Source organism: Simiduia sp. (assembly GCF_058345725.1).
This window is the reverse complement of sequence record NZ_JBTUOC010000054.1, coordinates 57,672-114,476: the sequence shown is the minus strand read 5'-3', so window position 1 is coordinate 114,476 and position 56,805 is coordinate 57,672. Positions and strand designations below refer to the sequence as shown.

61 protein-coding genes (2 of these 61 running past the window's edge) are annotated in these 56,805 nt (G+C 53.9%); 24 read left to right on the top strand and 37 right to left on the bottom strand.

Annotated elements, in window-relative coordinates; all coding sequences use genetic code 11:
• Positions 1–526, top strand: partial view of an HDOD domain-containing protein gene (locus ACW8F6_RS12795; protein WP_491576260.1) — the 3' portion only. The gene continues 278 nt to the left of window position 1, outside the view; 526 of the gene's 804 nt are visible here — the last part of the coding sequence; its start codon lies off the left edge, out of view; the stop codon is at positions 524–526.
• Positions 527–795: 269 nt separating this feature from the next.
• On the opposite strand, the gene ACW8F6_RS12790 is transcribed toward ACW8F6_RS12795, so the two are convergent.
• The 9 genes from ACW8F6_RS12790 to ACW8F6_RS12750 form a co-directional block, all read right to left on the bottom strand.
• Positions 796–1,260, bottom strand: coding sequence for a GNAT family N-acetyltransferase (locus ACW8F6_RS12790; protein WP_491576259.1), 465 nt, complete (start codon positions 1,258–1,260; stop codon positions 796–798).
• Positions 1,261–1,392: 132 nt separating this feature from the next.
• Positions 1,393–1,842: a hypothetical protein gene (locus ACW8F6_RS12785; protein ID WP_491576258.1), complete on the bottom strand. Its 450-nt coding sequence runs from the start codon at positions 1,840–1,842 to the stop codon at positions 1,393–1,395.
• Between the two features lie 166 nt (positions 1,843–2,008).
• Positions 2,009–2,488, bottom strand: coding sequence for a hypothetical protein (locus ACW8F6_RS12780; RefSeq protein ID WP_491576257.1), 480 nt, complete (start codon positions 2,486–2,488; stop codon positions 2,009–2,011).
• A 943-nt stretch (positions 2,489–3,431) separates the two neighbouring features.
• Positions 3,432–4,007 carry an SMI1/KNR4 family protein gene (locus tag ACW8F6_RS12775; protein ID WP_491576256.1) on the bottom strand — a complete coding sequence of 192 codons (576 nt, stop codon included), beginning with the start codon at positions 4,005–4,007 and terminating at the stop codon, positions 3,432–3,434.
• A 75-nt stretch (positions 4,008–4,082) separates the two neighbouring features.
• Positions 4,083–4,595: a P-loop NTPase family protein gene (locus ACW8F6_RS12770; RefSeq protein ID WP_491576255.1), complete on the bottom strand. Its 513-nt coding sequence runs from the start codon at positions 4,593–4,595 to the stop codon at positions 4,083–4,085.
• Between the two features lie 1,143 nt (positions 4,596–5,738).
• Positions 5,739–6,653, bottom strand: coding sequence for a hypothetical protein (locus tag ACW8F6_RS12765; RefSeq protein ID WP_491576254.1), 915 nt, complete (start codon positions 6,651–6,653; stop codon positions 5,739–5,741).
• Positions 6,654–7,009: 356 nt separating this feature from the next.
• Positions 7,010–8,296, bottom strand: coding sequence for an ankyrin repeat domain-containing protein (locus tag ACW8F6_RS12760; RefSeq protein ID WP_491576253.1), 1,287 nt, complete (start codon positions 8,294–8,296; stop codon positions 7,010–7,012).
• A 668-nt stretch (positions 8,297–8,964) separates the two neighbouring features.
• Complete coding sequence (locus ACW8F6_RS12755; RefSeq protein WP_491576252.1) at positions 8,965–9,174, bottom strand: hypothetical protein; 210 nt, start codon at positions 9,172–9,174, stop codon at positions 8,965–8,967.
• Positions 9,175–9,463: 289 nt separating this feature from the next.
• Entirely contained in the window at positions 9,464–10,168 is a 705-nt protein-coding gene (locus ACW8F6_RS12750) for a hypothetical protein (RefSeq protein ID WP_491576251.1), read from the bottom strand.
• Between the two features lie 361 nt (positions 10,169–10,529).
• On the opposite strand from ACW8F6_RS12750, the gene ACW8F6_RS12745 reads away from it, so the two are divergent.
• Entirely contained in the window at positions 10,530–10,712 is a 183-nt protein-coding gene (locus ACW8F6_RS12745) for a hypothetical protein (protein WP_491576250.1), read from the top strand.
• Here the strand turns inward: ACW8F6_RS12745 and ACW8F6_RS12740 are convergent, their stop codons facing one another.
• Genes ACW8F6_RS12740 through ACW8F6_RS12730 form a run of 3 tightly spaced genes read right to left on the bottom strand, consistent with a single transcriptional unit; the run spans position 10,713 to position 13,402 of the window.
• The gene (locus ACW8F6_RS12740; RefSeq protein WP_491576249.1) at positions 10,713–11,912 is read right to left on the bottom strand and encodes a CaiB/BaiF CoA transferase family protein; all 1,200 of its coding nucleotides are present in this window, start codon (positions 11,910–11,912) and stop codon (positions 10,713–10,715) included.
• A 9-nt stretch (positions 11,913–11,921) separates the two neighbouring features.
• On the bottom strand, positions 11,922–12,410 hold the full coding sequence (locus ACW8F6_RS12735) for a TIGR00645 family protein (protein ID WP_491576248.1): 489 nt from the start codon (positions 12,408–12,410) through the stop codon (positions 11,922–11,924).
• Positions 12,411–12,418: 8 nt separating this feature from the next.
• A complete protein-coding gene (locus ACW8F6_RS12730; protein WP_491576247.1) occupies positions 12,419–13,402 on the bottom strand; it encodes an NAD(P)H-quinone oxidoreductase in 984 nt (327 codons plus the stop codon).
• Between the two features lie 310 nt (positions 13,403–13,712).
• Between ACW8F6_RS12730 and ACW8F6_RS12725 the strand changes: the two genes are divergently transcribed.
• Positions 13,713–14,207 carry an RNA polymerase sigma factor gene (locus ACW8F6_RS12725; RefSeq protein ID WP_491576246.1) on the top strand — a complete coding sequence of 165 codons (495 nt, stop codon included), beginning with the start codon at positions 13,713–13,715 and terminating at the stop codon, positions 14,205–14,207.
• On the top strand, positions 14,204–14,995 hold the full coding sequence (locus tag ACW8F6_RS12720; RefSeq protein ID WP_491576245.1) for a hypothetical protein: 792 nt from the start codon (positions 14,204–14,206) through the stop codon (positions 14,993–14,995). The genes ACW8F6_RS12725 and ACW8F6_RS12720 overlap by 4 nt, the downstream gene beginning before the upstream one ends.
• A 1-nt stretch (position 14,996) precedes the next feature.
• On the opposite strand, the gene pdxH is transcribed toward ACW8F6_RS12720, so the two are convergent.
• Positions 14,997–15,629, bottom strand: coding sequence for a pyridoxamine 5'-phosphate oxidase (pdxH, locus tag ACW8F6_RS12715; RefSeq protein WP_491576265.1), 633 nt, complete (start codon positions 15,627–15,629; stop codon positions 14,997–14,999).
• A gap of 74 nt (positions 15,630–15,703) precedes the next feature.
• On the opposite strand from pdxH, the gene mobA reads away from it, so the two are divergent.
• Positions 15,704–16,318 carry a molybdenum cofactor guanylyltransferase MobA gene (gene mobA, locus ACW8F6_RS12710; protein ID WP_491576244.1) on the top strand — a complete coding sequence of 205 codons (615 nt, stop codon included), beginning with the start codon at positions 15,704–15,706 and terminating at the stop codon, positions 16,316–16,318.
• 23 nt (positions 16,319–16,341) lie between these two features.
• On the opposite strand, the gene ACW8F6_RS12705 is transcribed toward mobA, so the two are convergent.
• Positions 16,342–17,277, bottom strand: coding sequence for a sodium-dependent bicarbonate transport family permease (locus tag ACW8F6_RS12705; protein WP_491576243.1), 936 nt, complete (start codon positions 17,275–17,277; stop codon positions 16,342–16,344).
• 126 nt (positions 17,278–17,403) lie between these two features.
• Between ACW8F6_RS12705 and ACW8F6_RS12700 the strand changes: the two genes are divergently transcribed.
• Positions 17,404–18,207, top strand: coding sequence for a polysaccharide deacetylase family protein (locus ACW8F6_RS12700; protein ID WP_491576242.1), 804 nt, complete (start codon positions 17,404–17,406; stop codon positions 18,205–18,207).
• A 118-nt stretch (positions 18,208–18,325) separates the two neighbouring features.
• Here the strand turns inward: ACW8F6_RS12700 and ACW8F6_RS12695 are convergent, their stop codons facing one another.
• The 7 genes from ACW8F6_RS12695 to dnaX are packed head-to-tail and all read right to left on the bottom strand — an operon-like array spanning position 18,326 to position 23,638.
• On the bottom strand, positions 18,326–18,682 hold the full coding sequence (locus ACW8F6_RS12695; protein ID WP_491576241.1) for a hypothetical protein: 357 nt from the start codon (positions 18,680–18,682) through the stop codon (positions 18,326–18,328).
• A gap of 37 nt (positions 18,683–18,719) precedes the next feature.
• On the bottom strand, positions 18,720–19,169 hold the full coding sequence (locus ACW8F6_RS12690; protein WP_491576240.1) for a YcgN family cysteine cluster protein: 450 nt from the start codon (positions 19,167–19,169) through the stop codon (positions 18,720–18,722).
• A gap of 2 nt (positions 19,170–19,171) precedes the next feature.
• A complete protein-coding gene (locus ACW8F6_RS12685; RefSeq protein ID WP_491576239.1) occupies positions 19,172–19,468 on the bottom strand; it encodes a YcgL domain-containing protein in 297 nt (98 codons plus the stop codon).
• A complete protein-coding gene (gene rnd, locus ACW8F6_RS12680) occupies positions 19,468–20,616 on the bottom strand; it encodes a ribonuclease D (RefSeq protein WP_491576238.1) in 1,149 nt (382 codons plus the stop codon). The genes ACW8F6_RS12685 and rnd overlap by 1 nt, the downstream gene beginning before the upstream one ends.
• Positions 20,616–21,209, bottom strand: coding sequence for a recombination mediator RecR (gene recR / locus ACW8F6_RS12675; protein WP_491576237.1), 594 nt, complete (start codon positions 21,207–21,209; stop codon positions 20,616–20,618). Before recR ends, rnd begins: the two co-directional genes overlap by 1 nt.
• Before the next feature lie 39 nt (positions 21,210–21,248).
• On the bottom strand, positions 21,249–21,572 hold the full coding sequence (locus ACW8F6_RS12670; RefSeq protein WP_491576236.1) for a YbaB/EbfC family nucleoid-associated protein: 324 nt from the start codon (positions 21,570–21,572) through the stop codon (positions 21,249–21,251).
• A gap of 35 nt (positions 21,573–21,607) precedes the next feature.
• Positions 21,608–23,638, bottom strand: coding sequence for a DNA polymerase III subunit gamma/tau (gene dnaX / locus ACW8F6_RS12665; protein ID WP_491576235.1), 2,031 nt, complete (start codon positions 23,636–23,638; stop codon positions 21,608–21,610).
• A gap of 203 nt (positions 23,639–23,841) precedes the next feature.
• On the opposite strand from dnaX, the gene mobB reads away from it, so the two are divergent.
• From mobB to ACW8F6_RS12615, 10 genes are all read left to right on the top strand, one after another.
• Positions 23,842–24,393: a molybdopterin-guanine dinucleotide biosynthesis protein B gene (mobB, locus tag ACW8F6_RS12660; RefSeq protein WP_491576234.1), complete on the top strand. Its 552-nt coding sequence runs from the start codon at positions 23,842–23,844 to the stop codon at positions 24,391–24,393.
• Positions 24,386–24,898 carry a molybdenum cofactor biosynthesis protein B gene (gene moaB, locus ACW8F6_RS12655; RefSeq protein WP_491576233.1) on the top strand — a complete coding sequence of 171 codons (513 nt, stop codon included), beginning with the start codon at positions 24,386–24,388 and terminating at the stop codon, positions 24,896–24,898. The genes mobB and moaB overlap by 8 nt, the downstream gene beginning before the upstream one ends.
• Positions 24,895–26,091 (top strand): molybdopterin molybdotransferase MoeA, encoded by a 1,197-nt coding sequence (locus tag ACW8F6_RS12650; RefSeq protein ID WP_491576232.1) that lies wholly within the window; start codon positions 24,895–24,897, stop codon positions 26,089–26,091. Before moaB ends, ACW8F6_RS12650 begins: the two co-directional genes overlap by 4 nt.
• Positions 26,088–26,399, top strand: a complete 312-nt coding sequence (locus ACW8F6_RS12645; protein WP_491576231.1) for a DUF1244 domain-containing protein — start codon at positions 26,088–26,090, stop codon at positions 26,397–26,399. The genes ACW8F6_RS12650 and ACW8F6_RS12645 overlap by 4 nt, the downstream gene beginning before the upstream one ends.
• A gap of 7 nt (positions 26,400–26,406) precedes the next feature.
• A complete protein-coding gene (locus tag ACW8F6_RS12640) occupies positions 26,407–27,285 on the top strand; it encodes an MOSC domain-containing protein (RefSeq protein WP_491576230.1) in 879 nt (292 codons plus the stop codon).
• A complete protein-coding gene (locus ACW8F6_RS12635; RefSeq protein WP_491576229.1) occupies positions 27,282–27,914 on the top strand; it encodes a TetR/AcrR family transcriptional regulator in 633 nt (210 codons plus the stop codon). The genes ACW8F6_RS12640 and ACW8F6_RS12635 overlap by 4 nt, the downstream gene beginning before the upstream one ends.
• A gap of 210 nt (positions 27,915–28,124) precedes the next feature.
• A complete protein-coding gene (locus ACW8F6_RS12630) occupies positions 28,125–28,475 on the top strand; it encodes a c-type cytochrome (protein WP_491576228.1) in 351 nt (116 codons plus the stop codon).
• 2 nt (positions 28,476–28,477) lie between these two features.
• Positions 28,478–29,842 (top strand): D-arabinono-1,4-lactone oxidase, encoded by a 1,365-nt coding sequence (locus ACW8F6_RS12625; RefSeq protein WP_491576227.1) that lies wholly within the window; start codon positions 28,478–28,480, stop codon positions 29,840–29,842.
• A 47-nt stretch (positions 29,843–29,889) separates the two neighbouring features.
• Entirely contained in the window at positions 29,890–31,200 is a 1,311-nt protein-coding gene (locus ACW8F6_RS12620; RefSeq protein ID WP_491576226.1) for a DSD1 family PLP-dependent enzyme, read from the top strand.
• A 56-nt stretch (positions 31,201–31,256) separates the two neighbouring features.
• The gene (locus ACW8F6_RS12615) at positions 31,257–31,964 is read left to right on the top strand and encodes a hypothetical protein (RefSeq protein WP_491576225.1); all 708 of its coding nucleotides are present in this window, start codon (positions 31,257–31,259) and stop codon (positions 31,962–31,964) included.
• A 45-nt stretch (positions 31,965–32,009) separates the two neighbouring features.
• Here the strand turns inward: ACW8F6_RS12615 and ACW8F6_RS12610 are convergent, their stop codons facing one another.
• The 6 genes from ACW8F6_RS12610 to ACW8F6_RS12585 form a co-directional block, all read right to left on the bottom strand.
• Positions 32,010–33,455, bottom strand: a complete 1,446-nt coding sequence (locus ACW8F6_RS12610) for a pectin acetylesterase-family hydrolase (RefSeq protein WP_491576224.1) — start codon at positions 33,453–33,455, stop codon at positions 32,010–32,012.
• Positions 33,456–33,726: 271 nt separating this feature from the next.
• Positions 33,727–34,161 (bottom strand): group II truncated hemoglobin, encoded by a 435-nt coding sequence (locus ACW8F6_RS12605; protein WP_491576223.1) that lies wholly within the window; start codon positions 34,159–34,161, stop codon positions 33,727–33,729.
• An 86-nt stretch (positions 34,162–34,247) separates the two neighbouring features.
• Positions 34,248–34,769 (bottom strand): DUF4124 domain-containing protein, encoded by a 522-nt coding sequence (locus tag ACW8F6_RS12600; protein WP_491576222.1) that lies wholly within the window; start codon positions 34,767–34,769, stop codon positions 34,248–34,250.
• Positions 34,770–34,825: 56 nt separating this feature from the next.
• Entirely contained in the window at positions 34,826–36,028 is a 1,203-nt protein-coding gene (locus tag ACW8F6_RS12595) for an alkane 1-monooxygenase (protein WP_491576221.1), read from the bottom strand.
• A gap of 65 nt (positions 36,029–36,093) precedes the next feature.
• Positions 36,094–36,819, bottom strand: a complete 726-nt coding sequence (locus ACW8F6_RS12590; RefSeq protein ID WP_491576220.1) for a putative porin — start codon at positions 36,817–36,819, stop codon at positions 36,094–36,096.
• A gap of 279 nt (positions 36,820–37,098) precedes the next feature.
• Positions 37,099–38,010, bottom strand: coding sequence for a LysR substrate-binding domain-containing protein (locus tag ACW8F6_RS12585; RefSeq protein WP_491576219.1), 912 nt, complete (start codon positions 38,008–38,010; stop codon positions 37,099–37,101).
• A gap of 136 nt (positions 38,011–38,146) precedes the next feature.
• Between ACW8F6_RS12585 and ACW8F6_RS12580 the strand changes: the two genes are divergently transcribed.
• Entirely contained in the window at positions 38,147–38,716 is a 570-nt protein-coding gene (locus tag ACW8F6_RS12580) for an FMN-dependent NADH-azoreductase (RefSeq protein WP_491576218.1), read from the top strand.
• A gap of 25 nt (positions 38,717–38,741) precedes the next feature.
• The gene (locus ACW8F6_RS12575) at positions 38,742–39,545 is read left to right on the top strand and encodes a pirin family protein (RefSeq protein ID WP_491576217.1); all 804 of its coding nucleotides are present in this window, start codon (positions 38,742–38,744) and stop codon (positions 39,543–39,545) included.
• Between the two features lie 93 nt (positions 39,546–39,638).
• Here ACW8F6_RS12575 and ACW8F6_RS12570 read toward each other — a convergent pair whose 3' ends face one another.
• Both ACW8F6_RS12570 and ACW8F6_RS12565 read right to left on the bottom strand, forming a co-directional pair.
• A complete protein-coding gene (locus ACW8F6_RS12570) occupies positions 39,639–42,152 on the bottom strand; it encodes a hypothetical protein (RefSeq protein ID WP_491576216.1) in 2,514 nt (837 codons plus the stop codon).
• Between the two features lie 339 nt (positions 42,153–42,491).
• Positions 42,492–43,100 carry a hypothetical protein gene (locus tag ACW8F6_RS12565; protein WP_491576215.1) on the bottom strand — a complete coding sequence of 203 codons (609 nt, stop codon included), beginning with the start codon at positions 43,098–43,100 and terminating at the stop codon, positions 42,492–42,494.
• A 219-nt stretch (positions 43,101–43,319) separates the two neighbouring features.
• Between ACW8F6_RS12565 and ACW8F6_RS12560 the strand changes: the two genes are divergently transcribed.
• Positions 43,320–43,928, top strand: a complete 609-nt coding sequence (locus ACW8F6_RS12560) for a GGDEF domain-containing protein (protein ID WP_491576214.1) — start codon at positions 43,320–43,322, stop codon at positions 43,926–43,928.
• Positions 43,929–43,949: 21 nt separating this feature from the next.
• On the opposite strand, the gene ACW8F6_RS12555 is transcribed toward ACW8F6_RS12560, so the two are convergent.
• The 3 genes from ACW8F6_RS12555 to ACW8F6_RS12545 form a co-directional block, all read right to left on the bottom strand.
• Positions 43,950–45,542: an alkaline phosphatase family protein gene (locus ACW8F6_RS12555; protein WP_491576213.1), complete on the bottom strand. Its 1,593-nt coding sequence runs from the start codon at positions 45,540–45,542 to the stop codon at positions 43,950–43,952.
• Positions 45,532–47,268, bottom strand: a complete 1,737-nt coding sequence (locus ACW8F6_RS12550) for a succinylglutamate desuccinylase/aspartoacylase family protein (RefSeq protein ID WP_491576212.1) — start codon at positions 47,266–47,268, stop codon at positions 45,532–45,534. Before ACW8F6_RS12550 ends, ACW8F6_RS12555 begins: the two co-directional genes overlap by 11 nt.
• A 72-nt stretch (positions 47,269–47,340) precedes the next feature.
• Positions 47,341–48,027, bottom strand: coding sequence for a hypothetical protein (locus tag ACW8F6_RS12545; protein WP_491576211.1), 687 nt, complete (start codon positions 48,025–48,027; stop codon positions 47,341–47,343).
• 220 nt (positions 48,028–48,247) lie between these two features.
• On the opposite strand from ACW8F6_RS12545, the gene ACW8F6_RS12540 reads away from it, so the two are divergent.
• Positions 48,248–48,925 carry an NUDIX hydrolase gene (locus ACW8F6_RS12540; protein ID WP_491576210.1) on the top strand — a complete coding sequence of 226 codons (678 nt, stop codon included), beginning with the start codon at positions 48,248–48,250 and terminating at the stop codon, positions 48,923–48,925.
• Positions 48,926–48,986: 61 nt separating this feature from the next.
• Here the strand turns inward: ACW8F6_RS12540 and groL are convergent, their stop codons facing one another.
• The 3 genes from groL to ACW8F6_RS12525 form a co-directional block, all read right to left on the bottom strand.
• Positions 48,987–50,630, bottom strand: coding sequence for a chaperonin GroEL (groL, locus tag ACW8F6_RS12535; RefSeq protein ID WP_491576209.1), 1,644 nt, complete (start codon positions 50,628–50,630; stop codon positions 48,987–48,989).
• A gap of 49 nt (positions 50,631–50,679) precedes the next feature.
• On the bottom strand, positions 50,680–50,973 hold the full coding sequence (locus tag ACW8F6_RS12530; protein ID WP_491576208.1) for a co-chaperone GroES: 294 nt from the start codon (positions 50,971–50,973) through the stop codon (positions 50,680–50,682).
• Positions 50,974–51,153: 180 nt separating this feature from the next.
• On the bottom strand, positions 51,154–51,573 hold the full coding sequence (locus ACW8F6_RS12525; RefSeq protein WP_491576207.1) for an FxsA family protein: 420 nt from the start codon (positions 51,571–51,573) through the stop codon (positions 51,154–51,156).
• Between the two features lie 134 nt (positions 51,574–51,707).
• Between ACW8F6_RS12525 and ACW8F6_RS12520 the strand changes: the two genes are divergently transcribed.
• On the top strand, positions 51,708–52,475 hold the full coding sequence (locus ACW8F6_RS12520) for an SDR family oxidoreductase (RefSeq protein WP_491576206.1): 768 nt from the start codon (positions 51,708–51,710) through the stop codon (positions 52,473–52,475).
• Positions 52,476–52,675: 200 nt separating this feature from the next.
• On the opposite strand, the gene ACW8F6_RS12515 is transcribed toward ACW8F6_RS12520, so the two are convergent.
• Positions 52,676–53,695 carry a DUF481 domain-containing protein gene (locus ACW8F6_RS12515; protein ID WP_491576205.1) on the bottom strand — a complete coding sequence of 340 codons (1,020 nt, stop codon included), beginning with the start codon at positions 53,693–53,695 and terminating at the stop codon, positions 52,676–52,678.
• 64 nt (positions 53,696–53,759) lie between these two features.
• On the opposite strand from ACW8F6_RS12515, the gene ACW8F6_RS12510 reads away from it, so the two are divergent.
• Positions 53,760–54,071 (top strand): MGMT family protein, encoded by a 312-nt coding sequence (locus tag ACW8F6_RS12510; protein WP_491576204.1) that lies wholly within the window; start codon positions 53,760–53,762, stop codon positions 54,069–54,071.
• Here the strand turns inward: ACW8F6_RS12510 and ACW8F6_RS12505 are convergent.
• Positions 54,019–55,575: an AmpG family muropeptide MFS transporter gene (locus tag ACW8F6_RS12505; protein ID WP_491576203.1), complete on the bottom strand. Its 1,557-nt coding sequence runs from the start codon at positions 55,573–55,575 to the stop codon at positions 54,019–54,021. The genes ACW8F6_RS12510 and ACW8F6_RS12505 overlap by 53 nt on opposite strands.
• A gap of 99 nt (positions 55,576–55,674) precedes the next feature.
• Here ACW8F6_RS12505 and ACW8F6_RS12500 point away from each other — a divergent pair, with 99 nt between their 5' ends.
• Together ACW8F6_RS12500 and ACW8F6_RS12495 are read left to right on the top strand one after the other, a co-directional pair.
• Positions 55,675–56,556 carry an ABC transporter ATP-binding protein gene (locus tag ACW8F6_RS12500; RefSeq protein WP_491576202.1) on the top strand — a complete coding sequence of 294 codons (882 nt, stop codon included), beginning with the start codon at positions 55,675–55,677 and terminating at the stop codon, positions 56,554–56,556.
• 6 nt (positions 56,557–56,562) lie between these two features.
• Positions 56,563–56,805, top strand: partial view of an ABC transporter permease gene (locus tag ACW8F6_RS12495; RefSeq protein ID WP_491576201.1) — the beginning only. The gene runs 735 nt beyond the window's last position; only the first 243 of its 978 coding nucleotides appear in the window; the start codon lies at positions 56,563–56,565; its stop codon lies beyond the right edge, outside the window.

The following is a 56,805-nucleotide window of genomic DNA, read 5'->3' as shown; positions in this document are numbered from 1 at the left end:
ACCGGGACTTAAAAAATTGTTTGTGCTAGGTTGGCAGCGCCAGGCCCAAAAAACCGCCGTCGGAATTTTACTGACTCATTTAACAGGCTTTAAGCCCGCTTACCTCCCAGTAACCGCCTGCTTTTTGGGCGAGCTGGGATCGCTGGCCGTGCTGTCGGCTTTTCAGGGCCAAAGTCAGGTACCAAATGTAGCCGACTACATCACGCTGTGCCGGGAATTCAACAAGCCACTGGGCACGGTGCTACTGCGCAAATGGCAACTCGACAGTATCTATATCGACATTGCACGCGACACCGGTAATTGGACCATGGATTGCGGCGATACCCTAAGCCTGCAGGATCTCGTCCACCTGGCGCTTTACCATGCACTGTGCCTGTTTAACAAGGTGAACAACCTACCGCCCTTGAACATGATGCCAGCCTACGAAAAATTGCCCCCTGCACTCAAACCGCTAAACGCACAGGGATTACTGACCTGCGTCGCCGAGCGAAAAAATGCCATCTGCGAATACCTTGGCCAGCTATAAACTCCTCCCCCTAGTGGCGCAACTTTAAATACTTAATAGGCAAGGTTTGAACGAAGCAACGAAGATGACATTTAGAGGGTGTAGCAAGAAATGGGCGGTTAACACAGCAAAACTTCGAACGTGAGCTAGGGAAATAGTCAAGCATCAAAGTTACGATTTAGAACACACAACTCAAGCTGACAATGGCGAGGATCGATACCGTAAAGCGGGCTTAGCCCCGTATTCGAGAGAACCTTTACAATGTAGCACTTGTTACAATGTAGCACCTGTTAATCGGCAATCTGTTTGCACATAACGTCAACTGTCACATCTTTGTATTCGCACCGCTCCAAATGACGCCAGCCGATTTTTTCATAAAGCGTTGAAGCAAACTCTGTGTAGAGATACCAGGTTTTAGCACTTGAGCGAACAGCCTCGGCTTCACACCGAGCGATCAATTTACGTGCTACGCCCTGATGCCGAAAGGCCTCTTTAACATACACGGCGGCCAGCCAAGGCGATAAATCCGGTTTGGTGACCATGTCATTCTGTACGATCGCCGCCGACCCCATCAACTGATCGCCAGACACCGCAATAAAAATTGAGGGAATACCCTCAAGTTTCGCGGCTTTGGCAATTGCCTTGGCTCGCCCTTCCAAAGTCAGCGCGGGGTTTAAATGCTGCCACGCTGCATGGTGCAGCTCAGCCAACTCCGCGATAAACGCTTTATTTTCAGCCAGCGGAACGATCTTCACGGTTTTTACCTTATAACGTTATAAGTAAGTTACATGCTTAAACGCACACTTTACTTCGCTTTATAGGAATAACACAACTTCATATCCTATTCGGTATAGACAAGATGACCAATACGTTGACCCTACTAACACCTACCTGCATCGGCCTTTTGTCTCGACAACATATTGCTTAACGTTAACTCTTACCGGTGTTCTATTTGGATTAGCGGCAGTCGGATCATACCTACTACCATCAATAATCTTCATACCGTCCGCAAGTGAGTTAAGGGTTGCTAGGTTAAGCTCCGGCTCGCCTTCAATACTTAAATACTCTCGCTCATATATCCGGCCTTTTGAATCAATCTGGAATGAAAACACTGCGTACTTGTTTTCAACAAAATTTGAATCCCTGCCTTCCACCAAAGTTCGACAATTTCCATTACTACCTATGAAAGTTGTCTTAAACACCTTGGGAGCACCAACTAACGACCAGTAGTTTTGTAACTCACTTTTAGTTATGTTGACAATATCTCCATTCAGCGTAGGCTTTGAAGCACAAGCGGTTAAAAGAATTAACAGAGTAAAAGTACATATACTTTTCATAGCACTTATTAATTAAATCTAGGTAAGGGAATAGGAAAAAATCAGGAATTGCATCGCCAATAGACCAGACACCATAAAATATGTTTTATGTATCTGGTCTATCACGAAGCTAAGATAGGACCTATTGAGTCAGACAAATACGCAACGAGCTCTTAAATCTTTCAACTTATGAAGAAAATATTCCAGAAAACTTTCCTTTGACTTTCTCTGGAACAACAGAAAGCCATTTTCTAACAACCTCTTCCTCGTCGATGTCTTCGCCAGATTCGTAGTCAACCACACCAAAGAAGTGCTTCCCTTCGCTGTTTAAAGCATAATATTCCGTGACGCCATATTCGTGAGTAATTTTCCCATACGCTTCAATCCCGACGCCACTTTTTACCAACGGCTGCATAGCATGCATCCATTCGTCGCCAAATATAGAAATAGCTATGAAGTCATTTTTTCGTTGCAGGCCTTCATGAGGGAAATCATTACCCTCACTGAATGACAATAGCGGATGTAAATTCTTTGTCGACTCCATTCCCGCGGCGCGGAATACCTTCGTAACTAAATCCCAACTGATCGAGTCTTCTGATGCCTCTAATAGATCCATCAACTCCAAGTCAGAAGATCTAATTAAAACATTTCCCCAAGCTTCAGACATAAACTTTCCTTGTAAACCACTGATTATATTTTAAACAAAGCGATTAAGTTGCAGGCTCATTTTGGCGCAACAATAGTAATAATGATCCTCTGCTGGCTGAGTCTACTCCCCTCTTGTACCTTACTGATTTACCACATAAAGTACAGCTAATAATATCAAAACAAATCCCATACAGGCTATAAAAGAAGGCGTATTATTTCTCGCAATTTCGTTTATATTCGCCCGCATAAGCTGCTTTTCAACATTACAGATATGATCACCGCAACCCCGACAATAGCTATCTTTGATACAGATAAACTCCAAGCAGTGTATACACCTATAGATATCTCTTGTATTCCATGGAAGCGCGCCAACAACAGAGTGCGGCTGTGATCGCATCATTTTAATTTCGTGAACAGTAAAACGCTTACCACAACCACGGCAGTAGGAATTACCCTCCGCAACAATACTTGAACAGCCAGGACACCTGTAAATATCTGCTAGAGTTCTAATTTTTCTCCTCCAAAATCTAATCTAACGACTAAATATCAACTGATAATTCACAGCATATTGAGACTCGACAACTGATAGAAGGTCAAGGGATTAACTTCCTTGAGATTAGGCATTAATCAATTTTATGAAGCCTGACCCAATGATTCTCTGGCAAGTTGTTCAATTTATTTTTATACGAGCCCTAGTATAGCGGAGACCACGCGCTTTACGCGTAATAAAAAACGAACCAAGAGACGCATATTCCGGTTACGCGGCCTATCAGGTTTGTGCAATTCACGTGGGATCTAAGGGTTTCAAGAACAGGCTACTCTCAGGCGCCGCAGCGCACCTTGCATGATACCTTTCGTTTACCATTGAACTAAGGGCTCCAAAAGCTGTGCTGCGTGACTAGCCACGCCTGAGATTTCCAGTGGTTCATCGGCACTGCATATTTGCTTCGTCGCTGCGTTGATTACGCATTATCTATGCTTACGATAGATTCATACTCGTCACTATAGATATACTTTCTATCTTCAATATCTTGAACATATTGAGTAAACCATTCTTTGAAAGATTTTCCCTTTACTTCTCTTTCATCATCATCGTGCCACATGGTAATAACCTGGCCATAATGCCCACCTTCAGCAGGGTCTAGGTCTATACAAAGATGATTACCACCGCCATCATAGGTAAAGGGTATCCATTTTTGGTTCCACCAATCGGATTTTACGCCATTACCACGGTCATACTCTTTGTCGCCATCAAAATCCTCGAAGTCTCCCCCATCTAGGAGACCTTTCCAGACATTCCATTCATCAATTATCCTATCTGTAGAAAGAAGCTCTTGCCCGTCAACAAGCCAGCCTGACTCTCCTGCTTGGCCGTTGTGTACTTTCAAAAACGCTTTAAAATCCTCTGGAAGCGTCACTGAAAGGCTTGCTTCTAAATCTTCGATACTCCTATCAGATGCGGGTTCATTTAAATCATCAAGGCCTTCTTTAAAATTTTTACCCAACCAGACTTTAAATCTATCCCATTCTTGCTTCATTTATCGATTCCCTCTATAGCCATAGCGCCGTCACCACGCACTTGTCGATTGGGTGGATCTAGCTAAATACATTTATTATATATTTCGATCCACAAAACTATTCAGCTCAGCAACGGACTTAACTATATATAATGATTTTTCAACTGACAGCATTTCCAATTTTCCGGTGAAATCATCATTCCAAAATTTAGGACATACCCTCAGAGTCTTATAACTCTCTAAAGTCCCTTTTAGTACCGAACTACCATCAGGCCATCCCTCTGGTTTTACAAAAAGTCCTTTTAGCAGCCTCTTAGTCACAAACCAATAGCTCATTAAATATGGCAAGTCTACATAAACCAATGTATCCGCCGCTGCTAGGCGCTGACCAAATGAACTTATTGGCCCAAACCCATCAATTATCCAATTTTCAGACGATAAAATTCTCTCATGTACTTCATCGAATACTTTAGGATCTACCAAGTCCCCATTCTTTTCGTACACTATGGAGTCTAGTTGGTACAGCTGTATACCTGTTGCCGACGCTAGCGCTTTGCTTAACGTAGACTTTCCGCTGCCTGGCTTACCAAAAACCGCTATTTTATTCATACTGCCTCCTTTAAATAATTATCCCATGAGGCAGAAAAAGAAAACCCACCTCTAGGGGCAGGTTTGACAAATTAAAACGTATAAAAACACCCACCACTCCTAAGGAATGACGGTGATAATTCGAGATTCTTTCTGCGTAATATTTAGATTCATCGGTCAATACTGCTAGAGGTATATAATATTGTCAACCGCGACTAGAATGAATATGTTCGCGTTAGCACATACCCCTGCAAGCGAGAATACTTACTTGTAGATTTATTGATAGCGTAAATTTTGTTCTGGTCGAGATGTTTTAAGTCACCATGGCATATATCAACAATAAGGGTTCACACCAGCTTTGCGAAGAGCTAATTTTTTAGCTCGAAACGCAATTCACGTTGACTTTTACAACTTTCCACTCCCGTCAGCAGCATATAGTTTCGCGATGACGGGCGCACCAACTAGCGGAACCGAGGTCTTGCACAAATGCAGCTACACATAAACGAACGGCTTCCCATATAAATTCTGGGTAAAAGACTTCACCTATATTTGCTTCCCTTTGGGATCTTAATACTCCCTAAGCCGTGTGCGTCAAATCAGCGATTTAATGTACTCCGCCCCCTTTTTCCCTTGATGGTCGCTGGGAGTTTGTTCATTTTCTTTTTATACGAAAAGTAAACGAACCAAAAGAAACGTACCCCGACTACGCGCCCTAACGGGTTTGTTCGCTCCAGGTAGATTTTAGGGGTCGCGAAAACAGGCTCCTGCCTGATCGTCGCTCAATTGGGCGTCCTGCCCAATTGCCCCCTAAAATCAACTCTCCGCTCACCGCTGCGCAAGGGGCCCCAAGTGCGGTACTTCGTAGTAAAGCACCAAATTTATATCTAGCGATGAGCCAGTAAGGCAGAGCACATCAACGCCTTACTAAGAAGCGCTTAAATGCTTTGCTAAAATTAGCAACGAAGGATCGCAAGCCAAGCGTTTTGCTTCCTTTTGAGTAACTTGTTAGTTGCCAGGAAACTCTGCCATCTGCCAAAGTTCACCTGATGGACCCATAGAAAAATTTCTTTACCCCAACGCTCTTCTTGAATTGGATTATACTTAAACTCAATACCCTGTAAGCTTTTTATCCATTCATACGCTTAATTTCGGGCCATTAAGTATCTATAAACTATTCTCTTCTTCATATTTTTCTTGGATATTTGTAGTTATCAACATACTAATTTTGCTTGCACTTAACTTCATATAATCATCATGTCTCGACAAAAATTCCACATCTCTACTGTGAATAAAATCAGAATCTTGGCTGGCAAACCATAAATCTCTACATTCTCGAGGCACGCTATTGCTTGTCACTCCATCAATAAACACGTCTACAAATTCTTTTCTTTCAGGATCTAACTGTAAATTTTCTCTGTCACGCAGCGTAATAAATAGATCCTGCAACAAACACTGTTGCTTTTGTGACCCAACATGTAGCTTCAAGTCAAAAAACACTGATGGCAACCAATTAAATACTGAAAGCCAAAAACACACTAGCTTAGCATGAAACAATCCAGCGGTATGATTGCTCCCTTTTAACCAACTTAGTATATTAGATATAGAAGTCCTATGAAACTCGACTATATTTGGCCTTAACAAAGGATGAACATCCAATCGAAAATTTAAAAAATCAAAAGATACAGTTGTAATTTTCTTTCCGTAACAGAAATAGAACAGATCAACCGTTAATTCGAACGGCCACCCATAATTTTCAACCTGAAAGCCTTGATCCTGCCCTAATTCGCGAAGTATACCAGGAAGCTTTATTTCAAAATCGTCCTCTAGCCATAACGGAAGCTTATTGCTAAACCAATCACCCCACACTTCGATATTCTGAGCTGGACAAAATCTAAAGGCCTTAAGGTAATCTTTAGCAAAAACACCATATTTTCTATCGTTACCATATTCAAATTCTGCCTCAAAAAACATAGGCTTGAGCCATTCTAGCTCTTGTCGCGAAAATGTCTCACTGGCATTCATGACGAATCTATCCCAAACATCGCTTCTATCTAACATAGATATATTTTCTACAGACATATATTAGTTCCACACATTGATCAGTGTCTTGCATTACTGCTTTAATCTTCTCTATAAACTCTTCGCTTCCGGGTACTTACAGCGAAGAAAGAGCAGCTTGTGAGCGAAAAGTAAAACAGAGGTGTAAAGACACGCATTAGGTAATCTCAGCAAGGATCTGAGGGGGACGTTAAGCTGCCGCGAATGAAAAATAGGATTCTCATATTCTTCTGCATAACGAGGCTGTAGAAAAACAGTTTTAAAATGTATCGCAATGGGCGGCAGCGCTTCGAGCGCGTTCACCCTGTTGACAGAGAACGACTTATGGGTGACCCCTTGAACTTACTTGATTAATGAGGACCGTCCATATATCTCCCTCATCTATTTCCAGGTCTACGTCTTTTAAGAGACTCCAATTCATGTAACTTTCTAACTGACAAACTTCTTCTTTTCGTAAACAGCCCAAGCTTTTCTATCTTATTAAAAAAACCAATAGGATCTTTCGACTTCATTAGGGCAGAAGAGCACTCCCAATCTACATTCAGTCCGCTCAAATTAACTCCCTTTTTCGCTAACATCTCGATTAAAGGAATAGCTCGATCAGCAGTGAAAAGTATGAGCCTATTTATCCTTAGCTCATCTAGATTCTCTTCCAAATCAACAAGACTTGATGCATTTATTAAAAAAGTCGCAATATTTAGAAGTTCATAGCGGCTATCTTTATGGACTGCCGCATCTAAAAATGAATATAAATGCATATTGTCCACTAATGTAAATGCTGACACATCCAAGTTGCAATTAGATACAATAGTTTCAAATATCTCTACCCTCCTATAAATACACGCATACTTTAAAAAGCAAAGGATATCATCTTCATCCGCTTTCAATAGTTCTGATCCTAGAATAGATCTAAACTTACACTGATCATCATGCTTGATCGAAGTTATTAAATCTTGATAATCATCACCAACGTAGTCTTTTTCACCGGGAATAGACTTCGCCCCCAACTCCAATAGATACCTATGTGATTCAGGCCTATGTTTAGCTGCCAACCATCTAGGGCTACCTTGAGGCGAAATCCGGTTCAAATCATCGCCATGCTCCAGCAAGCCCTGCAAACCAACTGTATGACCTGATATGCACGCATGGTGAATAGGTCCAAGACCCGCCGAATCTGTGATGCTATAGTCCGCCTTTTCGCTTAGCATAACACTCGGATAATACGAACTGCTCTTAGATGTCAATATAACAGGGGTTTCACCATTTTTATTTTTATGATTGACATCAGCGCCTTTAAACACAAAATATTCAATCTCATACGGACATCCACCTTTAATAGCATGAATTAAAATATTGTTCCCTGTATTAATTTGAATAAGACTAAAATCAGATTCACCAAACAACTCTTTAAACCGCTCAAAATTGAAATAGTCGAACAAAAAGAAGAATGCGGGAGTTCCCATTAAATAAGTGTTTACTCCACCGATTTTACCAAGCATTTTTAGTGCTATAGATTCTTTTAATATAGAGCCAAATATAAATGCGATTTGTGGCGACATTTTTTCCAAATGTGACTCTACCTCGCCCGCCCTAACCTTTTCACCATTCAAATAGAGCGATTTTCTTCTTTGCCCATCTTCTCCTTCGCTGTGGCGTATTAGCAACGAGGATCCATAGCGAATTAAATCCTGAGTGAGTGAACTTGGGAATCGGTCTTCCGAATGATGATAAAATTCAACCTCTAAAAAATTCTGTTCTACTACTATTCGCTCAACCTGACAATCGTTCTCAAACTTATAAAAAAAGGCTTTAATCCTCTTTCTTTGAGCTTATTATCAATTTCGCAACAGATTCCATTCTCTAAGCTTGAAAACATACTTGCGATTTCATTTGCCTTATTTTCATCGCTGAATAAGCAGGTGAATGTTGTTGTTTTTTCCGACATTATTTTTGCACTCAAATGTTATATGAAAAACATCTAATAGCTTAGCGGGACATCCACCTTATCGCACTGAAAAAATAAAAGAATATCATGCCACCGAGAAAAACTATTTCTGACTAACTATAAAAGCAGCAAAATAGTGCTCTAAAGCTGATTTTTTTGAAAGAGCGTTTTGTGGTACACACCACAAAAAATCGATGAAAATAACTTCAGCTGATGTGACTAATTAATTTTTTTAAAATGCAAATGTTGCATTATAAATACCAACCGAAAACATGCAGATAGAAATGAATACAAGGAGCACTCCGGTATTACCTATCCAAAACCCTACTTCTGATCCGCTACCACCAAGCTTGATGGAACCCAAGTGAATTCTTTGAGCCACATATGTTAAAAAACCACCAAAAATTGCAAAATAACACCAATCGAGAATGACCTTAGAGCCCCAACCAAAATTGTGACATTAACACTTTCACCGACATTTCCCAAAAAAGTTAGCAAAGCAATTGCTGCTCCGCCATTAATCAGGATGGAGGTTTTTAAAACCTGCAACCCTATTTCAATGGTTGACTGAAATTGCTCTTTCTGCCCTTCATGCATACAAGAATCTCAATTGGCAAGTTGGAGTTTAACGCCTGCATTTGGAGCGGCGTAACGAGCGCGTAGCCGTCCAGCCGCGATTGACGGCAAACAAGATGCACTTATTAAAACTGATCATCTTCACGGTACATTTTTCCGTACCCCCAAATTGATAAGGAAACAAAAATAGCTCCTAGACCTAGCAGGCCCAATATCTGCACCCACGACCAATCCAGCAGTGCAGATGTCACATAAATAAGTAGTGCTAGAGTGATCGCTATAAAAATAATACAACGTACAAGATACATATCTATTTCCAAATCTGGTCAAATGCCCAGTCAGCACCAAATGCCCCAAGTATGCCACCAACAAACACCCCTAAAGGTACACAGGCTACAGCTGCAGGACCGCAGGCTAATCCTGCCGCACCTAACGCAGCTGCACCAGCCAAACCACCTCCTATCGCAGCCCCTTCATTCGCAGCAGCTCTAACTTTATCTTCGGCGGTAGCCACATGGTAAACAGCAATCGCCATCGTGAGCAGAAACAATCCCCTACCTACATGCCCCATCCATTTTGCGGCATTCGAAGCTGCAACTTGAGGAGAACCAGATTGTTTCACGATGCGGCGCCAAACAGCATCCTTCTGAGACGCCCCTAACAACGAAAAACTTTTTCCGTATAGTCTTTGTGCATATTTTTCCTCCAGCTCAGCCAGCGTTTTCCCTTCTTTCTTTATGAAAGTAGCAATTGCCACGCCCATAGAAGAGGATTTTCCTCTAAGCGCCTCCATTATAGTATTGCGCATTGCGCTAGCTTGTTCTGCAGCAAGTTTTGGGGATAGCTGATTTTTATTTACTTTAATTGCCAAGTCAGCAGACATAACTTTTGTCTGCTTAATGTACTCCTGTCTCACCTTGGCATCTGGTATCATTTGATTCGCAAATGCAATCGCCGTAGCTTCCAGTGAGGCTAGTTCTTGGTTTAAAAATTGGTCTTCCGTTCTAATACTCATCTAGAGTTCCTTTCTAACTACAAGTTGTAACAGTTTATTCACAGGACGCGGAGCGTATATTTTTTAAAGCTGTACAAACCTTAAATTAGCTAAATAGATGATTCCATTTGATATTCTATTTTAAACTTTGGCGTATAGATCTTCTTTTTTAGAAAACAAACACCACGCTGGCAATATATCTCCGGGACAATATGCCGAAATATACCTCATAAACCATTAATTCACATAGACAATGTGCGTACTTCCCCAAGATTTAGGGAAACCAAAAATCAGACCTAGCTACTGAAAAACGACAAGTTACAGAAGATAATTGGCCAAACACTTTTGTATAAACACAGAAGTCAGTGATGCAGGGCGCCTTATGAATCAACATATTCAAAGTGACGAAAGCCTTGATGGCTACCAAGAAAACCAGGCAAAGGACGAAGACCCATTGATTCTATTTAGCAATTGGTTCACTCGAACTCTAGATCAAGTCCGACTTTGCAGCTACTTTAAGCGCGCCGCACATTACGCGCGTTTACCACTGGCCTTGGCCAGTTAGTCACTCACCTTGGATTACGCCCTGCGCAGCTAAGGTCTGCAATTCGGCTGACGACAACCCCAGCAGCTCTGCCAATACTTCATTATTGTGGCTGCCCACGTCTCCACCCGGCCACTCGGTACCGCCGGGTGTACCGGTTAATTTTGGCATTATGGCGGGGATGTCTAGTGGCTTGCCGTCTATCTCGACGCGCTCAAACAGTGCACGCGCCTGAAAGTGGGGGTCGGCCATTTGGTCGGCGACATTGTAAATGGGACCCACGGGTACGCGTTCGTTTTCTAGGGTTTCGATCACTGTGCTGCTGTTGTGTTCTAAACACCATTTGGCAATAGCGTTGTCGATAGCCACCTGGTGTTCCACCCGGCCGGCGTTATTGGCCATTCGTGTATCGTCGGCCATGTCGGCGCGGCCGATGGCGGTCATCAGGCGTTTGAAAATGGAATCGCCATTGCCGCCAATCACCACAAATTTGCCGTCGGCACAGCGGTAGGTATTGGTGGGCACGATACCGGTAACGGTGGTGCCCGAGGCTTCGCGCACCACGCCGGCGCCTGAGTATTCGGGCACCACCGCTTCCATTAAATTAAACATGGATTCCACCAGGCTGACATCCACCACCTGCCCTTCTGCGCCATTGCGTTGCGCCAATAGCGCCAGGGCAATACCCAGGGCAGCGTGAATGCCAGCGATGGTGTCGCCAATAGAGAGGTTGGGCCGCACGGGGGCCTCGCCGGGAAAGCCATTGAGGTAGCGAAAACCGCTCATGCCCTCGCACACCGAGGCAAAACCCGGCTTGTGGGCGTAGGGGCCGGTCTGGCCAAAGCCCGAGATGCGCGCATACACCAGCTTTGGGTTGCGCGCCTTTAGGGCCTCTGGGCCCAGGCCCCACTTTTCCATGACGCCGGGGCGGAAGTTTTCCACCAGCACATGGGCACCGGCAATCAAATCGCCCGCCAATTGCTGGCCCTTGGGCTGGCGCAAATCCAGGGTGACGGATTTTTTATTGCGGCCCAGCGAGCGCCACCAAAAAGAGGTGCCGGTGTCGTCAAGTTTGCGCCAGTTGCGCAGCGGGTCGCCGCCGGCGGGCGGTTCTACTTTGATAACTTCAGCACCAAAGTAGCCCAGCAGGCAGCCGGTAAAGGGGCCCGCTAATAGCTGGCCCATTTCTATAACCCGAATACCCGCCAGTGGTTTTTGCATGAAACAACCTTAGTGTTTGGTAATTTTATCCAGGTAGCCCATGGCAAAGGCCGAGGCCACAAAGGTCATGTGGATGATGACGTACCACATTAATTGCATGTCTTCGTAATTTTTTACGCCCATGAATACTTTCAATAGATGGATCGAAGAGATGGCCACAATGCTGGCGGCAATTTTGGCTTTCAGCGAGGACGAATCCATTTTGCCCAGCCAATTTAGCTTTTCTTCATTTTCGCCAATATCTAACTGCGATACGAAGTTTTCGTAGCCGCTCATCATCACCATCACCAGCAGGCCGCCCACCATGGCCAAATCGATCAGGCTCAATACCATCAGCACCATGTTAGCTTCGGCAATGGTGGGAATTTCCATTAGCAAGTGAAACAGCTCGCGGAAAAACATAATGCCCAGCGCCAATACCGCCACGCTCAAGCCTAAATAGATGGGGGCCAGCAACCAGCGCGAGCGGTACATCAGCGTTTCAATAAATCGTTCCACTTAAAACCTCATTCATCCAACGTTAAAACAATTTTACCAATATGGGTGCTGGACTCCATCAACCGGTGGGCCTCGGCCACCTGCGCCAATGGATAGGTCGCAGCAATAACGGGCGCTAGTTTACCCGACTCGATGAGCGGCCACACCTGCTCTTGCAAGGCGTTTGCCAGGGCAGCTTTGGCCTGATCGGATTGCGCGCGCAGGGTGGAACCCGTCAGCGTTAATCGCTTAAGCATCACCGGCAATAAATTCAATGCAACCTGTGGCCCCTGTAAAAAGGCAATGTTCACAATGCGCCCGTCAAGGGCTGCCAGTTCGATATTTTTGGCCACATAATCGCCACCCACCATATCCAGAATCACATCCACACCTCGGCCATCGGTGGCGGCCTTTAACTCGGCGACGAAATCCTGGGATCGGTAATTTATGGCACGCACTGCGCCCAACCCCTCACAGGCTTCACACTTGGCATCGCTGCCGGCGGTGGCGTAGACGGTGGCGCCCAAGGCACTGGCCAATTGGATGGCGGTGGTGCCAATGCCGCTACTGCCACCGTGCACCAGCAGACTTTCGCCGGCTTGCAGGCCGCCGCGCACAAAAACATTGCCCCACACGGTAAACAGCGTTTCGGGCAGGGCCGCCGCCTGCACAAAGGACAAGTCCTTAGGCATGGGTAGGCATTGGGCCGCGGGCACGCACACCACTTGCGCGTAACCGCCCCCATTGCACAGGGCACACACGGCGTCGCCCACTTGCCACTGGCTAACACCCTCGCCCACCGCCGTGATCACGCCCGCCACTTCCAACCCCAAAATAGGCGAGTGGCCGGCGGGCGCCGGGTAGCGCCCCAATCGCTGCACCACATCCGGGCGGTTGACGCCGGCGGCGCGCACCGCAATTTGTACTTCGTCCGCCCTCGGTGCGGGCGCCGCTGCCTCGCGCACTACCATTGCATCGGCTGCGCCAAATTCGGGTAGATCAATAAATTGCATCTTAACCTCGCTCAGGGATTGATCACTTGCCACGATTAGGCGGCGCACAGTATCGCACAGCTATTATCGAGCCACACCTGCACTGGCTTGGGTGGCCAATTCCGCCATATCACTGAAACCCACTGCAATCAGTTTGCCGTCGCAATCGTCTATTGCAAGAGCGAGGGGTGATTTAAGGGCCGCGATTATCCTTAACTACCACTGGCTGTTATTCTAAGGGGCCTGGCTGGCCGCGATGATAGAGGCCCATCGATGCACAGCCCGAATGGGCGGCGCAGCTCTACTTTTGCACTTAAAAGGTCTGTTAAATGTGATAAACCTTACCGACGCACAGTGGCAAAATTTGTACCGCTACGGCGTGACCCTTATTGGAAATCCGCAAGATGCATTGGATTTACTGCACTCGGCTGTGGAGCGCTGGTTGCGCGTGACGCGCACCGAGGTGTTAGACCCGGAGGCCTATTTGCGCACCGTCATGCGCAACCTGCAGTACGATCGCTGGCGCGCGGAGCAGCGCCAACCCACCCAGGTGCCCCTAGACAATCAAAACCTGGCCGAGGTTATTAGCACCGGCGAACAGACGCTGGAAACCCTGGTGATTCAGCGGGCGCAATTGCACGCCATCTGGGATCGTTTGAGCCCCGACATGCGCGATATTATCTACCTCTGGGCGTGGCTGGGATTCACTACCCAGGAAGTGGCCGACGAGCTAAAACTGCCAAAAGGGACGGTGCTGGCTAAAATTCACCGCCTGCGTCAGCGATTAATTGCCCAGGCAACCCCCGAGCGACGAGTGAACCCATGAGCGAGCAAACACCGCCAGATTTTAAAACCCTGTGCCAAGAAAAAATTGGCAGCGAAGCGCTAACAGAAGCTCAGCTTGCAGCGCTAAAGGCCAAAACCCAGCCCCTGTTCCCCCCCAAAAAACGGGGGCTGTCGAACTGGCAGAAAGTTGCCTGCCTGTTGCTGCTGGTCGGCGTCGGCCTGATGACCTACACCCAGTGGCAGGACTATCAGCGCGAACAGCTGATTCACGCCATCACCCAGGAAGTGGTAGACAATCACCTCAAGCAGCGGCCTCTGGAGTTTAAGTCGCACGCTTTACAGCGGCTAGATCGCGAGTTCAGCGCACTGGACTTTACCTTGGTCGACAGTATTCAAGTGCCGGCCCTAAACGAACAACTGCTGGGTGGCCGCTACTGCTCGATTCAAGGCCACACCGCCGCGCAACTGCGCCTTGATCAGAACGGGCGCACCGGCACCCTGTACCAGGTACCCTTCGACGCCGATGACTTCAGCAAGCTGGGCAATATCAATGTGGACGAACGACCGCTGCTGCGTTATGCGCGCGGTTTAGAGGTACTGCTGTGGGAGGAGAAAGGGGTACTACTGGTATTGGTACAAGCACCGGCAACAACCGATGCACCCATCGCTATAACCGCGCCGGCGTTATTACCGCCCGCTTTAACCGCAGGCGCAGACGCGCGCACTACTAACGCCGTTGACAAAGATGCCACCACTAAAAGCACTACGAAAAAAGCAGACTCGCCTGACAATACCGAAGCGCGCAAGGACGCAACTCATCAACTCTAACTCAGGGCGCCAACCGAGTACGCTGCCAGCCATTTTCTGTACGGGTGTATTGAAAGCGGTCGTGCAGCCGGTTTGCGCCGCCCTGCCAGAACTCAATTTCCGAGGGCACCACGCGAAAACCGCCCCAAAAATCCGGCGCAGGAATTTCACCTGCGGCAAACTTTTCTTTCATGCGCGCTACCTGTTGCATTAATAACTGGCGGGTAGATACCGGGTGACTCTGGTGCGAGGCCCAGGCAGCCAGCTGGCTCTCCTTGGGGCGCGACAGAAAATACTTGGCAGATTCGGTAGCGCTGACTTTTTCGGCCAGGCCGCAAATTTTTACCTGGCGCTCGATGTCGTGCCAGGGAAAGTGCAGGCTGACTTTTGGATTGTCGGCCAACTCGCGCGCCTTGCGCGATCCGTAGTTGGTATAAAACACAAAACCGTGATCCACCTTTTTTAACAGCACTATGCGCTGCGACGGCTGACCACTGGCATCTACGGTGGCCACGGTCATGGCGGTGGGGTCTTTTAATTGCAATTCGATAGCCTGCTGCAGCCAGCGTTCAAATTGGGCAATGGGATCGTCGTCCAGGTCGGCGTGATCCAACCCGCCCATCAGGTAATCGCGTCGTAAATCTTCCAGGTTCAAGCTCATGGGGCAACTCGGCGTTTGAGACAATTGACGCTATTATACGGCCAAGCATGCACAACAGACGACCGAGTATGAATATCCCCACAGAAAATATCGCCGGCCTAATCATCGCCGGTGGCGCCGGGAACCGCTTGGGCGGCGTCGATAAATGCCTGCTGGAATTGCACGGCAAACCACTGCTCTACTATTGCCACCAACGCCTGACCAGCCAGGTGGACGCCCTGGCGCTCAACGTCAACGGCGCGCTCGAGCGCTTCAACCCGGCACTCGCCCCGCTGCCCCTGCTCGCGATGTTGCCCGACAACCCACCCAGCGTTGGGCCCTTAAGTGGTATTTTGGCCGGCCTCACTTGGCTGCAGGGCCTACCGCAACAATGGCTGCTCACCGTCGCCGCCGACACGCCCTTTTTCCCCGAGAATTTAGCCGCACGCCTGGCGGCCGGGCTGGGCGTCAAATCGCAACTGGCGGTGGCCTCTGAGCAGGGGCGCATGCACCCATTATTTGGGCTGTGGCACCAGAGTTTGCTGCCGCGATTGCAGCAGGCCTACCGCGACGACCAGCATCGACTGCAACAACTGGTGCGCGAGCTGGGCGGGATTCAGGTGGATTTCGGCGACGAGGCCCAGGCGTTTTTCAATATCAACACCCCAGCGGACTTGGCACAGGCACGGGTGCTCATGCACTGAGCGCCCGCCCTGCGGACTGCGAGCTAAAGCGCGATCAGGTAGTGATAAAAACCTATGCCCACCAAGACGTTTAACGGGAAAGTCAAACCCAGTGAGGCGAGCATGGCCAGACCGATGTCTGCTTTAGGTATGGCACCCTTGATGGCCACAGGCGCGGCAATGTAAGAGGCGCTGGCAGTGAGCGAAGCCAGAATCACCTGGGTGCCCTCGCCCATGCCAAGCGCCTTGCCCGCCGCAATGCCCACCAGCGCCAACAAGGGCGGCGCGATCAACGCAAAGCTCAACAATCGCCAGCGGGCCCAAGGGAATGGCCGCAAGGTATTGGCAGCGGTCAACCCCATTTCCAGCAGGAATAACGCCAATACCGCCTTGAAGGCACCCGTGTACAAATCGGTGACCGCCGCGCCCTGAATTGGCCCGTACATAACGCCAATGATGACGCCACCTAAAAGTAAAATGACACCTTGGTTGGTAAAGGCCTCATGCCAGAGTTTACTCAGCGTGGGTTGCACCGGCCCGCTCTTCTGCAGGCGCCGATAGATCAACAGGCCCACCACAATGGCCGGTAACTCCATGGCCACCAGATAGAGCGTGACCTCTGGCGCCACCACCAGCTCGCGCGCTTCCACATAGGCCAGCGCCACGGCAAAGGTACCGGCGCTCACAGAACCGTAGTGAGCGGCGATACTGGCGCTGTCTTCCAGATTCAGCCCCACCAATTTGCGCAACAGCGGAAACAACACCAGTGGTATCACCCCACCCAGCGCCATAACCGTCAGCAGCTCTGGCACCAGCTGCCACTTGAGATTGCCGTACAACGCCATACCGCCCTTCAAACCGATGGTGAGCATCAGCAGCAAACTCAGGGTTTCATAGGCGGCTTTGGGAACAGCGAGATCGGAGCGGAGCAAGCCGGCAATCAAACCCAGCAGAAAAAACATGACAACAATATCGGGCATGGTGCTGACTCCAGATGAGGAAGGCGCATTGTAGCCAGTGAAGGAAAATTTCATAGCCCCTGGCGCACTTTGACCGGCGAAAGCCCGCCATGCACAATAGGGTCAATTCCCTATGCGCCCCTGTCCATGCAAACCTGTCTGCCAATGCAATCTCGACTGCCGATTAGGCTCGCACAGCTACTGCTGCTGGCCCTCGCTGCCCACTGGAGCGCGGGGCTTTACGCCGGCGAAACCGGTTGGCCCAACAATCGCCAGGTTGCGATCAGCCTCAGCTACGACGATGCCTTAGATAGCCAACTAGACAATGCGGCGCCGGCCCTCCGGGCGGCGGGCTTGCACGCCAGCTTCTATCTAACCTTGTCCTCGGCGGTAGTGGCCAAGCGTTTGCAAGAGTGGCGCGAACTGGCTGCACAGGGCCACGAGCTGGGCAATCACACCTTGTTTCACCACTGCCGGGGTTCGCTGCCGGGCCGCGACTGGGTAGGCCCCCATCAGGATTTAGACAAGCGCAGCCCCGCACAACTGCGCGAAGAAATCTTGACTGCCAATCAGTTTTTGCAGGCCATTGACGGTCTGCAACAGCGCACCTTTACGCCGCCCTGCGGCGACACACTGGCCGGCGGCGAGGATTATCTGACGCTAATTCGCGCGGAGATGCTAGCCATTAAAGGTCAAGAACCCAAGGCGCTGAATGCAGTTTGGTTGGCGCCTTCAGAGATAAGTGGTGAGGCGTTGATTCAATTGGTGGAACAGCACGCTGCCACCAGTAAACTCATCAACCTGACCTTTCACGGGGTAGGCGGCGATCATCTTGCCATCAGCGATCAAGCACACCGGCAACTGCTGGACTATTTGCAAGCGCACGAAACCCGCTACTGGGTAGCGACCTACCGCGACATTGCCAGCCGCTTTGACCGGATAAAACCGTGACGTAGGCCGATATGGGCAACCCCACCGTCATATTGATGAGCTATCGGCGAGGTATACACCTAAAGCCCCGGCTGCGTAGGTGCTGGCTGCTTTTGAGAAAAATTCGCACAGGCCCGTGTTAGTCGGCGGTGGCCGCCGGTTGCGCGGAATTACCGGCGCGCCATTTTTGCCAGGCAATACGTGCCAGTAGGCTCACCAATAAAGCCGCTACCCAAACAAACGCCATGGGCCAAACCACGCGCATGATGGGCTGATCGGTAAACAAGCCATCGAGAACCAGTACAAAGAACGCCGGCGCCCATTGGGGCAAATCGGGCGTCAGCGCCACGGGTGTTAGTAGCCAGGCGCCCACAGTGACCGTGGCAAATTGCGCCAATTCGCTGCGCTGCCGAAACATCCACCAGGTGGCAATCATCAATCCGACGACACCGGCAAAATAGATGTACCACATCAAGGCGATATTGGGGTCTTGCATGAGTTTGCTCCAATTCAAAAAATAAAGGCTACTGCGGCTACAGATCCACCCAGTGCACAACTTCGTCTTGCCAGTCGTCTTCGGCCACAGCCCCCTGTGGCTTAGCCCGGCCGCGCACGGAAATCCCCGCCGCGTGCACCGATTCGGGCGAACCCGTGATAAGCGGGTGCCAGTCGGGCAAGTCCTGCCCCTCGGCAACCAGTCGGTAGGCGCAAGTTACTGGCAGCCAATGAAAGTCGGAAATTTTTTCGGCGCGCAATTGCAGGCACTCGGGCACCTTGGCCAGCCGGTTTGGGTAGTCGCCGCAGCGGCAGCTATGCAGGTCCAGAAGATTGCAGGCCAACCGGGTGTAGTAAACCTCGCCGTCGTCTTCGTCTTCCAATTTTTGCAGGCAACATTTGCCACAACCGTCGCACAGCGCCTCCCACTGGCTGTCGGTCATCTCGGCAAGCGGCGTGTCGCGCCAGTAGTCTCGGTGCCAGGCCAAGGTTACACCAGCTTGGAATTTTGTTGGTTGATGCGCGTCATGTAGTCTTCTTTGGGCGGCGGCAGCTGCAGATAAAAGCCGCGCTCGTCCAGCGCCGCGCGCACTTTGTCTACGTCTACGCGGGCCAGTTTCCGGCCGTCGCGCAGCAACAGTGTCATCACGTGGGCCGGCTTGCCGAATTTTTCCAGCAGTGCCTCGGGCACCCGCTTTAGGCCGTCGGATTTGCGCACGTACAAATACATGTCTGCATCTTTCGGGCTTTTGTAAATATCACATAAATTTTTAATGGCTTCTGACATTAGCTGTTCTCTTGCTGGTATTGCGGCACCAGTGCCTGGGCCTGCTCTGCTAACTGCTCACCGATAACAGCATAGCGCCACCCGCTAAAACTGTCGGGCAATTGCACCTGGCCGGCCAAGACGCTGCGCGTCAGCGCCTCCAGGTCTTTTTTGCGGGTGAGAATTTCAGGGGTGATGGCCTGTGCCTGCGACACTTCCTGCGCCACCGCTTTAAAGGCCTTTAATATCTCGCCCTGCGCCGGTGTCAATGGTTTTGGCAAACGCTCGGGCAGGTCCGATGTCTGGGCGGCAACGGCTATCAAATCCAACAGTTCCTGGCCGTGCTCTTTGAGCGTGCGATTGCCCATCCCCTCTATGTGGGCAAGCTGCTTTAGCTGGGTGGGTTTGCGGCGCGCTACCTCCCAGGCGGCGCCCTCTTTCATCAACCGGTTGCGCGGAATATCCAGCTCGCGCGCTTTGGTTTCGCGCCAAATACACACCGCCCGCAAGACGGCCAGCTGGTCCGGGTAGAGTTTCCAGGCCAGTTTGATTTTGGTGTAGGCCAAACTGAAATCGTCGGGGCTTTCCGCGGCGGCCACCAAGGTCGCACACTCTTCCTGTACCCAACTTAAACGCCCCAAGCTTTTTAACTGGGTGAGTATTTTGCCGTAAACAATTAACAGGTAGGCCACATCCAGCGCCGCGTAATGCAACTGCGACTGGCTGAGCGGACGCTGCATCCAATCGGACCGGGTTTCGCCTTTTTCCAAATCTATAGACAGTTGGTCTTGCACCAACGCGGCATACCCCATGGAAAAACCGATGTTCGCAAAAGCCGCGGCAATTTGGGTATCGAACATGGGCATGGGCACCACGCCCAACAGAAACCGGAAGACTTCCAGATCTTCCGAGCAGGAGTGAATCACTTTTATGGTGCCTGGGTGCACCATGAGGGCCGTCAACGCCGATAAATCGTCGATTGCCAAGGGATCGATCAAATAACAGCCCTGGCCGTCGCCCACCTGAATCAGGCCCGCGTGCGGAAAATAGGTGTGGCTGCGCATAAACTCGGTGTCGATGGCAATGGCCGCCTGCTGCTGCCAGCGCGCGCACAGGGATTCCAACTCGCCTTGTGAATCCACCCAAATGGGTGTGGTTGCTATGGTCATTAAATTTTTTGCCTGCTAGAGAAGGCGTGCGCTAAGGTGCCGCCATCGATGTATTCCAACTCGCCGCCCAGGGGCACGCCGTGGGCAATGCGCGATACAGTCACTTGCTGTTTCTTGGCGCGCTCAGAAATATAGTGCGCGGTGGCCTCGCCTTCGATAGTCGGGTTGGTGGCCAAAATTACCTCTTCGACACCGCCCTCTGCCAGCAGCGTTTGCAGTTGATCCAAGCCCAGATCTGCGGGGCCAATACCATCGATGGGAGACAGGTGCCCGTGCAACACAAAGTAGGTACCCGCATAAGTACCGGCCTGCTCAATGGCGAGCACATCGGCGGGGGTTTCCACCACACACAAGAGCGCCTGATTGCGACGCTGGTTATTGCAGATACTGCACAAGTCCTGCTCGGTCAGCGTACGGCAGCGTCGACATTCGCCCACCCCTGCTACCGATGCACTGAGCGCTTGCGCCAACCGGCTGGCACCTTCGCGGTCGCGCTCCAATAAATGCAGTGCCATGCGCTGCGCAGACTTGGGGCCCACACCGGGCAGGCAGCGCAGAGAATTCATGAGCTCATCGATTAACGGGCTAAACATGCAGGACTCTCAGTGGAAAAAGCTTAGGGATGGGCGAATTCAAAACGGCATTTTAAAACCGGGGGGCATTTGCATACCGCCCGTTAAGGAACCCATAAGTTCTTTGTTTTTGTCTTCGACTTTGCGCACGGCGTCGTTCACCGCCGCTGCGAGTAGATCCTCGAGCATCTCTTTGTCTTCGGTGAGCAGCGTGGGATCGACGGTCACTTTGCGCACATCGTGGCGACCATTCATCACCACGCTCACCAGACCTGCGCCGGCGCTGCCAGTGACTTCCGCATTGGCCAGATCCTCTTGCATTTTCTGCATTTTTTCTTGCATTTGTTGCGCCTGCTTCATCAGGTCGCCCATATTGCCAAACATAACCTTACCTCGGGTTGGTGACTGATCGGCCGCGCTTACAGCGGTTCTACCGTTTGTTCATCCAGACGCGCCTGAAAGTGAGCTTCCAGGCGCTGCAACAGGGGATGGGATTTAATACTGTCCATGGCCCGCGCCTGTTGCTCGGCGCGCAGCCGGATGGCCGTGGCCGAGGGCGTTTCCGCAACCACCTGGCCCGGCGTGATGGCCACAGTAACCGGCTCATCAAAATAGGCCGTGAGCAAATCGGCCAAGCGCTGTTGGTGACTGACGTCAAACAAGTTGGCGTTGGCGTCATCTAACGTAAAGCGCAAGTGATTGCCCTCGACGGCGTCCAGCGTGCTATTGGCGGCGGTGCTCTGCAAAACGCCGCCCACCTGTAGATCTAGGTACAAATCCACCCACGACTCAGGCTTGAGCTCTGCCAGCGATAACTTTTTGGGCTGTTCGCTGAGCGGCTCGGGCGAATCAGTCGGTGCCGTCACCAGGGGAACAGGGGCGGCGACGACCGGTGTAGCCTTGGCGGCCGGCGGTATCGGCGGCGTCTGCGCTTGAGGCGCTGGTTCGCGCGGGGCTGGCACAGACTCAATCGCTTGGGCCGCTTGAACCGCAGCGACTGCCTCCGGTGCGTCGGCATTCTCAACGGCGGGCGCCGAGCGTGCCGTGGGTGCGGCTTCGTCGGCGTACATATTGGCGCCGCGGGTGTCGTCGTCCCAGGGCGGCGTATCGGAATCGTCGAGTGCTGTCTCTGCTGTCGCCGAAGGCGTCACTGCCTCGGGCACAGCGGCTGGCGCGACGGGTGTTGGCTGAACGGACTGCTTGGGTTGGACGGGCGGCGCAGGTTGGGCGGGCTGCACTGGCTGAGCTGGCGCCTCGGAGGCCGTGCTCGCCGGGGCCGGCTCGGCCCTGGGTTGCGCCGGCGCCACCGCCGCTGGCGTACCGGCCGCAGGTGCAGACAAGGCAGCCTTAGGCAAATCGGCAACGCCCTGGGGCTTAAAGGCCATCATGCGCAGCAATACCATGTCAAAACCAGAGCGCGGATCGGGCGCCAGGGGCAAATCTCGCCGGCCCAGCAACGCCGTTTGATAAAACAGTTGTACATCTTCGGCTGGCATCTGACCGGCCAGCGCCAACACCCGTTCGCGGTCGCCAAAGCTGTTGTCTATGGCCTCTGGCATGGCTTGGGCAATGGCAATACGGTGCAGTACCGACAGCATTTCCGCCAGCGCGCCCTGGTAATCGGGCGCGTGTTCGGCCAACCGATTCACTGCGGCAAACAGCGCCGATCCCTCGCCGGCTGCCAGCGCTTCGAGCATGTCGTACACCAGACCCTGGTCGATGGTGCCCAACATGGCGCGCACATCGGCCTCTTGCACCTTGCCGTTGCCAAAGGCGATGGCCTGATCGGTAAGCGACAGGGCGTCGCGCATGGAGCCATCGGCGGCGCGGCCCAATTGCCAAAGCGCGGCGTCGTCAAAGGGCACCAGTTCTTTTTCGAGCACAAAGGCCAAGTGGCCCACGATGCGCTCGGGGTTCATGTTTTTCAGGTTAAATTGCAAGCAGCGCGACAGCACGGTAACCGGCAACTTTTGTGGGTCTGTGGTGGCCAGCAGGAACTTCACGTGCGGTGGCGGCTCTTCCAGTGTTTTCAACAGGGCATTAAAACTGCTGGTGGAGAGCATGTGCACTTCATCGATCAGATACACCTTGTAGCGGCCGCGCGTGGGCGCGTATTGCACGTTTTCTAGTAGCTCGCGGGTATCTTCCACCTTGGTGCGGCTGGCCGCATCCACTTCGATCAAATCGACAAAGCGGCCCTCGGCAATTTCCTGACAGGCGCCGCACTGGCCACAGGGCTCGGAACTCACGCCCGTCTCGCAGTTCAGGCACTTGGCCAAAATGCGCGCAATGGTGGTCTTGCCCACACCGCGGGTGCCGGTAAACAAATAGGCATGGTGCAGGCGGTTGTGATCGAGGGCATTGATCAATGCCTGAAGCACATGCTCCTGCCCCACCATTTCGCGGAAGATGCGGGGCCGCCATTTGCGGGCGAGTACCTGATAGCTCATGGGCGCCAAACTGCCTGTGTTGTGTAGATAAGTGGCTGAATTACCAACCAATTCATTCAAACGAGCTAGTATATCCCAGTGCCGCCACAGAAACACTGGAAGACCGTGCCCACAGCGCAAATCCCCGATACAAGCCGGCGCCGCCGTCAGACTCTGGTAAACTCCCGCCACGGACAAACCAATCACACACCCCTAGACTCTCCATGAAAATCATCGGTATTACCGGCTGGAAAAACAGCGGCAAAACCACCCTGGTCACGCGCCTGGTGGCCGAGCTCTGCGCGCGCGGCCTGCGTGTCTCCACCGTCAAACACGCCCATCACACCTGCGACGTGGATCAACCCGGGCGCGACAGCTACCAGCACCGCGAGGCCGGCGCCCACGAGGTACTCCTGGCCTCGGGCAAGCGCTGGGCCTTAATGCGCGAACTGCGCGACCAACCCGAGCCCGAACTGAGCGAACTGCTGCCGCACCTGGCACCGGTTGATCTGGTGGTGGTGGAGGGTTTCAAACTGGCCGATCACCCCAAAATTCAGGTGATTCGCGCCGCCAATAATCTGACCCCGCTACCCGAGCAGGCGCACAATTTAGTGGCCATTGCCACCGACAACCCCGCACTGGCGCCGGCCGACTACGGCTGCTGCGGCCCCGTTTTAGCCATCGACGACATCGCCGCCATAGCCGATTTTGTGGTGGCCTATACCGGCGCCCAAGCCAACTCACCTTCGATTTCAGGACCTAAGGCCCATGACTGACTTCCAAACGCTCAATATTGCGGTACTCACCGTGTCCGACACCCGCACCGAAGACACCGACAGCTCGGGCCGCACACTGGTCGATGCCTTGACGGCCGCCGGTCACAAGTTGGCGCACAAAGTGATTGTAAAAGACGATATTTACCAAATTCGCGCGGCCTGCTCCGCCTGGATTGCCGACACTGCAGTTAACGCCATTCTGATCACCGGTGGCACCGGCTTTGCGGGCCGCGATTCCACGCCCGAAGCGGTCGCGCCGCTGCTGGATAAAGAAGTGGTGGGCTTTGGCGAGCTGTTCCGACAGGTGTCCTACCGCGACATCGGCTCCTCGACCATACAATCCCGCGCCCTGGCGGGGCTGGCCAACTTCACGGTTATTTTTTGCCTGCCCGGTTCAACCAATGCCTGCAAAACCGGTTGGCAATTGATTGCCGAACAGCTGGATGCCCGCCACAAACCCTGCAATTTTGTGGCACTGCTGAACGAAAAGGGCCGCCAATTATGAGGCCCGAGCTGACGCCTGTGGCTACGGCCCTGGCGCGCATATTGAGCCACGCAGTACCCATAACCGAGCGCGAACAGCGGCCCCTGGCCGATTGCCTGGGGCGCGCCCTGGCCGAAGATCTGCACGCGCCCATCAATGTGCCCTATGAAGACAATAGCGCCATGGACGGCTACGCGGTATGCACCCGCGACCTGCTGGCGTCGCCGCTGATCGTGAGCCAGCGCATTGCCGCCGGCCAGGCCGCCCAGCCGCTGGACTTGGGCAGTTGCGCACGCATTTTTACCGGCGCCCCCATCCCCGAGGGCGCCGACGCAGTGGTGATGCAGGAGCAGTGCGAACGGGTAGACGACCGGGTGCGCTTCCCAGAACAAGTGAGCCCCGGCAATAACATTCGCCGCGCCGGCTCCGATCTGCGGGTGGGCGAGCGCGTGCTGGCCGCCGGCCATTTACTGCAACCGCAAGACTTGGGCCTGCTGGCCTCGCTCGGGCTGGCCGAGCTGCCGGTACTGCGCCCCCCCAAGGTGGCCATTTTATCCACTGGCGACGAACTCACCGCTCCCGGCACTCCCCTCAGTGCCGGCAAAATATACAACTCCAACGGACCCATGCTATCGGCGCTATTACATAAACTGGGTATTAGCGCCAGCCACACCAGCCTGCCCGATGAACCCAACGCCATTCGCGCCGCGCTAAAAAACGCCGCGCAGTCGGCCGACTTGATTATTACCAGCGGCGGCGTGTCGGTGGGCGAAGAGGATCACATCAAACAATGCGTCGCTGAACTGGGCGAGCTGGCCGTATGGAAATTGGCTCTCAAGCCCGGTAAACCGCTGGCCTTCGGGCGCGTTGAGCAGACGCCGCTGTTTGGCTTGCCCGGCAATCCCGTGGCGGTGTTCGTCACCTTTTTATTGTTTGTGCGGCCGTTTATCAAACGCCTGCAGGGCCAGCGAGATGTGCAACCCCTAAGCCTAAAAGCGCAGGCAAACTTTAGCCGTCCGCAATCCAATGTGCGCGAAGAATTTTTGCGGGTGCGGCTGCAATCTAACAACAGTATTACCGCTTATCCCGATCAAAACTCCGGCGTTTTATCGTCCACCAGCTGGGCCAACGCGCTGGCCGTGGTACCGCCACACACCCGCATTGAGGAGGGTGATACACTGGACACTTTACTTTTCAGCGAGTTGTTATCGTGAGCAAAATTTCTGAACTAGACCCACAAACTCAGCAGGCCTTAGAGGCCGCTGCCTTTCGTCGCCTGGTGGCACACCTGGACGAGCGCAAAGACGTGCAAAATATCGACCTGATGAACCTGGCCGGATTTTGCCGCAATTGCTTAAGTAAGTGGTACGCCGCCGCGGCGGCGGAACAGGGCATCGACATCGACTACGATGCCGCGCGCGAGCGGGTTTACGGCATGCCCTACAACGAGTGGAAAGCCCAATACCAACAACCTGCCAGCGACGCACAGCAGGCGGCCTTCGCAAAACAACAGAAAGATTAAACGCGCCGTGGCCCTGACGCTCTCAGATTTATGGATCTACCCGGTAAAGAGCCTGCGCGGTATTCAGCTGACGCACAGTGCACTCGATATCCGGGGCCTGGCCGACGACCGCCGCTGGATGATCATCGATCACCAACAGCGCTTCGTCACCCAGCGCACCTTGCCCAAACTGGCCACCCTGCACACGCGCCTTACCGATGACGCCCTGTGGTTGCAAAGCGCTCAGAGTGACTACCGCATAAACCGTGAGTTTGCAGGCCAGGCTACCGAATTCTGCGCGCGCATCTGGCAAGATGAGGTTCAAGTCTTGGACGAGGGGCCCGGTGTCAGCGAATGGCTTACCGACACCCTAAGTCACCCAACGCCTCTGCGGCTGGTGCGCTTAAGCAAACAGCCCCGCCCCAAATCCAAGCCCCAATATTTGGGGCCAGCCCACACAGTGTTCGCAGATATGGCGCCGCTGCTCATCGCCAACCAGGCCAGTTTAGACGCGCTCAATCACACACTGTTGGCAAATGGTAAACCGCCGGTGCCCATGAACCGGTTTCGGCCCAATTTAGTGATCCAGGGCCTCAAGCCCTTTGCCGAGCATAAAATCGCGCGCCTACGCCACACCCACTTTACCTTGCAATTGGCCTACCCCTGCGAGCGCTGCATCATGACCACGGTGGATCAGGCCACCGGTGAGCAACAACCGGATTGGGAACCCTATCGCACGCTTGCGCGTATCAATGCCATGCCCGCCTACGGTGCGGGCGAACACCGCAAAGCGGCCAATAGCAAAGCACCGGCCTTTGGTGAAAACGCCTACTTGCAGGGTACCGACCAGGGGCTATTATCGGTGGGCGATCCACTCTGGGTCGACCAACTGCGCGATCCGCAATGACAGCCAAACGCCCGGCCCCATCGACACCCGCACCGGTGCAGTTGTTGGAGAAAAACCGGCCACAGCAGGCCCGCGCCATTGCGACCTACGAGCGCATTCTGGCGGCAGCAGCCGAGCTGCTCGCGTCGGCCGGCGTAGACGCCATCTCCACCAATACCATCGCCGAGCGAGCCGGTATTTCGGCGCCGGCGTTGTACCGCTACTTTCCCAACAAATACGCGCTGCTCTACACCCTGGGCGCGCGCCTGATGGATCGCCAGAATCAGGTATTGATGACCTGGTCTGCCGAGTACCACCACAGCCAAGATGCGCTGATCGACAACTTGCTACCGCTGCTGCAAGAAACCTATACCGTTACTGCCAATACACCCGCCGGGCTCGAGCTGATGCGCGCCCTGCGCGCGCTGCCCGTCATGCAGGATGTACTGCTGGAATCCCATCGCGCCATGAGCGAATGGGCTCTGGCTCACTGGCCCTTAACCCGCGCGCCCGACAATCTGCGCCGCCTGCGGCTTACTCTGCACATGGCCTCCAGCGCCATTGAGCTGGCGCTAGAGGACCCCGACATGCCCGTGCAGTTCGCCCTGCAGGAAGCCGCCAACATGCTGCAAGGCTACTGGCGCCAATAGCCCAACGGCTGCGTGCCAACAGCATATTCAATACACACTGCCCTGCGCCCTGCCGTGCCAAAGCGTGACGGTAGAGTCACACTTTGTTGAATTTTAACGCCAAAGCACCATTGCCAGAGCCACCCAGTTACCGCTACCATCAAAAAGCTAATAATAACTAGCTTTTAATCAAAGCGATGCCACTTGCCGGCTGTTCTACTGGAGACCCTCATGCCAAACCCGGTTATCCCACTTGCCACATTGCTCGCACTGTTGATGCTGAGTGCCTGCGACGCTGGCCCATCCGCCACCAATGCGGCGCGTGCCCTGCAACCCCAGGACCCCACCGTCGCCACTTTATACCAGCGCAGCTGTTTCGCCTGTCACGGCACCGGCAACCCTACCGCACCGCAAACCGGTGACACCCGCGCCTGGGCACCGCGCATGGCCCAGGGCATGGACACCCTGGTCGACCATGTGGTGGACGGTTACAAAGGTATGCCGCCCATGGGCCTGTGCATGGATTGCAGCGCCGAGGATTTTGAACAGTTGATCGTATTTATGGCGCAGGGGGCGCAATAACTATGGCACCCATCGGCCGCCGGCAACTGCTACGACAACTGGTGCAACTCAGCCTGGCCGCCAGCTTAGCCCCCTGGCAACTGGCCCAGGCGCGCGCGCCCATCGGCTGGAAAAACTGGTCGGGCTCGCAAGCCTGCCAGCCACAATTTCGCCTGGCACCCGATAGCCTGTCTGCACTGCAACAGCAAGTAGCCGAGGCGCAGGGCACCATCAGGCCCGTGGGTTCTGGCCACTCGTTTTCGGCACTGGTGCCCACGGACGACACGCTGATCTCATTGGCGCGCCTACCTCAGCAAGTGGTGTGCCACGCCGATGGCAGCGCCACTCTGAGTGCCGGTAGTCGGCTGGGTGATCTGGGCGAACCCTTGGCGGCCAAAGGCCAAGCGCTGATCAACATGCCCGATATAGACGAACAAAGCCTGGCTGGCGCACTGGCCACGGCGACGCACGGAACCGGCGCCGACATTGGCTGCCTGTCGAGTTTTATCCAGGCCCTAACACTGCTCACCGCCAACGGGGAGCTAATGCACTGTAGCGCCCGCGAGAACGCCGATATTTTTCATGCCGCTCGGGTCAATTTAGGCGCGCTCGGCATCGTCACCGAACTGCGCCTGCAAAATACACAGCCCTATCGTTTGAAACGCGAAACCGAATGGCTACCTCTTGAAGATATTCTCGCCAACGCCGACACCCTGGCAACGACACACCGAAATTTTGAATTCTATTACATTCCGTTTTCCGGCATGGGCTTTACCGACGTGCAGGATATTACCGATTTACCGGTGAGTAGCACGGCCAAGCTGGATCAAAATGACGGTGCAGAAACCCTCAAGGACCTCCGCGACTGGCTAGCCTTCAGTCCTCGCATTCGCGAGCTGGTGCTCGGCAGCTACATGAAGACGCTGGGCAAAGAAATCAGCGTTGCCGACAGCTGGCAAAACTACGCCACCGACCGCAACGTGCGCTTCAACGAAATGGAGTACCACCTGCCCCGCGCAACCGGCTTAATTGCGGTGGCAGAAATCCGCACGCGACTGGAACGGGACTTTCCCGAAGTCTTTTTCCCAATTGAAGTACGCTACGTGGCAGCCGATGACATTTGGCTCAGTCCCTTTTATCAACAAGACAGTATTTCCATTGCGGTACACCGTTACTTTAACGAGGATTATCGCCCCTACTTCAAGGCCATTGAACCCATTTTGTTAAAACACGGCGGCCGCCCCCACTGGGGCAAACTCAATACATTGAGCCGCGACCAACTGGCGGCGAGCTACCCGCACTGGCGGGATTTTAGCGAGGTGCGCGAGCAACTCGACCCAAACGGTAAATTTTTGAATTCCTATCTGCGCGGTTTATTTGCCAGTTAATATTTGCCTTGCCACGCAGCAAACGCACTTATCTATCGGAGCCGAGTATGCATAAGCCCCCATCGACAAGAGCTACTGTAAGCCGGCGCAGATTACTCGCCGGCGGCGCACTGGCTGGACTCGCTACCTGGCTTCTCAGACCGAGCGATCTCGGCCAAAACCACGCGCCTTATTTTGAACAGCTCAGCGAGCAGTTGCGCAGTGCCGGCCTGGCCACACCCCGACTGGTAGTTGACCGCGCTCGTCTCAACGCCAATATCGACACGCTCACCCGCCATATTGGCACTCGGTTTCACTACCGGGTGGTGGCTAAATCCCTGCCCTCTATACCGCTGCTCGCCCACATTATGGCGCGCGCCAAAACCGATCGACTGATGGTTTTTCACCAACCTTTTCTCAATCAAGTGGCGCAGCAACTGCCGCACGCTGATGTGTTAATGGGCAAGCCCATGCCAGTTCAGGCAGCGCGCAATTTCTACCGCGTCCACGGAGACAGCACTAGCCAGTTTAATCCGAGCACACAGCTGCAATGGCTGGTGGATACACCCGAGCGGCTCGCCGCCTATGGGGCCTTGGCGGACGCGCTTCAAAAACCCTTACGCATAAATATCGAGCTAGACGTGGGGCTACATCGCGGAGGCATTGCCGATCTGGCACAACTTGACCAAATGATTGCGCGTATTAACGCGCACCCTTATTTGCAACTGGGCGGCTTAATGGGCTACGAGCCGCACGTTGTTAAACTACCGGGCAGTGTGTCGCACTGGCTGCAAAAAGCGCAACAGAACTATACCGCCGCCGTGCACCGCTTAACTGATTACTTCAGCAGCGACGAGCTAGCTCGCATGACATTGAACTGTGGCGGCAGCCCCACTTACCAGCTCTACAACCAAGGCCGGTGGGCCTTTAATGAACTGGCTGCCGGTTCCTGCCTGGTAAAACCCACAGATTTTGACATTCCCACACTGACCGATCATCAGCCTGCCAGCTTTATCGCAGCGCCAGTTTTAAAGCGTGGCCAGGATACCCAGATACCCGGCATCAACCTCGGCAAGCTACAAGCCCTGTGGAACCCAAACAAAGCGCAAAGCTTTTTTACTTACGGTGGCTATTGGAAGGCCAAGCCCGAATCTCCAAAGGGACTCAGCAACAACGCCTTGTATGGGCGCTCCACCAACCAAGAAATGTACAACGGCTCGCGCAGCATTCAGCTAGGTATCGACGATTGGATTTTTCTGCGTCCCACACAAAGTGAATTTGTGTTTCTACAATTTGGACAGCTGGTCATATTGGAAAACGGGCAGAAGCCCGCATTCTGGCCCATACTGACTGACAACCCTTTCGACGCAAAGGCGTAGTGCCAAACCTACGCCGAGCGGCGACAACTGAATATCAAAACCACAGGAGGCCCACAGTGAACAAGACTTGGTATTGGGCGGCACCGCTATCACTCGGCATCGCAGTAGGCGCTGGAATCTGGCTACTAAAACCGGGCACGGTGCCGAACGACGTGCACGCAGGGAGCGCACTCGACAAGCCAACGTCAAAAACACTGGCTTCAGCTGTCGCTCAGGCAGACAGCTACCTGCAAGACTCAGAGGCAGACGCCAATCCCGATTGGCTACAACACCCTAAAGTCCGCAGCTACCTGCAGCGCGAGTCGCAAAAAGATGCCATGCGAGCCTACTTTAACAGCGATGAAAATGATCCCGATACAGCACAAGCTATGTGGGAATACATTGCTTCTCTGGAGGCATCGGGTGCGGTGATGGGCTTTGAGGCGCTGCACTTAAAAATGGCCTGGCTGGAAAAAAACAGCGCCACGCGCGACGAGTTTAAACAACGCGCCAATTCCATGCTTGAATCCTACCGGCAACAAGCAAAAGCCAATACCGCGCGCTTCAATCCGGAGAACACACCAGAATTTAAAAGTTACAAGCAACAGGAAAAGGCCATTGTGGCCGAAGTCAGCCAAATGTCTGACTTCCCCAACGGCATGACCCAACAGCAGTACCTGCGCCAGCGCTTGCTGGAAGCCCGCATTGCAGCCTACGAAAGCGGCACTAACTCCGCGAATGAGGCGACCGAAGACGACGAGACGGAATTGACCAATCCCATCTAGAAAACCAGCGGATGACCGCTGGTTTTTTAGCAAGAGATATTTGACCTACAACAACCCATCAATCAAATCATAGAACCAATCGTGATTGTTGACATAATCCGATACGTTGTCGGTTTCAACGGCGCGAATGGGCGCCCCACCGCGATAATTCACCACATTATTCATGAAGTCGTATAAAGATAAGCCCAACTCTTCTATTTCACCGTAGCGGAAATCCAATACGGTGGTGCAATGACTTTCATTAAAGTCGCGGTACATGGGGAAGTAGTAACTCCAATTACCGGTAGCGGCCAGTAAAGGTATTAGGTTATCGGCTGTGTCCTGCTGCCATTTGGCGCGCAGCTTGTTCAGCTTCACCGTATCATTGGGTTCGTTTTTAATGTCATCGTAAAACCGCTCGTAGGAGTAAGAGCTGAAATTGCCATCGGCCAGGAAATGGGTAAGTCCCAATCGATCGCCCGGAAATTTCGAAGAAAGCCCCGCATAAACACTGGCCAGGCGGTTGGCGTCAAACCCGGGGGTAATCTGGCGCAGCATGTTAATTGGGTTTTCATCGGAAGGATCACCCGCGGGCGTAAACATGGTCCAAGAATCCAATACCTCCTGATGTAGCGGCAGCGACGGGTAGCTTGCCGTATCTGTACTATTTAGAGGTGCATCATACAAAGGCCCGGAGTCGTCCACCAGATAGCCATAACTGCTATCAAAATGTCCACGCAACTTGGAGTAATTCAGTAGCGCACCAATGCTGCCCGCGCTGCATCCCGTCACCGCCAACTGAGTAGGCTTCTTAAGGTTATTTTTGACCCACGAGGTAACCGCTTGCACGTTGCGCAAACCATTGTGGTGCCAAATCAAGTCTGAATTTTGCCCAGTGGGATCTTCATAAACCACTGTTTTATCGCCCACGTAAATATCGCCCGTGCAATAGGGGACGTAAACGATATTCCATTCACCGGTTTTAAATTGATTGTAAGGGTGGTGGGTATAGATAATTGGCGACGCTGCCGCTGTGCCCAAATTGGCAGAGTTTTGAAAATCCAATAGGTTGATGTTTTGCACGTAGTTGTCGGGAATACCATTGGGATTGCGCGCACCGCGAATACCCGCCTGGCCCGAGCAGCTAGCGTAGTCCCAACAGGCGCCACCGCCTTCAAAATAAAATACCGTGTTATTGGTATCTGGCACCCGATACACGAAAAATTTAAATGGTGAACCATTGCCACACATTGCGCCACTGCTGAGTGGTACATTTACTTTCTGCCAATTGTTGTAGTTACCGGGCGAAAAACCGTCATTGAATCCCGCCACCGGCTGTTGCAACGGGTACATGCCCTGCGTTTCCGCAAAACTGACCGGGTCATTTGCCTGCTCTGGGTAAAAGATGTTACCGAGGGTTTTCCAGAAGCCGTAATCGCCTGGCTCGGCAAGTGCGGCGTGAGTGGGTAGTAAACACAGTGTACAAAGACACGCTAAAGCGAGTGCTCTCATCGTCAATCCCCTGTTCATTGTTATTCGCATAGGCCCCCGCGAAATGCGGCGGCCATTGCCGAACTGCGGGGCCACGTAATCGTTGTACAGGCGACAAAAAACACGCGATGCAGCAACCGAGCCCATCGACAAAGGTTGCATGCAGACTAGTCAGGGGTGAGACAAGCGTCCAGAATCAATTCTTCATGCGACTGAACAGTCGCATAGCGAGCAGAAATATAAACTATAGTACTAAGATAAGCCTAGGATTTTGCTACAGGGCTAATTCAGACTATCCATTGGTCGACGACTGTGCGACTTGCGACACTTGCCGTATGCGCTCGGCCGGTACGCGCAATTGGGTCAACAAATACTCTTTAAAATCTTCTTCGTAGGGCATCTGCTCCAGAGCCTTTTCCATGCACAGCAACCAGGCATCCCGCTCTGCCTCAGTGATGTGTAAGTGCGCGTGTACTTTGGGAATATTGATAGGTCCATAGCTTTCTGCAAAAAGGCGCGGGCCGCCCAGCCAACCGCACAAAAATCGCGTGAGTTTATCGCGGCGAATTACGTCCGCTTCTGTGTGCATTTCGTGAATCACCTTGGCGGTATCGAGCGTTGCCATGACATCGTAGAAAATATCCACCAGTTGCTTGATACCTTCATAGCCACCGGCGGATTGAAAGGAATTATCCATTAATCCATAGGGTTTTTTCGCGGCAATCATGATACATCTCGGTAGCTTAAAACGGCCCGCCATCATACGTGCGCGCCCATTTCACATCAAGCGGGCCTAAGCGCACAGACAGCATGCTATTCCCCAGCCGATTGCAGCGCCTGCGCGCGCTGCTGATGAATGTCGTCCACCATTTTTTGGACGCCCTCTACAGTATTAGGTGTCGGTAACTTTTGATTCGCTTCGGATGGCCCGCCAGCACTCTGAATCACATTGCGATCGGGCGACAGCATCACGGTATCGGCGACAATGCCCGCTGGCGGGGTTTCACTAAAATGAGTCACACCCTGCGCGTCCACCCAGCGGTATACGCGCTGGGGCTCGCGGGGCTCTGGCTTCAATGCGGCCGGCAAACTGTCGGGCAGCGCGGCGGTCGCTTCGTCGCCTAACGCCTGAACCTTGCGTACTACCTGCTCACCCAGTTGCTGCACATTCATTTCAGGCGCGGCTTTGCGGGTCAAATCCTGCCAGGAGTGAATACCCAGCAATGACCAAGGTGTATGACCGGTACGGAGGTACAGCAAATAACTGCTGACGCCCAGCATTAACGCCATCATCAGTAAACTTTTAAAGGCCCACTTTCCCAAATAACCCAGCACCCTAACCTCCAAACTTACACTGCGCGCCGCCCGGCACCTAAACTGCGATTCGACGATTAGCCTGCGCCGACTCCGCTACCGTAGCGCGCCAAAATTTCCTCACGCTTTGCAGGGTCAATATTCACTTTGTCCAAGTCGCCCTGCACATGCTTTAACGCTAATAATTTTCTATCCATCAGCCGAAACCACAACGCCGGCACATAGGCCACTAAAAACATGCCGTAATAACCATTGGGTAACCTGGGTAGATCGGGAAAATCGCGCAGCGATTGGTAAGCACGTGCCATGTTGGCGTGATGATCACTGTGGCGCTGCAAATGAAACAAAATTTGATTGGTGAGTTTGTGATTGGAATTCCAGGAATGGTGTGGCGCGCAGGGTTCATATCGACCATTATCTTTTTTAGCGCGCAAAAGTCCGTAGTGCTCAATGTAATTAGCGCTGGTTAACTGCCACCAAGCCAATACATTGTGAATAATGAGAAACGGCAGTAATTGCCAGCCTAGCCACACCAACAGCCCGCCCTGTAATAACACGGAAATGGCATAGGAGTGCAGTATTTCATTTTCCAAACTCCACGCCGATTGGCCGCGCTTCGCTAAGCGCTCGGCCTCCAACTGCCAGCCGCGCACCAGTCCGCCAGGCATTTCTCGCAGCGCAAATCGGTAGATATTTTCTCCCATACGGGAAGACGCCGTATCTTCAGGCGTCGAAACGTGACGATGATGCCCCCGGTTGTGCTCAATCCAAAAGTGACCGTAAAAAGGCACGGCCAAAACCAGCTTGGCCATCCAGCGATCGAGACTGCGATTTTTATGACCTAGTTCGTGCCCGGTATTAATACCCAGGCCCGCCGCGAGACCCACCGACATGCTGATGGCGAGATACCCCCAGACGCTGACCGTATGCGTTGCCAACCACCAGGCAGCGCCAATTAACGCCAAATAGTGAACGGGAACAACCAAATAGGTGAGCCAGCGGTAGTAGCGATCTTGCTCCAACTGGGGCACAACGGCTTCGGGCGGATTGTTGGTGTCTTCGCCGATGAGCCAATCGAGCAGCGGAAAAATAACGTAGCCTTGCAGCAGCGGAAACCAGAGCCAGGCCTCGTGATCGGTAAGCGTATACAAACCAATACCGAGCCAGCAAAACAGCGGGTTGATGACCGACCAAGCCCAAGCCAGTCGCTTGCCATCGCGGTAGGAAATCGATTGACCTGCCGCGTCTACGGCAGTGAAAGTAGGGTTCAACCAATGCATGGGCACTTCCTCAATCCAGTGAGAAAGTGCCCATAATCGGTCAAATAGACCGGGGGTGCAATGGCTTAGAAACGCAAGCCAGCTGCAATGCCCCAAGTGGAGATTTCTGCATCGCCAGCCACGTCGGTGCTATAGGCAGCAGACGCCCATACAGCAGGCGTGAAGAAGTACTTGGCTTCCAGCGCCAGCGCAGTGGAGTCAGCTTCGTCTTGCACAATCAGATCTGCGCCAATGTTAAAGGCCGCATTGAAGAAGTAGCTTGCACCCAGAGTGTAAGTTTCATCGGCGATAGCCGCGTCCAGGCCCCAGGCAGTGTCGCCCGCCAGCTTGCCCACGTACTTAACGCGACCGGTGTAGTCTACGTCGTCGCCATTGTCGTCGGCATCAACAGCCAACAGCAGGCCATCAACGGGTACGAAGCCCACTGACGCGCCCCAGGTGTTGTCGCCTTCATCGGGCATGGTGTAGCGACCGGCCAAGTAGAAACCGCCATCGAAGTAGTGATCGGCTTCTAAGGCCCATGCATCAGCGTCGCCAAAGTCAGTATCGACATTCAAGTAGTTAACAGAGATACCGCCCACGCGCTCCAGGAACGCGGCTTCAGCCAGTGGGTTGCCCGCTGTGGACACCTGCTGCCAGTGGTAAGTGCCACCCAGGGCAACCGCATCGATATCGTATTCGGTATCAGAAACGTAACCCGCGTTTACTTCTACCTGGTAATCTTGCGCAGCGGCAACGGCAGGTAATGTAGCAACACAAGCAACGGATAAAATTTTGCGAAGAGCTCGCATAGTAAAACTCCTTTTAGATAACTCGCCATAAATTGACGGCGGCATGATAAAGAAGTTACCTGTAATTAAAAAGGGTTTTTCGCCAAAAAATCTGCACCCGGTCGCAGAATAGCAACGTACTGGCGTACCAAGAAAAATGATTGGAATCCGACAAAATAAGACACCCCCGTCGGCGCGTTTAACACGCACTTAATCGCACGGCCAAATTAAACAGTGGGTGCAATCACTCAATACCGCACTTGTCGTTGCGTCCTCCCGAGCAACAACATCGTCACCGCCTTATTTATTGAACCACAAATATTCCGCGTAGCGCTGTTCGCTCAACAGGGCGTCTTTAATCCAGGTCGCGCCCCTCCCCACACGCTCGGGCTGCCAAGCAATGCACAATGGAACGGCGTGAATGGGCTTAATGGCTTCTAACGAGACCAGCGAGCCGGCATCCAAGTAACGCTGTACCCGCGCCTTCGGCAACTGGCCAAACCCTAGCCCCGCCAGAATAGCCTGCTCTTTGGCATAGTAGTGATCCACCAGAATTTGGCGCCGCACTTCATATAAGCCCACCGAACGCGGCGGCAGGCGCCGGGCCGAGTCGCGCAACACAATTTGCGCGTGCTGTTTGAGCGCCTGTGCTGTCTGTTTCTCGCGCGGCAAGGTCGCCAAGGGATGCTGGGGCGCGCACACCAGCTGAGCACAAAATTGCCCCATCTCGGCCTTGGCCACGGACACGCCCGCAGGTTCGGCATGGGGCACGCCGATCAGCAGGTCGGCCCGCTGATCCACCAAGGCCTCCCAGCTGCCGCTCATGGTTTGCTCGCTCACATCAATTTCTATATTGGGGTGCGCCTCAGAGAACCCTGCGATCACCGGCCACAGGGGCGCCATAGGCAAAATAGATTCCACCACTATACGCACCCGAGGCTCCCAGCCGGTGGCGATCTGGCGCGCGCGCTCGGTAAGCTGATCTGCGCCCTGCAAGAGTTGGCGCCCCTGTTTTAGAATTTGGCGCCCGGCCTCGGTCATCACCGCTCGCTGACCCGAGCGGTCAAACAGGGTCAGGGACAAAAACTCTTCCAACTGCTTAACCGTATAAGACAGTGCCGATGGCACACGGTGCAGCTCCTCGGCGGCTGCGGCAAAGCTGCCGCGTCTGTCTATGGCATCCAGTACCAACAGGGCATCCAGGGTCAACATGGGAACTCCTCGGGCAGCCAACCCATATTATTCAAAATTTTTGATGTTAAAGCTCAAAATATACCGCTTTTTACCACCCAGGGCTCTGGTTATATTGGGTTATCACATCAATTTTGATGACCAAAGGAGACTTATTATGCACCTGCTAGCCATTCGCACCAGCATCCTCGGCGACAATTCCAGCTCAAATCAATTGATCGACCATTGGATAGCAAGCCATAGCCCGACCCAGGTAACCGAGCGCAATTTGGCGGCCACGCCGATTCCACACTTGGACGGCACCCGCTTTGCCGCCATCAATGCGAAGACACCGGACGCCACGCAGGCACCCATCCAGGCGCTGTCCGATCAACTGATTGCCGAGATCGAGCAAGCCGACGCCATTGTGATTGGTCTGCCGATGTACAATTTTGGCGTGCCGTCGCAATTAAAGGCCTGGATGGATCACCTGGCCCGCGCTGGCCGCACCTTCAAATACACCGATCAAGGCCCGGTGGGCTTGTTGGCGGATAAGCCGGTGACCCTGCTGGCGACACGGGGCGGCGCCTATGCCCACAGCCCCCACGATCATCAGGCACCCTTTGTATCGCAATTTTTGGGCTTTATCGGTCTGAAAAACCTCAATTACATTTACGCGGAAACCCTGGCCTCTGCAGACCGAGACCAGGCCATCAGCGCGGCGCGCAGCGCCATTGCCGCCGCCTGACAGCCCACGCACGCGAGGAGGCACCATGAAAAAGGTCGTCAAGTTAATCAATGCAGTACCGGCGCAAGACGGCGCCGGCGTTAAGCTGTTTCGCTCGCTCGGCAGCCACCAGCTGCCCGACCTGAATCCGTTTTTAATGCTCGATGAAATTCGGGCCGATCAGGCAGAAGACTACCTGGCCGGTTTTCCCAATCACCCCCACCGGGGCTTTGAGACTGTCACTATCATGCTGGAGGGCAAGATGCGCCACCGCGACAGCCGCGGTAACGAGGGTGTCATTGAATCCGGTGGCGTGCAGTGGATGACCGCCGGTAGCGGAATCGTTCACTCAGAAATGCCCGAGCAAGTCAGCGGCAGACTGTGGGGGTTTCAGCTGTGGGTCAATCTGCCGGCCTCACATAAAATGATGCCGCCGCGCTACCAGGACATTCCCGCACAGAATATTCCCACCGTGCAGGTAGACGATGCCCAAATTCGAGTGATGGCGGGCGCAGTCGGCGATCGCGAAGGGCCGGTACAGGACATCGTAACCCGCCCCACGCTGCTGGACGTGGCATTGGATGGGCAAACGCAGCTGACCTTGCCGCCGCGCACACTGTTGTATGTGTACGAAGGCCAACTTAATATCGTCGATACTCAGGTAAACACCCAGCAACTGGCGGTCTTGTCAGAGGCGAGCGACTTGCACATGACCGGGAAGGCCCGCGCATTGATTTTCGGCGCGCAGCCGCTGCACGAGCCCATTGCCCGCCACGGCCCTTTTGTCATGAATCGCCGCGAAGAGTTGATGCAAGCCTTTGATGACTATCAAGCGGGCCAATTCGGCTAGCTGTGCCCATAAAAAAAGCCCGGCATCGCCGGGCTAAGGATGACAACTGCTAAATCACCGAGTGGAAGTCATCGCAGGGTTTACGGTTGTTGGCTATTGCACTTCACCATCGATTACAGCCGGCGCGGCATCAACACTTGGCATGTCACCCATATCGTTGTCCTGGGTAATGCCCTCCGGCAGTGGCGCTGCAGGGTCGTTCGCCACCAGCTGGTTGCAGCCATTGGCATCCTCGGCCATTTGCCGCTCGATATCGCGTGCCTTAATTACATACTCGTTGTTGTCGCCCATGACCACGCCGTCAGCAATACTAAAGGCAGGGTTCCACCGATCGCCATTTTGCTGGTGTGGAATGCCGCCAAAATCACCTTTACCACCGTAGTGAATCTGGAAGGTTTGGCCGTGGTATTGACCGGCGTCGCCATTGCGATCATTGGTGTTGCTGTGTCGATAGCTGAAATTAATGGGGCGATCAAAACTCACGCGCTCACCCGTGCTGTTGTTAATCAAGCTGGTCTGGCGCTGCCACTGATCAAAACCGGTTTCCCACTGGTAGTAGGTGGTCACCAAGTTGGTATCGTGGATATCCCACACATTGGTTAGCAGGTCCGCATCGGACGCCAGAACCATCGCTCCCGAACGCAGCCCCCATGCCCAAGGCGATTGATTGGCCTCTAGCTGTTGGCGGGTGATGGCGTCATCAAAAACCACGGCCTCATCTGTGCTGGTACGCACCAGAGTTAACCGGTGATCGCCACTGGTTGAAAAACTGTAGGCGGGCGCAGCGTCCAAGGTGTCTGGATTAAAGAGCGGGCTGTTATCTTCGCCCCAACCACCCAACAAGCTCTCTGTCACGGTGCCTTTCGGGCAATCGAACAGGCAAACCAAGTTCAGATCGCCGTTCGCAAAAGTATCTGCTTCAGCGCCAGTGAGCACCGTCTCGCGATAGAATTTCAGCGCGCTGGCGCCGGCCTTGTAGCGCACTTCCCCGCCCAGCTGGTTGGACCAGAAGTGGAATACGTGCCAATCGTTGTGCGGCGTCAACGCCACCGGCATGTCCAGCGCTTCGCGCTGCGGACCAGATGACGCCTCGGTGCCGTCGCTATTGTGGTCGCCAAAGCTCATGCCCGCCACGATATAAAAACCATCGCTGGGCGCGTTGTCATCGGCGACCGTCAGGTAGCGAACCACCCACTGATCGTAGCCCGCGCCATTGGCCTCCTGATCCCAATACATCAAATCGGTGCCACGCGCATCGGCTAACGCCAGATTCTCCATCTGGTATTTCACCAAGCGGCCAGGTGCAGACTGAACGGTGTACTGCTGCGCGGTGCTCTGACTATCGCCGAAGGTTTCACGCTGGACAATGGCGCCATCGGCCAAGCTATCTTCACCATCAACCCAAACACCGTGGTAGCCCACATAGCCGTGCTTATCAAAGCTGCCGTCGCCATCGGCATCAAAACGGATGGGAAAGCCAGAATTAACTTGTACGCGGTCGCCGCTGGTCGCATCAAAAAGATCGTAGCGCCACACGTGCTCATCAAAATTGGTGCGACTCAAACAGGCGCCGGCGCTGTTGTCGCCCGACTTGTAAGGCAGACTGGCGTAATCATCCGCCGTTTGCACCAAGACGTTGGCCTCGTTAAAAGACAAGGCAAATGTGTTGCCGCCGCTGAAATACGGATTTTCTTCCTGATACCCGGTGAGTGCCACACCATCGCTCATGTCATTGCGCATAACGACACTGGCGGTTTGCTCTCTGGAGAAAATAAAATCACCTTCATCGGCGCCGTTTTGTTCGTACAAGGTAAAGCCGGTAAATCCCTCCAGGGCGTCGACCGTTAAAATTTCACCCGAGCCGTATTGCGTGCTTTCGCCCTCTAAACGGTCGACCATATTCCAGGTAAAGGAAAATTTACCGAAGGGGTTTTCGTCGCTGGCACCCTCGCTAATTACCGCGCGCATTTTTACCGACATAGGGCTACTGGGTCCGTCACCGGCAACATCTTTAATCCAGGCTTCGACAATCAACGGCGAGCTGTCGTCGGCGCGTGTAGCATTGACCACAGCATTGATAAAGCGCTTGCGGGTGTCCGCGCTTTGGGTTTGCCCGTTGGCACTCAGTTGCGTTTCGCCGCCCTCTTCATTAAAACATTGGGATTCATCCACCAGCGCCAAGTAGGCGCCCTCGTTCACGAATTCATTGGCCTTCAATTTGCCCGAAAAGCACAAGATACTGTTAACCATTTCCACAGGTTCTAGCGCTTCAATCCAGGTGTGCACGTGCTGTTTTGCCAGAGTGTAATCGGTGCCAGCATCTGTGGGTGCCACCGACTGTACACCAGCGAATACGCCTTTTTTAACCGTGGCGCGCACTGCATTGTTGCCCGCATTACTGGTGGTCACCACTTCCAGTGACTCGGGCAATACAAGCGTTTCGGTAGCTTGTACCGTCTGCGTGGCCGTGGGTGTGGGTGTCGGGGTTGGGGTTGGGTTGACGGCCTCGGCTACTGAGCCAGAAGAGCTGCCACCGCCGCCGCAGGCCGTTAACAATGCCAAGCTGGAACACAAGCCAATTACTGGAATTAAAGATAATTTTGTCATCGTATTTACTCTCCGCGAGTCTAGCGCTCATTGGGTTGATTCGACTGCCGCTGTCGCTGCCCGCTCCACTTCGCTTGGGCAAATACAATGTATGCTATTTTTAATAACCAAAAACAATTATTATGGCATAATTTATTAGATCAAATAACTATTAGGAATATTGGGTGGTAATGATTCTCAAAGGCGTGGTTTTAAAAACCGAAACGAGAACTTGTAAGTCACACTATGACAAATTGATTTAACAGCCTGTGCGCCGATGCACACGGAAGGTGGATAGTCGGTCACAAAAAAGGCCGGTTTATAACCGGCCTTTGGAATTGCGGCAATGCACGCTATTTTTTAGTTATCCATGAAACCGTCGTCGTCCGACGAATCCGAGCTGTCAATCAACTCAAACTGCTGCTGAAGCCATTCAAAATTCTGTTTCACCGCCAACTTATCAGCTTCGGAAGCCCGGCCAGCCGCCGTTTGCATGGTCTGCATCATCTTGCGGCTTTCAGCCATGGCGGTCTCCATTTGCGCCACCATTGCCTCATCCATTCCCTGCGCGCGCATTTGGGCCAGCTGCTCATCGCCCATGCCCATCGCCGACGCCATTTCCGCCGGTGCCTGCTCGTAGCTTACGGCCATCATGGCGGTAAACAAGCGGGCGCCATAGCCGGCAAAGGCGTCGATAGAATCAAATCCGTGCCGTTTGAGGCTGGCGGTAATTTTACCAGCATAGGGCTGCGCTTTTATCAGTGCAGCCCAAGCCTTGCCATCGGTGATATCGAGGTCCCCGTGAGACGCTTCCAGTTGATCAAGCTGGTCTCGGTAGGGGGCCATATCGGTATTCAATCCAGCCAGCGCTTCAAAATATTGACTGAGGTTAGCGCGGGTGAGCGGCGCTTCAGCGAAACTGACACTGCTACAAACTAGCAGGATCAAGGCAAAAATACGGGTAAACATAGCAACATCCTTTGATAGGTATCCTTCGGCGCTATCATGCACAGCTCACGGTTATTTTGCCATCAGTAGAAAGTTAGGCTATTCACACAGGGGGCGCTTACAGCCTACACTTAGGGCTCACACTTCAGCATTGGATGCACACTCGCCCGCATGACGTCGCCATCTGATCCCCACTGCCCTAAGCTCGGCTGCCCAGCAGGCGATACCGATTGCCCGCTTATGGCTGAATTGCGGCTGTTGCGCCAACAAGCGCGCACCGATGGCTTGACCCAGCTGTTTAATCAGCGCCACTTTCGCGATGCACTGGCCCAGGAAATGGAGCGCACCCAGCGCTCGAGCAACCCCACCAGCCTGCTGTTCATCGATTTGGATCACTTCAAGCAGGTCAATGATCGGCACGGCCACGAAGCTGGCAATACCGCTCTCAAACACTTAGCGCAGCTGTTGCAGGATAATTTGCGGCGCCTCGATATTGCCTGCCGCTACGGTGGAGAGGAATTTGTGGTGATCTTACCTGGGACCGACCTATTTACCGGCCGCTTTGTAGCAGAGCGCTTGCGCGCTACCATTGCCGCCAGCCCCGTCGCCCTTACCGAGGGCCCGCTGAGCTTAACGGCCAGTATCGGTATAGATACTTATCGCCACACAGACCCAGACACACCCGACAGCTTTATTGCCCGCACCGACAAACTGGTGTACCGGGCCAAGGCGGCGGGACGCAACCGCGTGGTCAGCGGCATCGCCGACATCACGACTGAAACCCACATCAGCAGCGACGAAAAAGCAGCCCTGTCGGACGCCTTTCGATCAGACGATACGCCGCGGTAAACTTACTGCAACATTAGCGGGTTAGCGCCCGCCCTCGGCATCCTTACCAGACTTAGACTTTGCCCACTGGCTCCGTTCTGGCAGCCCAAGCGCGTGGCGCATCACATGGTAGATATAATTTTGCTCGTGGGTTTGGTGAAACAAGTGCGCCCAGGGCCCACCGGCATAGATGGCCACATCTTCGCCGCCGTGGGTCTCTGACGATAGCGGTACCAGACTCTCCTGGAAAAAATCGCGGTGGGTTACCGCCACTTTGGCGGTCAGGTGGCGGCCGCTGTTGGGCGCTTGCTGCTCGCGCGCCGCCAGTGTGCTATTGGCAGCATAGCCCGGCCCGTTAAGGTAACCCAAGGTGGTATAAGGTCTATTGTCCAGGGCGCGCAGAGGCTCCGACATCGGCTTATCATCTGGGCCCGGCGCGTGTACCAATCCCAGAATGGGGTTACCGCGCGCCGGGTAGCCCGCCATGGTAAACACATGGCTGTGATCGGCGGTGACCACCACCAGCGTGTCGCTCAAATCCACCATCGACAGCGCCTTGGCCACGGCGGCATGTAATGCCTGACCATCGGCCAGCGCGCGGGCGGCATTGCCGGCATGGTGAGCGTGATCGATACGACCGCCCTCCACCATCAGAAAATACCCCTCGGGAAATTGCTGCAGACGACTGAGCGCCACCTGTGTCATTTCTGCCAATGAGGGATCGGCGTGATCGGCCTGGCGTCGATCGGCCTCATAGTCCATATGGCTCGGGCTAAACAAGCCCAACAACTTGTGGGTACGCGCGCTGGCGGGATCGACCTTGGCCAACTGAGCACCGCTCCAAACAAATAAGCGCTGCGGTTGTTGTTGCCACTCGGCGATCAAGTTGCGGCCGTCGGTGCGCTCACCGGTTTTATCTGCATGCTCAGGATCTGTGGCGCCCTGAGGCAAAAAGCTGCGGCGCCCGCCTCCCAACACCACCTCGGGTCCGTCGCCGTGGCTAAAGGCAATCAATTGACGCGCAATATCAATACAGCCTTCAGCCTTGGCCGCGTCGGGCATGTCGCTGTCATTTTCCCAATCGCGATCAGGAGAATGAGCATAGGTTGCCGCCGGTGTGGCGTGGGTGATGCGCGCTGTGGTGACGATGCCCGTGGCCATGCCGGCGGCCTCCGCCTGCTCGAGCAACGTGGGCTGGGCGGCCTGCCGACTGCTGGCGCAATCGCCTTTAGTCGCGCGCTGATCCACAGCAATGACGCCATAATCCGTTTTTACACCCGTCATCATGGCACTCATGGTGCCGGCAGAATCGGGGGTTTGCAGGTTGGTGTTGTAGGTTTTCGACAATGCGACGTAAGGCAAGCGCTCCCAGGACAAGCGATTTTCTTCACCGCTTTCCCCACGGATTTGACCGTCGTAAATGCGCGTGGCGGTGACTGTAGAAATACCCATGCCGTCGCCCACAAATAAAATTACATTTTTCGCCTGCCGCGTATTAGGTTGCAGGGCCAATGCGGCTTGCAGAGCAGTCTCTCCATCGGCATACCACTGCTGCGGCGACTCCGCTGTGCTACCCAGCCCTGGCAATCCCAGCGCTAGGGTAATTAATGCCGCCGTTACCGATTTATTCATCATCAAAGCCTTCTTCTTCCGGTGTCAAAGGCTTCGGCGCCTCTAATACGTCGGGTTTATCTTCAGTGGCCAAGTGGCCGTCCTCATCAACTTCCTCTTCGCGTGCGCCAACATTTACTGCCTTCACTGCCGCCGTACGCGGCTCGCGTATGCCGATGTGATAGGCGGCAAAGCCGGGCAACACAAATTGGTCTAGCGCCATGCCCAGCACCCGACCGTCGTAATTAGACACTATGACTCGCTTTTCATTGGTCACCGGATTGATAACCTCGCCCAGCTTGTCGCCCTTTTTCACGCGTCCGCCCAATTTAATATGGCTGAACAAAATACCCGAGGCATTGGCCCTGACCCAGGCCGAGCGGTAGTAGGCGGGCGATGGTTTGGCCCATAGGCTAAAACTGGGGTACATACCGTTTTTTTCCAGCAGGGTATTGATGGCCTTAACCCCTTCTTCAACCACTTCCACCTGCATGCGCATGGGCTCGCCGGCTTCGAGCGTCACGGTGGGAATGCCTGCACGCACCGCCGCTGCACGCAGTGAACTGCCGTTGCCGCTGGTATTGAGCACCGGAATATCGCCAAATAACTCGGCAAATTGCGCCACCATGGGCTTGCGCATATCGGCGCGCAGCTGAGTAATGTTTGTGCGGTAGAAAGACCCCGTATGCAAATCGACCAGTGCGTTGCACTGCATAATTACGTCGTTAAAAAACGCGTGTGCCAAACGCGATGCCACGCTACCCCGCGGGTTGCCAGGAAAGTAGCGGTTTAAATCGCGCCGGTCGGGCAGATAGCGGGAATTGCGGGAAAAACCCAACAAATTAACGATGGGCACTCCCACCACCATGCCGTGCAGCTTGGCCGGTGACAGGTCGTACATCACCCTACGCACCATTTCAATCCCGTTCAATTCATCGCCATGAATGGCGGCCGTCAAGCAAAGGGTGGGGCCATCCCAGGCGCCATTCACCACCAACACGGGCGTATCCACCGCCATACCGCTGAAGGATTTCGAAGGTGTCCAGTCCAGGCGCGTGGTGGTACCCGGCGGAATATCCACACCCAGTAATCGGCGCACGCTGTTAGGCGTTCGCACGGCTTCCGCAGCACTTAGCCGCGCCTCGCTATTGACGGACGGCTGTGGTTCCACCTCGCCGTCGGAGACAGGCGCAAACAATTCGTCCGCAGTGGGCGATTCAACCACCTCGCGCAAGTTAATGTTTTCCGCCGTGGGAGCCGCAGAGGCGCCCTCTTCGTCGGCCACGGGGGCAGAAGAGTCATCCGTTGCGCTCTGCTCGGACTCAGGCGCGCGCGACGAACCATCAACAGTCTGGCCCGCCGCTAAGGTCGGCTCCGCTCGCCCACTTTTTGGCGGTGCGGACGAGGCGGCGGGGGCTTCGATACCGGCAGGCTGTGAATCAGGCACCGCTTGCGACGGCGGGCTAGCGGGCGACTGGGTGTCTGTAGGTGCCTCTACGACCGCGGCCTTTTTCGCGGGTTTAGGCGCCTGCCGCACAGGCTCAGCTGCGGGTTCAAGTATCGAGGACTCTGAATTCGAGGGCGCAGTTTTCGACGCTTCAGGTACGAGGGCTTGGGATTGTGCGCTGGCCTCCTCTGCCACTGCGGGACTCTCGATCGGAGCGGCGTCGGTGGCGTCAGACTGAGCACTTACCTGCTGTACCGCAAAAGCAAACAACAACGCAAAAGACACAGATTGAAGGTTGAGCATAACAGCGGCTGCACCTGAAAAAATTCGCCTTATTGTGATAGGCCGGTGCACAAGTTGCAAACCCGGCAGGCGTTAATCCGCACGCAATTTTCTCAATTGGATACTGGGCGCCTGCCCTCCCGGCTGGCAACTGACGGGTTCCCACGCGGCCATGCCCCGCAAGGCCTGGTCGTCCAACTTCTCGACTTGAAAACAGCGGTCGCCAATGATCACCGCCTGTCGGCCAAAGGCATCGGGCGCCAGTGCAAACGCCTCAGTAGAGCGGATAACTGGCGCGGCAATCTGATCGAGCCGCGCAGCCAATGCCGGATTAAACACTTTTTTGCCGGCTGCGGTGGGGCCTGACTCCGCCAGGGTAGACTGCCATTCTGCCATAGCCTCTGCCCGGCTTTCGGCGAGGGAGCGGGGCTTCGGCCGCAAAATGGTCTGAGGCTCGGGCCGCGTGCGCCCCGCCGACTTAGCAGGTACGGCCGCCGGTAGCGGCAAGGTTGGTTCGGGCACAGGTTGTGCTACCGGCACAGCGTCTGTAGCGGCCACCTGCCGGACATCCACCCGCAGTGAGCCCGCCACTCGCTCGGTCAATTGCGCAGCACCCTGCCCCGGCCATAGTGCATTTACGCCCATAAACAGTGCCGCAAATAGACTGCAACCTAACAGCCAAATCCGCCAGGGCGCTCTAGCCGGTGGCGGCGCCTCGATCAGGCGCGCTCGGTGGTAGGCGCGCAATGCCCGGCGCAAACCTGCCGTTCGCTTTGGCAAACGCGGTGCTACTATTCGTCTGGGCAGCTGCGGCGCACGCTTAAGTGTGATCAAGGCGCTCCACGGGGTGGCTGTTATTCAATGGGCATGAGACAGCCAGAGGGGACTTAGAGTTCCTGGCTGCGGCCCCTATATGCGCACTTTGTGCCTTGCGCTCCCAATTTAGGCCGTAACCGGGTACCCTAGCCCATGTGCAAACCTCTAGGAGGCCGATCAACCCGTGCAAAAGAGCGAATTAAAAGAAATCACGATTGATAACGTGATCTTTGGTTTAGATGGCAGCCAATTACAAATATTGCTTGTGAAACACGCCGTAGGGGAAAGTAAAGGCCAGTGGGGCCTGCCCGGTGGACGGGTGGCACTCGACCAAGATTTAGACGATGCCGCAGCCCTGGCACTGCGCGAGCTGACCGGTGCCAGCGACTTGTATTTAGAGCAGTTGCGCGCCTTTGGTCGCGTCGACCGGGCCCACGAGCGAGTGGTTACCATTGCCTATTACGCGCTCATTCGAGCGGAAGATTGTGCCATTGCGCCCGGCGAGCGCGCAGAGGCCGTGGGTTGGTTTAACCTGAAGGATGTGCCCCATCTGATTTTTGACCACCGCGAAATTTTAGACTTTGGCTTGGCTTTTTTGCGCCATAAAATTCGCCACGAGCCCATTGGCTTTAACCTGCTGCCCGAGAAGTTCACCCTGCTGCAATTGCAGGAGCTCTATGAAGGCATTTTGGATGTGAAACTTGACAAGCCCAATTTCCGACGCAAGATGAGCAAAATGAATTTATTGGTCTCGTGTAATGAAAAGCAACAGGGCGTGGCGCACCGCGCCGCCACCCTGTATCGCTTTGACCCCGCCGTCTACGAAAGTCTGATGCAACAGGGCTTTGTGTTTGTGGTGTAGTCGATTATTACAGCCATAAAAAAACCCGCCAAAAGGCGGGTTTTTTTATGGGTTTGGCAAATTACATCATGCCGCCCATGCCACCCATGCCGCCCATGTCAGGCATTGCAGGTGCAGCTGACTTGTCTTCTGGCTTGTCTGCAACCATGGCTTCGGTGGTGATCATCAGACCAGCGATAGAGCCAGCCGCCTGCAGCGCAGTACGGGTAACTTTCGCGGGATCAAGGATACCCATTTCCAGCATATCGCCGTAGGTGCCGTTGGCCGCGTTGTAACCAAAATTACCGGTACCGGCTTTCACCTTGTCGGCAACCACTGAAGACTCTTCACCGGCGTTGGCAACGATCTGGCGCAGCGGCGCTTCCATCGCGCGACGGGCCAGGTTGATACCGGCAGTTTGCTCGTCGTTGTCGCCCACCAGATCTTTGATGGCTTCAACGGCGCGCAACAGTGCAGTACCACCGCCAGGTACCACGCCTTCTTCTACCGCAGCACGGGTTGCGTGCAGGGCATCTTCAACGCGGGCTTTCTTCTCTTTCATTTCCACTTCGGTGGCAGCGCCAACCTTGATTACCGCAACACCGCCGGCCAGCTTGGCCACGCGCTCTTGCAATTTTTCGCGGTCGTAATCAGAGCTGGTGTCTTCGATCTGAACACGGATCTGCTGAACGCGCGCTTTGATGTCGTCTGCGTTGCCAGCACCGTCAACGATGGTGGTGTTTTCTTTGCTCAGGGTAACGCGCTTGGCTGAACCCAAGTGCTCAAGTGTGGTGCTTTCCAGATCCAGGCCCACTTCTTCAGAGATCACAGTGGCACCGGTCAGGATTGCGATGTCCTGCAACATAGCCTTGCGACGATCGCCGAAGCCAGGTGCCTTACAGGCAGCCACTTTCACGATACCGCGCATGTTGTTCACAACCAGCGTAGCCAGTGCTTCACCTTCAACGTCTTCGGCGATGATGATCAGTGGCTTGCCAGCTTTGGCAACCGCTTCCAGTACAGGCAGCAGCTCGCGGATGTTGGAGATCTTCTTGTCAACCAGCAACAGGAAGGGGCTCTCGTGCTCGGCAATCATGTTGTCTTGGTTGTTGATGAAGTAAGGCGACAGGTAACCGCGGTCGAACTGCATACCTTCTACGATGTCCAGCTCGTTTTCCAGGCTGTTGCCCTCTTCAACGGTAATCACACCTTCTTTACCCACTTTTTCCATGGCTTCGGCGATGATGCCACCGATGGAGTCGTCGGAGTTGGCGGAGATAGTGCCTACCTGAGCGATGGCTTTGCTGTCGGTGCAGGGCTGGGCGATAGATTTAACATGCTCAACAGCAGCGATTACAGCTTTGTCGATACCGCGCTTCAGATCCATGGGGTTCATGCCCGCAGCAACAGCTTTCAGGCCTTCGTTTACAATGGCCTGTGCCAATACGGTGGCCGTGGTGGTGCCGTCACCGGCATCGTCAGAGGCCTTGGAAGCCACTTCCTTCACCATCTGCGCGCCCATGTTTTCGAACTTGTCTTCCAGGCTAATGTCTTTGGCTACCGACACACCGTCTTTAGTGACAGTAGGCGCACCAAAGGATTTTTCCAACACAACGTTGCGGCCCTTAGGACCCAAGGTAGTTTTTACCGCGTCAGCCAGAATGTTCACGCCTTTCAGCATTTTCTGACGAGCATCGTTACCAAATTTTACGTCTTTTGCAGCCATTTTCCTGATTCCTCAAATGTGTGTTTACGGGTAGATAAACGCGCGGGATTTAGCCTTCCAGCACGCCGTAAATTTCGCCTTCGCTCATGATGATCAGCTCTTCACCGTCAACCTTCAGCGTGTTGCTATCTGCGTAACGACCAAACACGACTTTATCGCCCACTTTTACAGCTGGGGCGCGCACGTCGCCATTATCCAGAATTTTACCGGTGCCCACGGCAACCACTTCACCTTGATTAGGCTTTTCTTTGGCCGCGCCAGCCAACAGGATGCCACCGGCAGATTTGGCCTCTTCTTCGTTGCGACGAACCACTACACGGTCATTCAATGGACGGATCTTCATGGATTTTGTCTCCAGATTTAGCGTTGCTAAACAATGATTAATGCTGGCCTGCTGGCCTGAACCCTCAAATAGTGCCGACTGGCAGTATTTCAAGGGGGCAGATCATCAGGCGGTTTAATATTTGCGTGAAGGGTAAATGGGGGCCGGGCTAAGGATTTCAACACCCCCCAAGCGAAAAAATTATCTTTCGCGGCGATATTCGCCCTCGATGACATCGGGGCTCGAGTTGGCGCCGCTCGCACGCCCCGGACGGACGCGGGCGCGCTTAAGCAAACCGGCCACCAGCAGCTGGCGAATGCCCGGTGTCAAACACAGAAAACCCAGAGCATCGGTAAAAAAGCCGGGCACCAGCAGCAACACTCCGCCGAGCGCCAAGAAGACCCCCTGTACCAATTCTTCGGCCGGCGATTCCCCAGCCTGCATCCGCGCCTGCGCCCTCAGCAGCGCACTGACGCCCTGAATTCGCAATAGGGTGACGCCGATGGCGGCGGTGGCAATTACCAATAACACGGTGGGCAAGGCACCGATGGCGCCGCCCATTTTAATCATCAACCACAGCTCTGCCATGGGCAGCACAATAAACAGCAATAGCAACGGCATCCGCGCCTCCTCAGGTATTTGTCCTACATGGTAGCGAAAAGGGCCTATTTCAACCTTTCTACCGAATGGTACTGCTGTGTTAGACTCACAAGTCCAGTTAACGTTCCCTTTCCGCTCCATCGACAGAGGCCAGCATGAATCTTTCCACATCTACCCTTGTGATCACAGGTGCCAGCCAAGGCATAGGTAAGGCCATTGCCCTGCACCTGGCCGGTTTAGGTGCCCAACTGGCACTGATCGATCTCAATGTCGATAGCTTGGCGGCGGTGGCCGAGGCCTGTACCCAGGCCGGCAGCCCAAAGGTCTTACCCTTGCCCTGTAATGTGGCCGACGAAACAGCGGTGGTGGCAGCTTTTGGTCAGATTAACTCGCACTTTGAGCGCCTAGACGGGCTCATCAATAACGCCGGCATTACCCGCGACGGCATGATGATCAAGGTTAAAAATGGCCAGATTGAAAAGCGCATGAGCCTGGAGCAATGGCAGCAGGTCATTGACGTCAATCTGACGGGTGTGTTCCTGTGTGGCCGCGAGGCGGCGTCCATTATGGCCCTGCAAGACAATGAAGACGCGGCCATCATCAATTTGGCCAGTATTTCGCGAGCCGGCAACGTTGGTCAGAGTAATTATGCGGCGGCCAAAGCCGGCGTGGAGGCGCTCACCGTTACTTGGGCCAAGGAGTTGGCGCGGTACAAAATTCGCGCCATGGCCATCGCCCCGGGGTTCGTGGAAACAGAAATGACCCAAAGCATGAAGCCCGAAGCGCTGGATTTGATTCGCATGGCGGTGCCCCTTGGGCGCATGGGCCAGCCCGCTCATATCGCGCAAACGGCGCAGTTTATTCTTGAAAACAATTACTTGTCGGGCCGCACTATCGAGGTCGATGCGGGCTTAAGGATCTAGTCGAGCTCGCACGGGCGCGAGCATCGCGCGTTCGCACAGCTAACAGATGCTGCCGAGCATGCCACAAGACTCAGAATTAAACGGCGAACCAATAGCGTAAAGCGACAGTGGGCCCAAGGCCCACTCTTGAACCGCTTCTACACCCGGAACGCACGAGGTGCAGGGGCTCCAGCAACCCATTTATGCCGCCGACGTTTTATTTACCATTGGTAGCCCACGCCCACAGTGATGCGCGTGTCCAGCTTCTTGGTACCTGGCTGCGCCTGGTTGTTGTAATCGTACTCGTGCTTTAATTCGCCGAAGACACCGCCTACCAAGGGCATGGCAAAACCGGTATCGGCATCGAGCTGCCAATTGGAGCGCTCGTTATTGGCCACCGCGTAATTTGAGCTGTGGAAAAACTCGCCGCCAAAACCAAACTTATAGCGGTAATTTAACCCGGCAGTCCAAGCCGCACGCTGATCGCGTTCTTCAAAATCCGGGGTGACCACTACCGGCGTTTTAAAGTATTCGTCCACATAACTGCCACCGCCGCGCACAGACAGGGCAGTCACGTCATTTTCCCAAAACTGGTAACCGATACCGGTACCGGCTCTGAATTTTTCCTTGATGGATTTTGCATCGTCGAAGCTATAGGCAAGAGTGTTGGTCCAGAACCAGCGCTCGGCAAAGAACCAGTCAAACTGGTATTCCGCCAACGCTCGCTCCTGCTTGGGTTCAGGGTCTTTCGACTTGGAGTCAAACTGCAGTTTGCCGCCGTGGCGGTAATCGCCGCGACGATACTCATTAAAGGCATCAAACACCCATGTGTCTTCGATCTTATTGCCGCGGTCTTGGAAACCGGTGAGGCTGATTTTACCGGTATAAGTGGATGAGCCCATCAAGAAGGCCTCGTAGGGCTCCACTTTATTGATTGTAAGCAGCGGCGCATTGCCCGTAGTGCCACCGGCACAACTGAAATTCACCTTTGGGCCGTCCATACCCACTATGGCGCAGGCCTCTTCGTGACCATCAATTTTAACCAGCTCACTGCTCTCCAAGTCATCAATCTTGGATTTAGCGATAGTCAGCTCGCCCAGTGATTCAGATACCCACACCACATTGTCGGCATCCATGCTTTTGATTTCGCCGGTCAAGGTATCGCCATTTTTGAGCGTCAGTTTGCCAGCCACGGCCGACTGCGCCACTATCAGCACTAACGCTGAGATAACCCACTTCATAACCACTCCCTTTTACGATCACAATGAATAAACATGGCGGATTTTAGACGATGTACGCTACAAAATGAAAACAGATGACGTGAAATCACACATTTATACGCTTTTAATGGCCATTCCAGCGGGGCGTGTTACCAGTTATGGACGTCTAGCACAACTGGCGGGCTACCCAGGTAGGGCGCGCTTGGTGGGCAGTATTTTGAAACAACTACCCGAAGGAAGCCGCCTGCCCTGGCACAGAGTAATAACGGCCAGTGGAAAACCGGCGTTTCCTGTTGGCAGCTCAGCCTTTGAGCGCCAAGTGGCTCTGCTTCAACAGGAAGGGGTCAGCTTGAATGCGAGTCACCGGGTTGCGCCATCACATTGGTGGGAGACCTAGAGCCCGTGCCAAAGCGCGCCTCCAGCGTGTCTTTCATCTGCCAAAGCAGCCACAGACTGGGCGCCACCATCAGCGTGGTAATCACAAAGAAAACCACCCAGTTGCCATCCAGCCAATCCACCATTACGCCGCTGTAGGCACTGAGCAAGGTGCGCGCAAAGGTGCCCAATGATGCCATTAAGGCATATTGTGTGGCACTGAACGCCCGGTTAGACAGTAGCGATAAAAATGCCACAAATGCCACGGTCGACCAGGCTTGGCAAAAACCATCCACCAAAATCGTAAACGCATATAGCGGTATATTGGGGCCCACCACGGCCATCACGGCAAACAGCAGATTACTGCCCGCCATGGCAACACCGCCGATAAACAAGCCCCTGACCACACCAAACAACATATTGAAGTAGCCGCCAATCAAAGCAAACACGATGGTGACCCACCAACTCATTAATTTTGAATAGGTGGCAATATCGGTATTGCTGAAGCCCAGCTCTTTGTAAAACACCACCGACATTCGCCCCAAAAAGGCCTCGCCGATTTTAAAAAGGAAGATGAACAGCAACAGCGAAAGTGCCATGCGGACACCATTGCGCCGAAAGAAGTCGTGAAAGGGACCCACTAACGTCACCAACAGCCAGACGGTGGCGCGATCAGCCATGCGCGTCTGAGCCCCACCCTGCGCCAACGGCGGGTAGAGCATTACTACAACCACGGCGCTCACCAACCAGAGCCATACCGGCGCGCCTATTGCGAGCATCAGTGCAATCAGGCAACCACTCAGCATCGTCAGCCAAATGTAGGGCAACAGCGTCCGACGGCTACTCGCGCGCAGCCGCGTTCGGTAGTAGTCGGCAGTCTCTTGCACTATTGCGTGCGACTCCTTGGGTTTAGGCACGCACAATGACAACACCAAAATCACCACGACCATCAGTGCCATCAATTGATAGAGTTCGGGCCAAGACCAGTTCAGATCCGATAGAAACAGCGGTATAAAGCCCAGCCCCGCATAGCCACTCCACCAGCCAGCGGTGGCCGCCGCCGAGGCAGCTGTGAGCGCGTCGGCTTCGTCTGCACCAAAGCTGTCGATGCGATAGGCGTCGATGGCGATATCGTGGGTGGCGGCGCAAACGGCCACACCTATTGCCAGCCAGGCCATCCACTGCAACGATTCGGCGGGCGATTGTAAGCTGAGTCCTAAACAGCAAGACAAAATGCCGAGTTGGCCCAAAAAGATCCAGCCTTTGCGCCCGGTAAAGCCAGGGATACGCAATCGGTCGACCAATGGCGACCACAGAAAGTTTACGGAATAGGCGGCAAATACCGCCCCGAAGTAGCCGATAGCCGAGCGCGATAAGCCAAATTCTTGCAGCCACAGCGTCAGAGCTGTGCCGATAATGACCCAGGGAAATCCACTGGATAGACCCAATAAAAACACCGACACCACCCGAGGGTCGCGGTAGCGCCGCAGGGCTTTAACATCTAGGTGAATGGCGATACTGGGCACTCCCTGCAAATCAGGCTAAGAAATACCCGCACCCTAGCAGAGTCCCGGCCCCAGGCGCTAGTTGTTATACTGCGCCTTGGACACCCTGGGGCCGCGACTGTGACGTATCTGCTGGAAGTTAAGAATCTCACCAAATGCTACGGCCCGCACACCGCCGTGGACGGCATCAGTTTCGGAATTCCCGCGGGCCAGTGCTTTGGCCTGTTAGGCCCTAATGGGGCCGGTAAAACCACCACTATCGAAATGATCGAAGGGATAACCACTCCCAGCGCTGGCGAAATTTTATACCGCGGCCAACCGCGAACGGCCAACTTCAAACGGGAAATTGGCATCCAGTTTCAATCCACTGCGCTGATGGATTACTTGAGTGTCCGCGAAGTCCTGTCGGTATTTGCCGGGCTCTACCAACAACATGCACCCATCGATGCGCTGGTGGAGCAGTGCCAGCTGGGCGACGTTTTGCACCGCGATGCCGCCAAGCTATCTGGCGGCCAACGCCAGCGGTTGCTGTTAGCGCTAGCACTCATCAACAACCCGCAGCTGATTTTTCTCGACGAGCCCACCACGGGCTTGGACCCTCAGTCGCGCCATAATTTTTGGACGTTGGTTGCCAACCTCAAAAAACAGGGAAAAACCATTGTGCTGACGACGCACTACATGGATGAAGCGCAGCAACTGTGCGATCAACTGGTGATCATCGACAGAGGTCGCATCATTGCCGAGGGGTCGCCGGCGCGCCTGCTGGGCGAACACTTTGACGAGGTGTTCATCTATTTGGACAATGCAGCCCTGCAGCCCCATCAGGCCCAACAATTGGGGGCACTGCAAGTGCGCGACCAGTGGCGATTGGCCGCCAACGATGTGCAGGCCATGCTCAACCGCCTAATGCAGGCGAACGTTGCACTCACCAGTCTGCAGGTGCGATCGCCCACACTCGACGATTTATTCCTGAAACTAACCGGCCACCGGCTGCGCGAGTAATTTGCCATGCACCGTGTCATAACACTATTTATCGCTCGCAATAAAGAATACTACCGCGACAAGAGCTCGCTTGTGTGGTCGTTTATTATGCCGCCGTTGATCATTGGCGTGGTGGCGCTGGCCTTCAGCGCCGGTGGCCAGCCCCTGTTTAAGGTGGGCGTACTGTCGGATTCGCAGGTCGCCGACTACTTCGACCCCACCCTGGTTGAAGCCACCACCGTGATCGATGCACAACTAGGTCGCCAGCGC

Bases quoted from the DNA above. Each gene is read 5' to 3' on its own strand.
- ACW8F6_RS12785 (WP_491576258.1), bottom strand. From the start codon at position 1,842: ATGAAAAGTATATGTACTTTTACTCTGTTAATTCTTTTAACCGCTTGT.
- ACW8F6_RS12780 (WP_491576257.1), bottom strand. From the start codon at position 2,488: ATGTCTGAAGCTTGGGGAAATGTTTTAATTAGATCTTCTGACTTGGAG.
- ACW8F6_RS12775 (WP_491576256.1), bottom strand. From the start codon at position 4,007: ATGAAGCAAGAATGGGATAGATTTAAAGTCTGGTTGGGTAAAAATTTT.
- ACW8F6_RS12770 (WP_491576255.1), bottom strand. From the start codon at position 4,595: ATGAATAAAATAGCGGTTTTTGGTAAGCCAGGCAGCGGAAAGTCTACG.
- ACW8F6_RS12765 (WP_491576254.1), bottom strand. From the start codon at position 6,653: ATGTCTGTAGAAAATATATCTATGTTAGATAGAAGCGATGTTTGGGAT.
- ACW8F6_RS12755 (WP_491576252.1), bottom strand. From the start codon at position 9,174: ATGCATGAAGGGCAGAAAGAGCAATTTCAGTCAACCATTGAAATAGGG.
- ACW8F6_RS12750 (WP_491576251.1), bottom strand. From the start codon at position 10,168: ATGAGTATTAGAACGGAAGACCAATTTTTAAACCAAGAACTAGCCTCA.
- ACW8F6_RS12745 (WP_491576250.1), top strand. From the start codon at position 10,530: ATGAATCAACATATTCAAAGTGACGAAAGCCTTGATGGCTACCAAGAA.
- ACW8F6_RS12740 (WP_491576249.1), bottom strand. From the start codon at position 11,912: ATGCAAAAACCACTGGCGGGTATTCGGGTTATAGAAATGGGCCAGCTA.
- ACW8F6_RS12730 (WP_491576247.1), bottom strand. From the start codon at position 13,402: ATGCAATTTATTGATCTACCCGAATTTGGCGCAGCCGATGCAATGGTA.
- ACW8F6_RS12720 (WP_491576245.1), top strand. From the start codon at position 14,204: ATGAGCGAGCAAACACCGCCAGATTTTAAAACCCTGTGCCAAGAAAAA.
- mobA (WP_491576244.1), top strand. From the start codon at position 15,704: ATGAATATCCCCACAGAAAATATCGCCGGCCTAATCATCGCCGGTGGC.
- ACW8F6_RS12705 (WP_491576243.1), bottom strand. From the start codon at position 17,277: ATGCCCGATATTGTTGTCATGTTTTTTCTGCTGGGTTTGATTGCCGGC.
- ACW8F6_RS12700 (WP_491576242.1), top strand. From the start codon at position 17,404: ATGCAAACCTGTCTGCCAATGCAATCTCGACTGCCGATTAGGCTCGCA.
- ACW8F6_RS12695 (WP_491576241.1), bottom strand. From the start codon at position 18,682: ATGCAAGACCCCAATATCGCCTTGATGTGGTACATCTATTTTGCCGGT.
- ACW8F6_RS12685 (WP_491576239.1), bottom strand. From the start codon at position 19,468: ATGTCAGAAGCCATTAAAAATTTATGTGATATTTACAAAAGCCCGAAA.
- rnd (WP_491576238.1), bottom strand. From the start codon at position 20,616: ATGACCATAGCAACCACACCCATTTGGGTGGATTCACAAGGCGAGTTG.
- recR (WP_491576237.1), bottom strand. From the start codon at position 21,209: ATGTTTAGCCCGTTAATCGATGAGCTCATGAATTCTCTGCGCTGCCTG.
- ACW8F6_RS12670 (WP_491576236.1), bottom strand. From the start codon at position 21,572: ATGTTTGGCAATATGGGCGACCTGATGAAGCAGGCGCAACAAATGCAA.
- dnaX (WP_491576235.1), bottom strand. From the start codon at position 23,638: ATGAGCTATCAGGTACTCGCCCGCAAATGGCGGCCCCGCATCTTCCGC.
- mobB (WP_491576234.1), top strand. From the start codon at position 23,842: ATGAAAATCATCGGTATTACCGGCTGGAAAAACAGCGGCAAAACCACC.
- moaB (WP_491576233.1), top strand. From the start codon at position 24,386: ATGACTGACTTCCAAACGCTCAATATTGCGGTACTCACCGTGTCCGAC.
- ACW8F6_RS12650 (WP_491576232.1), top strand. From the start codon at position 24,895: ATGAGGCCCGAGCTGACGCCTGTGGCTACGGCCCTGGCGCGCATATTG.
- ACW8F6_RS12635 (WP_491576229.1), top strand. From the start codon at position 27,282: ATGACAGCCAAACGCCCGGCCCCATCGACACCCGCACCGGTGCAGTTG.
- ACW8F6_RS12630 (WP_491576228.1), top strand. From the start codon at position 28,125: ATGCCAAACCCGGTTATCCCACTTGCCACATTGCTCGCACTGTTGATG.
- ACW8F6_RS12625 (WP_491576227.1), top strand. From the start codon at position 28,478: ATGGCACCCATCGGCCGCCGGCAACTGCTACGACAACTGGTGCAACTC.
- ACW8F6_RS12620 (WP_491576226.1), top strand. From the start codon at position 29,890: ATGCATAAGCCCCCATCGACAAGAGCTACTGTAAGCCGGCGCAGATTA.
- ACW8F6_RS12610 (WP_491576224.1), bottom strand. From the start codon at position 33,455: ATGAGAGCACTCGCTTTAGCGTGTCTTTGTACACTGTGTTTACTACCC.
- ACW8F6_RS12605 (WP_491576223.1), bottom strand. From the start codon at position 34,161: ATGATTGCCGCGAAAAAACCCTATGGATTAATGGATAATTCCTTTCAA.
- ACW8F6_RS12595 (WP_491576221.1), bottom strand. From the start codon at position 36,028: ATGCATTGGTTGAACCCTACTTTCACTGCCGTAGACGCGGCAGGTCAA.
- ACW8F6_RS12590 (WP_491576220.1), bottom strand. From the start codon at position 36,819: ATGCGAGCTCTTCGCAAAATTTTATCCGTTGCTTGTGTTGCTACATTA.
- ACW8F6_RS12585 (WP_491576219.1), bottom strand. From the start codon at position 38,010: ATGTTGACCCTGGATGCCCTGTTGGTACTGGATGCCATAGACAGACGC.
- ACW8F6_RS12580 (WP_491576218.1), top strand. From the start codon at position 38,147: ATGCACCTGCTAGCCATTCGCACCAGCATCCTCGGCGACAATTCCAGC.
- ACW8F6_RS12575 (WP_491576217.1), top strand. From the start codon at position 38,742: ATGAAAAAGGTCGTCAAGTTAATCAATGCAGTACCGGCGCAAGACGGC.
- ACW8F6_RS12570 (WP_491576216.1), bottom strand. From the start codon at position 42,152: ATGACAAAATTATCTTTAATTCCAGTAATTGGCTTGTGTTCCAGCTTG.
- ACW8F6_RS12565 (WP_491576215.1), bottom strand. From the start codon at position 43,100: ATGTTTACCCGTATTTTTGCCTTGATCCTGCTAGTTTGTAGCAGTGTC.
- ACW8F6_RS12560 (WP_491576214.1), top strand. From the start codon at position 43,320: ATGGCTGAATTGCGGCTGTTGCGCCAACAAGCGCGCACCGATGGCTTG.
- ACW8F6_RS12555 (WP_491576213.1), bottom strand. From the start codon at position 45,542: ATGATGAATAAATCGGTAACGGCGGCATTAATTACCCTAGCGCTGGGA.
- ACW8F6_RS12550 (WP_491576212.1), bottom strand. From the start codon at position 47,268: ATGCTCAACCTTCAATCTGTGTCTTTTGCGTTGTTGTTTGCTTTTGCG.
- groL (WP_491576209.1), bottom strand. From the start codon at position 50,630: ATGGCTGCAAAAGACGTAAAATTTGGTAACGATGCTCGTCAGAAAATG.
- ACW8F6_RS12530 (WP_491576208.1), bottom strand. From the start codon at position 50,973: ATGAAGATCCGTCCATTGAATGACCGTGTAGTGGTTCGTCGCAACGAA.
- ACW8F6_RS12525 (WP_491576207.1), bottom strand. From the start codon at position 51,573: ATGCCGTTGCTATTGCTGTTTATTGTGCTGCCCATGGCAGAGCTGTGG.
- ACW8F6_RS12520 (WP_491576206.1), top strand. From the start codon at position 51,708: ATGAATCTTTCCACATCTACCCTTGTGATCACAGGTGCCAGCCAAGGC.
- ACW8F6_RS12515 (WP_491576205.1), bottom strand. From the start codon at position 53,695: ATGAAGTGGGTTATCTCAGCGTTAGTGCTGATAGTGGCGCAGTCGGCC.
- ACW8F6_RS12510 (WP_491576204.1), top strand. From the start codon at position 53,760: ATGAAAACAGATGACGTGAAATCACACATTTATACGCTTTTAATGGCC.